General features: G+C 59.1%; 58 protein-coding genes and 1 tRNA gene (1 of these 59 only partly in view). 44 read left to right on the top strand and 15 right to left on the bottom strand.

Going from position 1 to position 56033, the window contains the following annotated elements; all coding sequences use genetic code 11:
- Positions 1 to 11 precede the first annotated feature (11 nt).
- Together DW821_RS07460 and DW821_RS07455 are read right to left on the bottom strand one after the other, a co-directional pair.
- Positions 12 to 944, bottom strand: coding sequence for a type I phosphomannose isomerase catalytic subunit (locus DW821_RS07460; RefSeq protein ID WP_370221229.1), 933 nt, complete (start codon positions 942 to 944; stop codon positions 12 to 14).
- Between the two features lie 72 nt (positions 945 to 1016).
- The gene (locus DW821_RS07455; protein WP_117637077.1) at positions 1017 to 1736 is read right to left on the bottom strand and encodes a GntR family transcriptional regulator; all 720 of its coding nucleotides are present in this window, start codon (positions 1734 to 1736) and stop codon (positions 1017 to 1019) included.
- 302 nt (positions 1737 to 2038) lie between these two features.
- On the opposite strand from DW821_RS07455, the gene DW821_RS07450 reads away from it, so the two are divergent.
- The 7 genes from DW821_RS07450 to nhaA all read left to right on the top strand — a co-directional run bounded on the left by DW821_RS07450 (position 2039) and on the right by nhaA (position 9620).
- The gene (locus DW821_RS07450) at positions 2039 to 3439 is read left to right on the top strand and encodes a glycoside hydrolase family 1 protein (RefSeq protein WP_118066286.1); all 1401 of its coding nucleotides are present in this window, start codon (positions 2039 to 2041) and stop codon (positions 3437 to 3439) included.
- A gap of 120 nt (positions 3440 to 3559) precedes the next feature.
- Positions 3560 to 4903 carry a PTS sugar transporter subunit IIC gene (locus tag DW821_RS07445; protein ID WP_117637075.1) on the top strand — a complete coding sequence of 448 codons (1344 nt, stop codon included), beginning with the start codon at positions 3560 to 3562 and terminating at the stop codon, positions 4901 to 4903.
- A gap of 160 nt (positions 4904 to 5063) precedes the next feature.
- On the top strand, positions 5064 to 5366 hold the full coding sequence (locus DW821_RS07440; protein ID WP_118066284.1) for a PTS sugar transporter subunit IIB: 303 nt from the start codon (positions 5064 to 5066) through the stop codon (positions 5364 to 5366).
- Between the two features lie 9 nt (positions 5367 to 5375).
- A complete protein-coding gene (locus DW821_RS07435) occupies positions 5376 to 5708 on the top strand; it encodes a PTS lactose/cellobiose transporter subunit IIA (RefSeq protein WP_199411192.1) in 333 nt (110 codons plus the stop codon).
- A 241-nt stretch (positions 5709 to 5949) separates the two neighbouring features.
- Positions 5950 to 6903: an ROK family protein gene (locus DW821_RS07430; protein WP_233508985.1), complete on the top strand. Its 954-nt coding sequence runs from the start codon at positions 5950 to 5952 to the stop codon at positions 6901 to 6903.
- Positions 6904 to 7070: 167 nt separating this feature from the next.
- Positions 7071 to 7994: a manganese-dependent inorganic pyrophosphatase gene (locus tag DW821_RS07425; RefSeq protein WP_118066282.1), complete on the top strand. Its 924-nt coding sequence runs from the start codon at positions 7071 to 7073 to the stop codon at positions 7992 to 7994.
- A gap of 267 nt (positions 7995 to 8261) precedes the next feature.
- Positions 8262 to 9620, top strand: coding sequence for a Na+/H+ antiporter NhaA (gene nhaA, locus DW821_RS07420; protein ID WP_118066280.1), 1359 nt, complete (start codon positions 8262 to 8264; stop codon positions 9618 to 9620).
- A 373-nt stretch (positions 9621 to 9993) separates the two neighbouring features.
- Here nhaA and DW821_RS07415 read toward each other — a convergent pair whose 3' ends face one another.
- Positions 9994 to 10248: a hypothetical protein gene (locus DW821_RS07415; RefSeq protein WP_022093864.1), complete on the bottom strand. Its 255-nt coding sequence runs from the start codon at positions 10246 to 10248 to the stop codon at positions 9994 to 9996.
- 149 nt (positions 10249 to 10397) lie between these two features.
- Between DW821_RS07415 and DW821_RS07410 the strand changes: the two genes are divergently transcribed.
- The 8 genes from DW821_RS07410 (at position 10398) to DW821_RS07375 (ending at position 18176) form a co-directional block, all read left to right on the top strand.
- Complete coding sequence (locus DW821_RS07410; protein WP_118066278.1) at positions 10398 to 11702, top strand: aminotransferase class I/II-fold pyridoxal phosphate-dependent enzyme; 1305 nt, start codon at positions 10398 to 10400, stop codon at positions 11700 to 11702.
- 66 nt (positions 11703 to 11768) lie between these two features.
- Positions 11769 to 12083: an STAS domain-containing protein gene (locus DW821_RS07405; RefSeq protein ID WP_089572422.1), complete on the top strand. Its 315-nt coding sequence runs from the start codon at positions 11769 to 11771 to the stop codon at positions 12081 to 12083.
- A 153-nt stretch (positions 12084 to 12236) separates the two neighbouring features.
- Entirely contained in the window at positions 12237 to 12809 is a 573-nt protein-coding gene (locus DW821_RS07400) for a twin-arginine translocase TatA/TatE family subunit (protein WP_158555265.1), read from the top strand.
- A complete protein-coding gene (gene tatC / locus DW821_RS07395; RefSeq protein ID WP_199574631.1) occupies positions 12809 to 13591 on the top strand; it encodes a twin-arginine translocase subunit TatC in 783 nt (260 codons plus the stop codon). The genes DW821_RS07400 and tatC overlap by 1 nt, the downstream gene beginning before the upstream one ends.
- A 6-nt stretch (positions 13592 to 13597) precedes the next feature.
- Complete coding sequence (hypA, locus tag DW821_RS07390; protein WP_118066276.1) at positions 13598 to 13954, top strand: hydrogenase maturation nickel metallochaperone HypA; 357 nt, start codon at positions 13598 to 13600, stop codon at positions 13952 to 13954.
- Between the two features lie 55 nt (positions 13955 to 14009).
- Complete coding sequence (gene hypB / locus DW821_RS07385; RefSeq protein WP_118066274.1) at positions 14010 to 14693, top strand: hydrogenase nickel incorporation protein HypB; 684 nt, start codon at positions 14010 to 14012, stop codon at positions 14691 to 14693.
- A gap of 54 nt (positions 14694 to 14747) precedes the next feature.
- Complete coding sequence (locus DW821_RS07380; protein WP_118066272.1) at positions 14748 to 17357, top strand: DNA topoisomerase I; 2610 nt, start codon at positions 14748 to 14750, stop codon at positions 17355 to 17357.
- Between the two features lie 315 nt (positions 17358 to 17672).
- Positions 17673 to 18176, top strand: coding sequence for a DUF5626 family protein (locus DW821_RS07375; RefSeq protein ID WP_117654912.1), 504 nt, complete (start codon positions 17673 to 17675; stop codon positions 18174 to 18176).
- Between the two features lie 529 nt (positions 18177 to 18705).
- On the opposite strand, the gene DW821_RS07370 is transcribed toward DW821_RS07375, so the two are convergent.
- A complete protein-coding gene (locus DW821_RS07370) occupies positions 18706 to 19689 on the bottom strand; it encodes a zinc-ribbon domain-containing protein (protein ID WP_118066270.1) in 984 nt (327 codons plus the stop codon).
- 206 nt (positions 19690 to 19895) lie between these two features.
- On the opposite strand from DW821_RS07370, the gene tmk reads away from it, so the two are divergent.
- The 14 genes from tmk to DW821_RS07300 all read left to right on the top strand — a co-directional run bounded on the left by tmk (position 19896) and on the right by DW821_RS07300 (position 33746).
- Positions 19896 to 20579 carry a dTMP kinase gene (gene tmk, locus DW821_RS07365; RefSeq protein ID WP_117629904.1) on the top strand — a complete coding sequence of 228 codons (684 nt, stop codon included), beginning with the start codon at positions 19896 to 19898 and terminating at the stop codon, positions 20577 to 20579.
- A gap of 1 nt (position 20580) precedes the next feature.
- Positions 20581 to 21708 (top strand): ATP-binding protein, encoded by a 1128-nt coding sequence (locus DW821_RS07360; protein WP_117629903.1) that lies wholly within the window; start codon positions 20581 to 20583, stop codon positions 21706 to 21708.
- On the top strand, positions 21699 to 23399 hold the full coding sequence (locus DW821_RS07355) for a regulatory iron-sulfur-containing complex subunit RicT (protein WP_117629902.1): 1701 nt from the start codon (positions 21699 to 21701) through the stop codon (positions 23397 to 23399). Before DW821_RS07360 ends, DW821_RS07355 begins: the two co-directional genes overlap by 10 nt.
- Before the next feature lie 102 nt (positions 23400 to 23501).
- Positions 23502 to 24308, top strand: a complete 807-nt coding sequence (locus DW821_RS07350) for a ComF family protein (protein WP_233503119.1) — start codon at positions 23502 to 23504, stop codon at positions 24306 to 24308.
- Between the two features lie 10 nt (positions 24309 to 24318).
- A complete protein-coding gene (locus DW821_RS07345) occupies positions 24319 to 24738 on the top strand; it encodes a hypothetical protein (RefSeq protein WP_118066269.1) in 420 nt (139 codons plus the stop codon).
- 123 nt (positions 24739 to 24861) lie between these two features.
- Positions 24862 to 25428 carry a hypothetical protein gene (locus tag DW821_RS07340; RefSeq protein ID WP_118066267.1) on the top strand — a complete coding sequence of 189 codons (567 nt, stop codon included), beginning with the start codon at positions 24862 to 24864 and terminating at the stop codon, positions 25426 to 25428.
- 749 nt (positions 25429 to 26177) lie between these two features.
- Entirely contained in the window at positions 26178 to 27185 is a 1008-nt protein-coding gene (locus tag DW821_RS07335) for an ABC transporter substrate-binding protein (RefSeq protein WP_158551262.1), read from the top strand.
- Positions 27186 to 27502: 317 nt separating this feature from the next.
- Entirely contained in the window at positions 27503 to 28087 is a 585-nt protein-coding gene (gene hpf / locus DW821_RS07330; RefSeq protein WP_035137685.1) for a ribosome hibernation-promoting factor, HPF/YfiA family, read from the top strand.
- A gap of 79 nt (positions 28088 to 28166) precedes the next feature.
- Positions 28167 to 29120: a DegV family protein gene (locus tag DW821_RS07325; RefSeq protein ID WP_089572413.1), complete on the top strand. Its 954-nt coding sequence runs from the start codon at positions 28167 to 28169 to the stop codon at positions 29118 to 29120.
- A gap of 97 nt (positions 29121 to 29217) precedes the next feature.
- Positions 29218 to 30297, top strand: coding sequence for an NAD(P)-dependent oxidoreductase (locus DW821_RS07320; RefSeq protein ID WP_117629897.1), 1080 nt, complete (start codon positions 29218 to 29220; stop codon positions 30295 to 30297).
- 5 nt (positions 30298 to 30302) lie between these two features.
- Positions 30303 to 30731: a hypothetical protein gene (locus DW821_RS07315; RefSeq protein ID WP_117640374.1), complete on the top strand. Its 429-nt coding sequence runs from the start codon at positions 30303 to 30305 to the stop codon at positions 30729 to 30731.
- Positions 30732 to 30746: 15 nt separating this feature from the next.
- Positions 30747 to 31445 (top strand): hypothetical protein, encoded by a 699-nt coding sequence (locus DW821_RS07310; RefSeq protein WP_118066265.1) that lies wholly within the window; start codon positions 30747 to 30749, stop codon positions 31443 to 31445.
- 6 nt (positions 31446 to 31451) lie between these two features.
- Entirely contained in the window at positions 31452 to 32537 is a 1086-nt protein-coding gene (locus DW821_RS07305; protein WP_022094615.1) for an isocitrate/isopropylmalate dehydrogenase family protein, read from the top strand.
- Positions 32538 to 32663: 126 nt separating this feature from the next.
- Positions 32664 to 33746, top strand: coding sequence for a hypothetical protein (locus DW821_RS07300; RefSeq protein WP_117637058.1), 1083 nt, complete (start codon positions 32664 to 32666; stop codon positions 33744 to 33746).
- 109 nt (positions 33747 to 33855) lie between these two features.
- Here the strand turns inward: DW821_RS07300 and DW821_RS07295 are convergent, their stop codons facing one another.
- Both DW821_RS07295 and DW821_RS07290 read right to left on the bottom strand, forming a co-directional pair.
- Complete coding sequence (locus DW821_RS07295; RefSeq protein ID WP_117637057.1) at positions 33856 to 34095, bottom strand: helix-turn-helix transcriptional regulator; 240 nt, start codon at positions 34093 to 34095, stop codon at positions 33856 to 33858.
- A 9-nt stretch (positions 34096 to 34104) separates the two neighbouring features.
- Positions 34105 to 34743: a DUF2975 domain-containing protein gene (locus DW821_RS07290; protein ID WP_118066263.1), complete on the bottom strand. Its 639-nt coding sequence runs from the start codon at positions 34741 to 34743 to the stop codon at positions 34105 to 34107.
- A gap of 708 nt (positions 34744 to 35451) precedes the next feature.
- On the opposite strand from DW821_RS07290, the gene DW821_RS07285 reads away from it, so the two are divergent.
- The 8 genes from DW821_RS07285 to nagA all read left to right on the top strand — a co-directional run bounded on the left by DW821_RS07285 (position 35452) and on the right by nagA (position 42143).
- On the top strand, positions 35452 to 35895 hold the full coding sequence (locus tag DW821_RS07285) for a PTS fructose transporter subunit IIA (RefSeq protein ID WP_117564748.1): 444 nt from the start codon (positions 35452 to 35454) through the stop codon (positions 35893 to 35895).
- Positions 35895 to 36176 carry a preprotein translocase subunit YajC gene (gene yajC / locus DW821_RS07280; RefSeq protein ID WP_117583566.1) on the top strand — a complete coding sequence of 94 codons (282 nt, stop codon included), beginning with the start codon at positions 35895 to 35897 and terminating at the stop codon, positions 36174 to 36176. Before DW821_RS07285 ends, yajC begins: the two co-directional genes overlap by 1 nt.
- 36 nt (positions 36177 to 36212) lie before the next feature.
- Positions 36213 to 36695: a PTS N-acetylgalactosamine transporter subunit IIB gene (agaV, locus tag DW821_RS07275; protein ID WP_089572404.1), complete on the top strand. Its 483-nt coding sequence runs from the start codon at positions 36213 to 36215 to the stop codon at positions 36693 to 36695.
- Between the two features lie 90 nt (positions 36696 to 36785).
- Positions 36786 to 37586, top strand: a complete 801-nt coding sequence (locus tag DW821_RS07270) for a PTS sugar transporter subunit IIC (RefSeq protein WP_089572403.1) — start codon at positions 36786 to 36788, stop codon at positions 37584 to 37586.
- A complete protein-coding gene (locus DW821_RS07265) occupies positions 37576 to 38658 on the top strand; it encodes a PTS system mannose/fructose/sorbose family transporter subunit IID (RefSeq protein WP_055251210.1) in 1083 nt (360 codons plus the stop codon). The genes DW821_RS07270 and DW821_RS07265 overlap by 11 nt, the downstream gene beginning before the upstream one ends.
- A 185-nt stretch (positions 38659 to 38843) precedes the next feature.
- The gene (locus DW821_RS07260) at positions 38844 to 39575 is read left to right on the top strand and encodes a GntR family transcriptional regulator (RefSeq protein WP_118066261.1); all 732 of its coding nucleotides are present in this window, start codon (positions 38844 to 38846) and stop codon (positions 39573 to 39575) included.
- Positions 39576 to 39689: 114 nt separating this feature from the next.
- Entirely contained in the window at positions 39690 to 40856 is a 1167-nt protein-coding gene (locus DW821_RS07255; protein ID WP_118066259.1) for an SIS domain-containing protein, read from the top strand.
- Positions 40857 to 40973: 117 nt separating this feature from the next.
- Positions 40974 to 42143 (top strand): N-acetylglucosamine-6-phosphate deacetylase, encoded by a 1170-nt coding sequence (gene nagA / locus DW821_RS07250; protein WP_022094606.1) that lies wholly within the window; start codon positions 40974 to 40976, stop codon positions 42141 to 42143.
- Positions 42144 to 42218: 75 nt separating this feature from the next.
- On the opposite strand, the gene DW821_RS07245 is transcribed toward nagA, so the two are convergent.
- Positions 42219 to 42803, bottom strand: a complete 585-nt coding sequence (locus DW821_RS07245; protein ID WP_233524935.1) for a flavodoxin domain-containing protein — start codon at positions 42801 to 42803, stop codon at positions 42219 to 42221.
- Between the two features lie 156 nt (positions 42804 to 42959).
- Here DW821_RS07245 and DW821_RS07240 point away from each other — a divergent pair, with 156 nt between their 5' ends.
- The 3 genes from DW821_RS07240 to DW821_RS07225 all read left to right on the top strand — a co-directional run bounded on the left by DW821_RS07240 (position 42960) and on the right by DW821_RS07225 (position 45507).
- A complete protein-coding gene (locus DW821_RS07240; RefSeq protein WP_117640366.1) occupies positions 42960 to 43841 on the top strand; it encodes an aldose 1-epimerase family protein in 882 nt (293 codons plus the stop codon).
- A gap of 59 nt (positions 43842 to 43900) precedes the next feature.
- On the top strand, positions 43901 to 44836 hold the full coding sequence (locus DW821_RS07235) for a hexose kinase (RefSeq protein WP_117640365.1): 936 nt from the start codon (positions 43901 to 43903) through the stop codon (positions 44834 to 44836).
- Positions 44837 to 45033: 197 nt separating this feature from the next.
- The gene (locus DW821_RS07225; RefSeq protein WP_117637052.1) at positions 45034 to 45507 is read left to right on the top strand and encodes a YhcH/YjgK/YiaL family protein; all 474 of its coding nucleotides are present in this window, start codon (positions 45034 to 45036) and stop codon (positions 45505 to 45507) included.
- 135 nt (positions 45508 to 45642) lie between these two features.
- Here the strand turns inward: DW821_RS07225 and DW821_RS07220 are convergent, their stop codons facing one another.
- From DW821_RS07220 to DW821_RS07210, 3 genes are all read right to left on the bottom strand, one after another.
- Positions 45643 to 46008 (bottom strand): hypothetical protein, encoded by a 366-nt coding sequence (locus DW821_RS07220; protein ID WP_117564756.1) that lies wholly within the window; start codon positions 46006 to 46008, stop codon positions 45643 to 45645.
- 14 nt (positions 46009 to 46022) lie between these two features.
- Complete coding sequence (locus DW821_RS07215; RefSeq protein ID WP_117640364.1) at positions 46023 to 46532, bottom strand: hypothetical protein; 510 nt, start codon at positions 46530 to 46532, stop codon at positions 46023 to 46025.
- A gap of 257 nt (positions 46533 to 46789) precedes the next feature.
- Positions 46790 to 46865 (bottom strand) — tRNA-Thr (locus DW821_RS07210).
- 216 nt (positions 46866 to 47081) lie between these two features.
- Here DW821_RS07210 and DW821_RS07205 point away from each other — a divergent pair.
- Complete coding sequence (locus DW821_RS07205) at positions 47082 to 47564, top strand: PTS sugar transporter subunit IIB (protein WP_117637050.1); 483 nt, start codon at positions 47082 to 47084, stop codon at positions 47562 to 47564.
- Between the two features lie 326 nt (positions 47565 to 47890).
- Here DW821_RS07205 and DW821_RS07200 read toward each other — a convergent pair whose 3' ends face one another.
- Positions 47891 to 48943, bottom strand: coding sequence for an aldose epimerase family protein (locus DW821_RS07200; RefSeq protein WP_117637049.1), 1053 nt, complete (start codon positions 48941 to 48943; stop codon positions 47891 to 47893).
- A gap of 206 nt (positions 48944 to 49149) precedes the next feature.
- Between DW821_RS07200 and DW821_RS07195 the strand changes: the two genes are divergently transcribed.
- Entirely contained in the window at positions 49150 to 49914 is a 765-nt protein-coding gene (locus tag DW821_RS07195; RefSeq protein WP_233503117.1) for a DeoR/GlpR family DNA-binding transcription regulator, read from the top strand.
- Between the two features lie 14 nt (positions 49915 to 49928).
- On the opposite strand, the gene DW821_RS07190 is transcribed toward DW821_RS07195, so the two are convergent.
- Positions 49929 to 50234 (bottom strand): type II toxin-antitoxin system RelE/ParE family toxin, encoded by a 306-nt coding sequence (locus DW821_RS07190; RefSeq protein WP_158549313.1) that lies wholly within the window; start codon positions 50232 to 50234, stop codon positions 49929 to 49931.
- On the bottom strand, positions 50224 to 50490 hold the full coding sequence (locus DW821_RS07185; protein WP_117640149.1) for a type II toxin-antitoxin system Phd/YefM family antitoxin: 267 nt from the start codon (positions 50488 to 50490) through the stop codon (positions 50224 to 50226). The genes DW821_RS07190 and DW821_RS07185 overlap by 11 nt, the downstream gene beginning before the upstream one ends.
- A gap of 302 nt (positions 50491 to 50792) precedes the next feature.
- On the opposite strand from DW821_RS07185, the gene DW821_RS07180 reads away from it, so the two are divergent.
- The gene (locus DW821_RS07180; protein ID WP_117797502.1) at positions 50793 to 52163 is read left to right on the top strand and encodes an ATP-binding protein; all 1371 of its coding nucleotides are present in this window, start codon (positions 50793 to 50795) and stop codon (positions 52161 to 52163) included.
- A 112-nt stretch (positions 52164 to 52275) separates the two neighbouring features.
- Complete coding sequence (locus tag DW821_RS10195) at positions 52276 to 52416, top strand: hypothetical protein (RefSeq protein WP_158551494.1); 141 nt, start codon at positions 52276 to 52278, stop codon at positions 52414 to 52416.
- Between the two features lie 435 nt (positions 52417 to 52851).
- On the opposite strand, the gene lacG is transcribed toward DW821_RS10195, so the two are convergent.
- Together lacG and DW821_RS07170 are read right to left on the bottom strand one after the other, a co-directional pair.
- Entirely contained in the window at positions 52852 to 54291 is a 1440-nt protein-coding gene (gene lacG, locus DW821_RS07175) for a 6-phospho-beta-galactosidase (RefSeq protein WP_117797501.1), read from the bottom strand.
- Between the two features lie 66 nt (positions 54292 to 54357).
- On the bottom strand, positions 54358 to 56033 hold the 3' portion of the coding sequence (locus tag DW821_RS07170; protein WP_118066257.1) for a PTS transporter subunit EIIC. The gene runs 94 nt beyond the window's last position; only the last 1676 of its 1770 coding nucleotides appear in the window; its start codon lies off the right edge, out of view; it ends in the stop codon at positions 54358 to 54360.

The raw sequence follows: 56033 nt of genomic DNA, 5'->3' as shown, positions 1-56033 counted from the left end.
GTTGTGGTGGCTTACAGGTGCGAGATGATCAGTTCCATTTTGCCTTCGAGGTAGATGGAGGTGACGGTGCTGGGGGCCAGCAGGTGGCTTCCCTTGTGGACTGCCTCGCCGCAGACGGTGCCTTCGCCGTCGATGACCGACAGACACATGAAGGGCCAGTGCTGGTCGAGGGTCTTGCTGCCGTTGACGCGCACGCGATCGACGGTGTAGCAGGGGTTGGACTCGAGCTCGGTCACGCCGTCGACCTCGGGCGCGGTCACGGTGCCGTCGGTCGGAGCCTGGACATTAAAATCGATGCAGTCGAGGCTCTGCTCAATGTGCAGCGGGCGCAGCTTGCCGTCGGTGCCGGGGCGGTCGTAGTCGTACAGGCGATAGGTCACATCGCTCGACTGCTGCGTCTCCAAAATGAGCGTGCCGGTCTTGATGGCGTGCACAGTACCGGAGTCAATCTGGAAAAAGTCGCCCTTGTGGATTGGCAGCACGTTGAGCATGTCATCCCAGCGGCCTTCCTCGATCATCTGTGCGGCCTCGGCGCGGTCCTTGGCACGCTGGCCGACGATGATCGTGGAGCCGGGCTCGCAGTCCAGCACATACCAGCACTCGGTTTTGCCCAAGCTACCGTTCTCGTGCTCGGCGGCGTACTCGTCGTTGGGATGGATTTGGATCGAAAGGTCGTCCTTGGCGTCCAGAATCTTAATGAGCAGCGGGAACTCCTTGCCCTCGCAGTTGCCAAAGAGCTCGCGGTGCTCGGCCCACAGCCATGACAGCGTGTGACCGGCGTACGGGCCCTCAGCGATCTGGCAGTCGCCGTTGGGGTGTGCCGAGATGGCCCAGCACTCACCGATGGGGCCCTCGGGAATGTCGTAACCAAATACGGTTTCGAGCTGGCGGCCGCCCCAGATCTTCTCGTGGAAGATCGGCGTCAGTTTAATCAAGTCGGACATGTGCATACTCCCATAAGGTTGTGCGGGTGCCGCGTAAGACAGCTCAAAACGAGCACCCACCGGATTACAAAACTAGGCCAGCGTTACGTTGTGCAGCTCAAAGCGGTCGCCTACGTTGTGCGAGATAGAATATTCAAACGCGGTGCCGCTATCCAAGAAGCCAATCTGGTTGAGTTCGAGCAGGGGAGAGCCGGGTTTGGTATCCAGGCGCTCAGCCTCTTCCTCAGTTGCCGCGACAGCGCGAATGGTGCGATGGAAGCTCGAAATCTTCAGCCCGCATTGCTCGCGGATAAAGCCGTAGACCGATCCGTACAGGTCCTTCTTTTTAAGGCCCGGGATCAGTTCGAGCGGCATATAGGTGTACTCGATGACGATGGGCTTCTCGTCGACCTGGCGCACGCGCACGATGTGATAGGCGAAGTCATCCTCGGCCATTCCCAGCTGGGTCGCAACCTCTGCCGGCGGATTGACGATCGAGAAATCGTAGACCACCGAGGTCACCTTTTCCCCGCGGTGCTCATACGAAAAGCCCTGGGCACGGTCGTTCTTGCCTTGAAAAAACACCTGGCCGGGAAGTCCCGCCGTGTCCTTGACGTAGGTGCCCGATCCGCGCCGGCTGGTAATAAGGCCTTCCTCGGTGATCTGCTCAATCGCTCGTTTGACGGTGATTTTGGAAACGCCATAGAGCTCACAGAACTCAACGACGGTGGGCAACTTATCGCCCGGTTTAAGTGCGCCGTCCTCGATGCTTCGACGGATATCTGCAGCTATCGCCTCGTATTTGGGAATCATGCAATCCTCCCTTCATATTTGCGTCGATATTTAGAAAGTATACCTACTTAGAAAGCATCCATATGGCTTTCATGAAAGAAGTTCGATAAAGAAAAATGAAAAAGACGCTTTACATAGAAAATTAGAGCGCTATAGTTACAGACAACAAGCGAGATGCATTGGCGTTTCCTTGTACTGTTTGGGGACGGCTTTGTTTTGGCGGGTTGGATATCGGTATGACCGGTGCGCGCCCGCGCCGGATAACCTGCCAAAGCAAACCCGTCTCCAACCGGAAGCTCTAGAACACGAAAGCGAGGACTTTGATGGCACAGTATCAGCTGCCCCGTGACTTCTTTTTTGGCGCTGCTATGTCCGGCCCGCAGACTGAGGGTCAGTGGAACCAGGGCGGCAAGCTCGAGAACCTGTGGGACACCTGGTCCATCCAGGATCTGGGTTCGTTCTACAACTGCGTTGGCTCTTATGCCGGCAATGACTTTATGGCCAAGTACCAGGAAGACTTTCGCATTTTGAAGGACTTGGGCCTGAATACCTATCGCACTTCCATCCAGTGGAGTCGTCTGCTCGATGCCGACGGCAACCTTAATGGGGAGGGCGCTGCATGGTATCACGAGCTGTTCCGCGCCTCTCGCGAGGCCGGCCTGGAGCCGTTTGTCAACTTGTACCACTTTGACATGCCCACCTACCTCTTTAACCGCGGCGGCTGGGAGAGCCGTGAGGTCGTCGAGGCTTACGCGCATTATGCCGACGTCGCCTTCCACGAGTTTGGCCAGGAGATTAAGTACTGGTTCACCTTTAACGAGCCCATCGTCGAGCCCGAGCAGCGCTATCAGGAGGGCGTGTGGTTCCCGCAACTCCACGACTTCAACCGTGCCCGCACCGTGCAGTATCACATCTCGCTGGCACATGCGCTGGCCGTGGTCAACTATCGTCGCGCCTATGACGAGGGTGCTATTCGCGCCGATGCCAAGATCGGCATGATCAACTGCTTTACCCCGGTCTACACCAAAGAGAACCCCAGCGAGGCAGACCTCGAGGCCGTGCGCATGACCAGCGGTATCAGCAACCGCTGGTGGCTCGACCTTATTACCAAGGGCGAGCTTCCCACCGACGTGCTCGAAAGCCTGGCCGAGGGCGGCGTTAAGCTCCCGTTCCGTGCCGGCGACCAAGAGATTCTTAAGCAGGGTGTTGTCGACTGGCTCGGTTGCAACTACTACCACCCCACGCGCGTTCAGGCTCCGGCGAGCAAGATCGACCAGTACGGTCTGCCGCACTTTGCCGACGAGTACGTGTGGCCCGACGCCGTTATGAACGAGAGCCGCGGCTGGGAGATCTACCCGCAGGGCCTCTACGACTTTGGCATGGACTGCGCCAAGAACTACCCCGATCTTGAGTGGTTCGTTTCCGAGAACGGCATCGGCATCATGGACGAATACAAGAACCGTGACGCCGAAGGAACCATCCAGGACGACTACCGCGTCGACTTTGTACGCCAGCACCTGGAGTGGGTGGCCAAGGCCATCGACGAGGGCGCCAAGTGCCGCGGATACCATTATTGGGCTGTCATCGATAACTGGTCTTGGGCCAATGCCTTTAAGAACCGTTACGGTTTTGTCGAGGTTGATCTGATGGACGGCTACAAGCGCCGTCTTAAGAAGTCGGCGGCCTGGCTCAAACAGGTCGCCACGACCCATGTGGTTGATTAGCGACCGGGCGAACGCCCAGACCACGCGCCGCCGCGCGCAACACATGGCACATCTGGTGGCAGAGGGCGACAGACCACCGTGCGCATAGGAAAAGGCCGGATTTGATAGTTAGGAGCAATCATGGCCAGTGACAACGGAAAGAGCTTCCTCGACAAGTTTGCCGAGGTCTCTGCGAAGGTGGGAAACCAGGTTCACCTGCGTTCCCTGCGCGACGCCTTCGCGACCATCACGCCGCTCTATATCCTTGCGGGTATCGCGGTTCTTATCAACAACGTCGTGTTCCCCCTGTTCCCGCTCGATGCGGCGGGCCTTGCCAACCTTCAGACGTGGGGTTCGGCAATTACGCTGGGCACCCTCAACGTCTCTGCCATTATCTTGGCCGGATTGATTGGCTACAGCCTCGCTAAGAACAAGCGTTTCGATAACCCGCTCGCTTGCGTGGTCGTCGCTATCTCTGCTTTCGTCATCATGATGCCGCAGCAGATCACCGCCACGCTTGCCGCCACGAGCCCGCTGCTCACCGACAAGATCACCTCCGCCGAGGTCACGGGCGCCCTTTCGACTGCCAACACCGGCACTAACGGTCTGTTCTCGGCTATTATCATCGCCCTGCTTTCCGTCTCGCTCTTCATCAAGATTTCTGGCGTCGAGAAGCTCAAGGTTAAGCTGGGCGAGGGCGTGCCTCCCGCGGTCTCCAACTCCTTCAACGTCATGATCCCGATGCTGCTCAACCTCGCGATCTTCGCTCTTGCCGCAGCCCTGCTCGCCGTGTGCGCCGGCACCGATCTGTGCACCATCATCTCCACGTGCATCTCCAACCCGCTCAAGAACATCATGAACGCCGGTCCGTGGGCTGTTATCCTCATCTACACCCTTGCTAACCTGCTGTTCTGCGTCGGTATTCACCAGTCCACCATCTCTGGCGCTACCGTCGAGCCGATCCTGACCATGCTCATCGTCGACAACATGGCTACCTTTGCCGCCGGTGGCACCATCCAGCCCGATCACTACATGAACATGCAGATCGTTAACAGTTTCGCCCTCATCGGCGGCTCGGGCTGCACCCTCATGCTTCTGCTCGACACGCTCCTGTTCTCCAAGAACAAGGCTTCCGAGACCGTTTCCAAGATGGCTATCCTGCCTGGTCTGTTCAACATCAACGAGCCGGTTATCTACGGTTACCCCATCGTGTACAACCTGCCGCTCATGATTCCGTTTGTCCTTCTTCCCGATCTGTTCATCGGCATCACCTATGGCCTTACCTGCGCAGGCATCATCAGCCCCTGCATCGCCCAGGTGCCTTGGACCATGCCTCCCGTCATCAATGCCCTGCTCGCTACGGGCTTTGACTGGCGCGCCGGCGTGTGGCAGGCTCTCGAGATTGTCATTGGCATGGCCGTCTACCTGCCCTTTATGAAGATTTCCGAGAAGGCAATCGCCAAGCAGGAGGCTCTCGCCGAGTAGAACGCCTAACGTTCGTCCCTTTCACCTTTGCGGGCGCCGGTACGCGGTGCCGGTGCCCGCGGCTCTCTCCCTTGTGTAAAGATGCAGGGGGTGGGAACAATAGCTGCAAAGAATGAAACCAGTCGTCGTCTGCGCGCCGCGCAGTTATAAGGAGGAAACCATGAAGAAGATCATGCTCTGCTGCAATGCCGGTATGTCCACGAGCCTGCTGGTCCAGAAGATGCAGGCCGAGGTCGCGAACCGTGGCCTGGAAATTGAGGTCGAGGCTCGCCCCATGAACGAGGCCCACGATCACCTGGACGAGTGCGACATGTTGCTGCTTGGCCCGCAGATCGGCTACACCAAGGGCGATTTTGAGAAGGAGGCCGCTGGCCGCTTCCCGGTCGAGGTCATCAACATGGTCGACTACGGCCGCATGAACGCTGCCGGCATCATCGACCACTGCGTCAGCGTGATGGGCTAGGTGCTCCGCATGGAGGATATGAACGAACTGCAGATGACCTGCTTCGAGATCATCAGCTACGTCGGTACCGCCAAGAGCATGTACATCAATGCCGTGCAAAAGGCCAAGGAGGGCGATTTTGACGCTGCCGAGGAGCTTATCAAGCAGGGCGACGAGGCCTATAACGGTGGCCACGATGTCCATATGGGGCTTCTGAAGAAAGAGGCCAACGGCGAGCGTAATGGCGAGGCCCCGTTGATTCTGCTGCATGCCGAGGACCAGATGGCCGGCACCGAGACCATGCGCGTCATGGCGACGGAGCTCATCGAAATCCACAAGCAGCTGCAGGCACTTAAGGCCTAGTCGGCGTTATCGCCGCGAAGGACCGTGCGGTCCGACAGACAACATAGCCCCTTTGACGGGCGCCGGGAGTCTCCGCCTCCCGGCGCCTTTATTTTTGGGGATGGTCTTGCGCGGCCTGTTGAGCGGCCATTTGCGTTTCCCCAGATAAAACCTGCCAAAACAAACCTGTCCCTTTTTGGTAGGTTTTTGCCTTGGGAGCGGTACCATACTGGCAATGTTTAAACGAGAAAGGCGGGCTCCCATGGAACCTAAGCAGTATTACATCGGCATCGACGTCGGCGGTACCTCGGTCAAGGAGGGTCTGTTCGATGAGGACGGCAACCTGCTGGCCAAGGCCAGCGTGCCTACGCCTCCTATCGTTGACGCCGCTGGCTTTGCCGCGGTGACCGAGGCTATCGACCAGGTGGTCGCCAAGGCTCAGATTCCGCGTGCCTTTGTGGCGGGCATTGGTCTGGCCGTTCCGTGCCCCATCCCGGCATCGGGCGATGCCAAGGTCAAGGCCAACATTGCCATTAACCTGCCCGAGCTGAGAGTCGCCATTCAGGAGCACTGCCCCGACGCGGTCGTTAAGTACGAGAACGACGCCAACGCTGCTGCTATGGGCGAGGCCTGGCTCGGCTCTGCCAAGGGCGTACAGAACGTGGTGATGGTCACCATTGGTACCGGCGTGGGCGGCGGCGTTATCGTTAACGGCGACGTGGTATCGGGTGTTGTGGGCGCCGGCGGCGAGATTGGCCACATGTGCCTGAACCCGGCCGAGGAGCGCACCTGTGGCTGTGGCGGCCATGGCCATCTGGAGCAGTATTCCAGCGCCACCGGCGTGGTGAGCAACTACCTTGCCGAGTGCAAGAAGGCGGGCGTCGAGCCCATCGAGCTGACCGGCCCCTCCGATTCCAAGGACGTGTTCCAGGCTTGTCGCGAGGGCGACAAGCTCGCGCTGGCCGCGGCCGATACCATGGCCGACTATCTCGGCCGCGCACTGGCGCTTATTGCCAACGTGGTTGATCCCGAGATGTTCCTCATCGGCGGCGGCGCCTCCGCCTCGGCCGATGTCTACCTCGACAAGGTTCGCGAGCACTTTAAGCAGTACGCGCTTTCCGCCTCGCGCGAGACACCCATCAATGTCGCTTCGCTCGGAAACGACGCCGGCATCATCGGTGCCGCCTACGTAGCCCTGCGCGCTGCCGGTAAATAGCTGGTGCAAGGGGGACAGGTTACTTTGCACCAACATGGTGCAAAAGGGACGGCCTTGGCCCCGTGCCTGCGCCCCAAAATATGCCGTGGCCCTTCCGTCTGCGAAGGCTCGGCATCGGCGTGCTACCATAGCTACGTCCAAGTACACATATCAAGTGGAGGATATCCATGGCAAACGTTCTTGTCTTTGGTCACCAGAACCCCGATAACGACGCCATCATGAGCGCCGTCGTCCTGTCCCAGCTGCTCAACCAGGTTGAGTATGCCGGCAACACCTACGAGGCCTGCGCCCTTGGTCAGCTTCCGGCAGAGTCCGCCAAGCTGCTCGCCGACGCCGGCATTGCCGAGCCCCGCGTGATTGAGTCCGTCGAGGCCGGTCAGCTTGTCGTCCTCACCGACCACAACGAGTCCGCCCAGTCCGTCGCGGGCCTTAAGGACGCCACGGTCTTTGGCGTCGTCGACCATCACCGCATCGGCGACTTCGAGACCGCCGGCCCGCTGCATTACATCTGCCTGCCCTGGGGCTCCAGCTGCACCATCGTCACCAAGCTCGCCGGCGTGCTCGGCGTTGAGCTTTCCGACGTACAGGCCAAGCTGCTGCTCTCGGCCATGATGACCGACACGCTCATGCTCAAGAGCCCCACCACCACCGATGTCGACCGCGCCGTCGCCGCCAAGCTCGGCGAGCAGGTGGGCGTCGACCCGGTCAAGTTTGGCATGGAGGTCTTCCTCACCCGTCCGTCCGGCTCCTTCACTGCAGCCGAGATGGTCGGCAACGACATCAAGATGTTCGAGCCCGCTGGCAAGAAGCTGCTCATTGGCCAGTACGAGACCGTCGACAAGAGCCGCGCACTCGGCATGATCGACGAGATCCGCGAGGCCATGCGCGCCTACGCCGCCGAGAAGGGCGCCGACGGCATTGTCCTGTGCATCACCGACATCATGGAGGAGGGCTCGCAGGTCCTGCTCGAGGGCGAGACCGAGGCTGCTCAGAAGGGCCTGGGCATTGCCGATGAGTACGACGGCGTCTGGATGCCGGGCGTCCTCTCCCGTAAGAAGCAGGTCGCTGCCCCCATCATGGCCGCCTGCTAGGTTTAGTTGACCGAACGCCACGACCGGATCGCGGACGCCCCGCGCTCCGGTCGTTTTTTGTGCACGGCGCCGCGTCGTCTCCCGGACAGGCGTGCCCGTGCCGTTGAGCAAATAATGTTCAACCTGTGGTTCCGCTTTTCGGCCACGCCTGCGTGCTTGTCGTGCAGGGTAGGCTAGATGCAAGCGTAATACGTTAGAGCGCGGCGCCGCCACTTGGGCGGGCCGTGCTTTTTTAAGACGGGAGCTTTCCCGTGAAAGGAGCCGCCCATGGCAGCACCCGAGCAGCTGTTCAACGTTCGTGAACGCAAGCGCTTTGAACGTCACGACATCTGGGAGCGCATCGCCGAGAACGGCACGATTTCCGCCGCGGTTATGGTCATCGCCGCCATCGCCGCCGTCATTTGCGCCAATACCGATGCCTACGAGGCCATCCATCACTTTTTGGAGACCCCGCTGTATGTGGGTCTGGGGCATTTGACGGCTGGCCTCACCGTTGAGCTTTTCGTCAACGACTTCCTCATGGCGATTTTCTTTTTGTTGGTGGGCATTGAGCTTAAGTACGAAATGACGGTCGGCGAGCTCAAGAATCCGCGTCAGGCCATGCTTCCCATGCTGGCGGCCGTGGGCGGCGTCGTCGTTCCCGCCTGCATCTACCTGATCTTTAACCATGCCGGCGCCCGCAACGGTTGGGCCATCCCCATGGCAACCGATATTGCCTTCGCGCTGGGCGTGCTGTCGCTTTTGGGCAATCGCGTGCCCAACGGCGTGCGCGTGTTCTTCTCGACGCTCGCCATCGCCGACGACCTCATCTCCATCGCCGCCATCGCCATCTTCTACGGTCAGAGCCCCAATCCGTTTTGGTTGGGCGCCGCCGCGCTTGTGACCTGCGCGCTCGTGTGGCTCAACAAGACGCAGCATTACCGCCTTGCCCCGTATTCGGTACTGGGGCTGCTGCTGTGGTTCTGCATGTTCAAGAGCGGCGTACATGCCACGCTTGCTGGCGTCATCTTGGCCTTTACCATCCCGGCCAAGTGTGGCGTCAAGCTCGATAGCCTCACCGATTGGCTGGGCGAGTGCCTGCCGCTGCTCGATGACCGCTACGATGATGAGGCACACATCCTGGGCCAGCATGACTTTACCGTCTCGACAACCAAGGTCGAGCGCGTCATGCACCGCGTGACCCCGCCGCTTATCCGCATGGAGCGTCTGATCTCCACGCCGGTCAACTTTGTGATCCTGCCGATCTTTGCGTTCGTAAACGCTCAGGTTCGCTTAGTGGGCGTGGACATGAGCACGCTGCTCACCGACCCGGTGACGCTCGGCGTGTACTTTGGCATGCTGCTGGGCAAGCCGATCGGCATCTTTGGTATGACGTTTGCCCTGGTTAAGCTTAAGGCCTGCGAGCTGCCGCACAATGTCAACTGGCACATGATTGCCGGCGTGGGCATTCTGGGCGGTATCGGCTTTACCATGTCGATTCTCATCAGCGGCCTTGCCTTCCCGACGGCCCAGTTTGAGGTTCTTGCAGCCAAGGCCGCTATTCTCGCCGGTTCGGTCACCGCAGCCGTGCTCGGCATGATCTACATGAGCGTGGTCTGCAAGCATCTCTCGCCCAAAGACGAGTAAGAGCGCGAAAACCGGCTCCAGAACCGATTCGGGCGCGTTCAAAATGCGGATTCGGGCGGTGCTTGCCGCCTGCCAGACACGCCAGTGGTCAAAAAACGCCGTTTGTGAGTACTGTCACAAACGGCGTATCATTTTAGGTGCGGAAAATAATGAACAAAGTTATAAGAACTGTACGTTAATGAGTGACCATCGAATTCCAATTTGGCGCTAGCTGACGGTGATTAGGAAGTTTCAAGTCGAGTTTTGCCGATTTCGACCAAGAATCGCTGCTACTAAAAAGGTAACAGTACTCATATTTGCCCTTTTTTGGCCACAAGCCCTAAAACAAGCCTCGCCAAGGTCGGGAAGCGGGCCAAATCGCCGGCCTCGAGGCTTATTCCACCGTTCCGTAGACGGCGCCCCAGCCGTGGGCGGCCAAGGCGGAGTTGAGCTGGTCGCAAAGTGACTGGCGGTCGTAGTAGCCGGGCGGCAAAAGGTTCACGATCTCCATGAGGTCGGGCGCCAGGTCCAAGATTTCGGCCTGTACGATCAGATCCAGGCGGTCGATGGCGTGGCGGTCGTAAAACAGTCCGTCGACCAGGCGCTGCAAGTCGCCGAATTCCTCGGCCTGAAACGATCCGTACTCCATAGTGCCTCCTTGGGCGCCCCACGCCGGCATGCGCGGCGATTCGTAATTCATTGCGATGAACTTAATCTATCACGGCTTCATACCGTTGCGGCGGTGGCGGTCTATACTTAGACGAACTGCAACGTACCGCTTCGCGAAAGGTCGCACCCATGCAGACGATCTACCAGAAGATGGAAACCACCGAACTCGATGCCGCCATCGAGGCGCTTAAAGCCGAGGTTGCCGAGGTCAAGGCCAAGGGCCTGGCGCTCGACATGGCGCGCGGCAAGCCGTCGCCCTCCCAGGTGAACATTTCTCGCCCCATGCTCGATATCCTCAATGCCGATGCCGATCTGCACGACGGCAATGTCGACTGCTCCAACTACGGTTGCTTCGAGGGCATTCCCTCGGCACGCAAGCTGGCGGGGGAGTTCCTGGGTTGTCCTGCCGAGCAGACGCTCGTACTGGGCTCATCGAGCCTGCTGATCGAGCACGATATCGCCGGTATGTTCTGGCGTTGCGGCTCGTGCGGCAGCGACCCTTGGGAGGCTTACGAGGCAGCGCACGACGGCAAGAAGGTCAAGTTCCTGTGCCCCGTTCCTGGCTACGATCGCCACTTTGGCATCACCGCCGACTTGGGCATCGAGAACGTCCCCGTCGCGATGACCGACAACGGCCCCGACATGGACGAGGTTGAGCGCCTGGTTGCCACCGACGACTCCATCAAGGGCATCTGGTGCGTGCCCAAGTATTCCAACCCCACGGGCATCACCTTTAGCGAGGACACTGTGCGTCGCCTGGTCGAGATGCCCACGGCCGCGCCCGATTTCCGCATCTTCTGGGACAACGCCTACTGCGTGCACGACCTGTACGACGAGACCGACGAGCTCGCCAACATCTTCGATCTTGCCCGCGCGGCGGGCACCGAGGACCGCGTGGTGGCCTTTGCCTCGACGTCCAAGATCACCTTCCCGGGTGCCGGCATCGGCTTTATCGGTGCGAGCCCCGCGGTCATCGCCGAGTTCTCCAAGCGCCTGAAGGCCGGTCTTATTAGCGCCGACAAGCTCAACCAGCTGCGTCACGTGCGTTTCCTTCCCACCATCGAGGCGGTCAAGGAGCACATGAAAAAGCATGCCGAGTTCCTGCGCCCGCGCTTTGAGGCCGTTGAGCGTAAACTCACCGAGGGCTTGGGCAACACGGGTTGCGCCACTTGGACTCATCCCCATGGCGGCTACTTTGTGAGTTTCGATGGCCCCGAGGGCTCGGCCCAGAAGGTCGCCGCGCTTTGTGCCGACCTGGGCGTCAAGCTCACGCCGGCTGGTGCCACCTGGCCTTATGGCAAGGATCCGCGCGACACCAACATCCGCATCGCGCCGAGCTATCCCACGGTCGAGGACCTGGAGGCTGCGCTCGATGTGCTGGTGCTGGCTGTCAAGCTCGTCGCTGCCGAGCTTGCGCGTACCGAGCGCGCCTAACGCGTAGGGCCCCGCAAGTCCGCGCCTAGTACTATCCGCACTTTCGATACGTAAAGGAGCGTATACATGGATTTGGGTATTTCCACCAACCCCACGCCAGAGCTCTACACCATTAAGGTGACCGGTGAGATCGATATCTCTAACGCCGATAGCCTGCGCAATGCCATCGACCTGGCGCTCGAGCAGCCCACTGAGGCCGTTGAGCTCGATTTTGCCCAGGTGAGCTACATCGATTCGACAGGCATTGGCGTGCTTGTGGGCGCCGCACACCACGCAGCTGATCATGGTAAGCGTTTTAGCTGCGTCAACGTGCAGCCCCCGGTGATGCGCGTGGTTCAGCTGTTGGGTGTCGACCAGGAGATTTCGATCACCGCTGCATAATCTTTGCCCCCAAAAGGGCGTGCCGTTTGGCATATGTTTGTGATGCGCTCGGACGTTTTGGCGTCCGGGCGCTATACTTGACCGAATGAATAGACGAGTTCCGGCCGAATGGCGCGGTGCGGGCTCGACTCACATCGAGCCTTGGAGGTATGTGTGTTTGGTATTGGAGAGGGTGAGCTCGCGATCATCGTGGTCTTCGGCTTTTTGCTGTTTGGCCCGGATAAGCTCCCGCAGATGGGCCGCACGATCGGCCGTGCCATCCGTCAGTTCCGCGAGACGCAGGAAAAGATGACGGCCGTTGTTCAGTCCGAGATTATCGATCCGGTGAGCGAGGCCGCGTCGGCCCCGGTCAAGCCCAAGAAGACTGCTGCGACCGACGACGATTCCGATGCGGACGAGGATGCCGCCGAGACGGCAGCGCCCGCCAAGAAGGAGACCTTTGCCGAGCGTCGCGCCCGTCTTGCTGCCGAGAAGGCCGCAAGCGAGGGTGCTGCTGAGGGCGAAGGCGCTGTTGATGAGGCCGAGGGTACAGAGCCTGCTACTGCCGTCGAGCCCGAGCCTGCTGCAGAGCCCGAGCCCGAGCCGGCAGAGCCCACGACGGCTGACCTCTACGCCCGCCGTCCCCGCAAGCGCAAGGCTGTCGTCGACCAGCTCGCTCGCGAGCTCGAGGCCGAGGACGCTGCCGAGACTGCTGCCGCCGATGCCCCGAAGGGAGGCGATGAGTAATGCCTATCGGACCTGCGCGTATGCCGCTCTTCGATCACCTGGGAGAGCTCCGTCGCCGCCTGACCATCGTGGTCGTGTCGGTGTTTGCCGCCGCCATCGTGCTGTACTTTGCCACGCCCGTGGTGCTCGATATCCTCGAGGATCCCATCCGCTCGTTTGTGCCGGACGGTAAGTTCTACATCACCACCACGCTCGGCGGCTTTGGACTGCGCTTCTCGCTGGCCATCAAGATGGCCGTGGTCATGTGCACGCCCATGATCATCTGGCAGATCCTGGCATTTTTCCTGCCGGCACTGCGCCCCAACGAGCGCAAATGGGTCGTACCCACGGTGCTCGCCTCGACGGTGCTGTTCTTCCTGGGCGCCATCTTCTGCTACTTCGTCATTATTCCGGCGGGCTTTGAGTGGCTCATCGGCGAGACCTCGGCCGTCGCAACCGCGCTGCCCGACCTGGAGAACTACGTCAACATGGAGCTGCTCTTTATGATCGGCTTTGGTGTGGCGTTTGAGCTGCCGCTCATCATCTTCTACCTGTCCGTCTTCCATATTGTGTCCTATGCGGCCTTCCGCAGCGCCTGGCGTTACGTATACGTTGGCCTGCTCGTGGGCTCGGCTGTGATTACGCCCGACGGCTCGCCCGTTACGCTGGGTCTCATGTATGGCGCCCTGCTCTCGCTCTACGAGATTTCGCTTGCCATCGCTCGCGTGGTCATTACCGCGCGCGAGGGCAAGGAGGGCCTGTTCGTGAGCCGTCTGGACCTGTTCTCGGACGACGAGGAGTAAATCGGTATGCACGAGGTTGGCATTGTCAACGGCATGCTCGATACAGTGATTCGCGCGGCGCGTGGGGCGGGGGCCTCGCGCGCCGTTTTGGTAACGCTTCGTATCGGGGATATGACCGAGGTCGTGCGCGAGGCGCTCGACTTTGCGTGGGAGACGTTTCGCGACGAGGACCCGCTCACGCGCGGCTGCGAGCTTGCCGTGGAGGAGGTCCATCCACAAAGCGAGTGCCTGGACTGCGGCGAGGTCTTTGAGCACGACCGTTTCCATTGTCGCTGCCCCCAGTGTGGCGGCGCCAACGTGCGCCTGCTGCACGGCCGCGAGCTCGATATCGCAAGTATCGAAATCGAAACCCCCGACGATTAGCCCGCTAGCCATCTAGCGATGGGGTATAAAGGGGCCAAAGTAAGGAGCGCTAAGTATGGCCGAGAAAACGATTGATATTGCTTCGCCGATTCTGTCGCGCAACGAGCGCCTGGCAGATCAGCTGCGTCATCGATTTGAGCAGACGAACACCTACGTGATCAATGTGCTGTCGAGCCCCGGCTCGGGTAAGACCACCACGATTCTGGGCACCAACGAGCGCCTGCGTGACAAAGCCGGCCTGCGCTGTGCCGTCATCGAGGGCGATATCGCTTCGGATGTCGACGCCATTACCATGAAGGAAGCCGGCATGCCCGCCATCCAGATTAACACGGGCGGTCTGTGCCACCTCGAGGGCAACATGATCATGGAGGCTGTCGATGCCTTCGACCAGGCTGTGGGTCTGGAGAACATCGACGTCATCTTTATCGAAAACGTGGGTAACCTGGTCTGCCCGGTCGACTTTGACCTGGGCGAGAACCTGTCCATCATGATTCTCTCGGTGCCCGAGGGCGACGACAAGCCCATCAAGTATCCGGGCATCTTCCAGCACGCCGGCGCGCAGCTGCTCAACAAGGTCGACGTGGCCCCGGCTTTCGATTTTGACATGGATAGGTATACTAAGACACTCGATGACCTCAATCCGCAGGCGCCGCGGTTTGCCGTGAGCGCGCGCAAGGGCGAGGGCATGGATGCCTGGTGCGATTGGCTCATCGGGCAGATTGAGCAAGCAAGGGCGTAAGTCGGCCGCCATACGGGCGGGCGTAGCCGCAGAGATACGAGATAGGAGCCTCTTTTGAAGCTCATCATCGCCGAGAAAAACGACGCCGCGCGTCAGATTGCCGAGCGTCTGTCCACGGGCAAGCCCAAAAAGGACAAGGTGTACAACACCGCCATCTACCGTTTTGAGTGGAAGGGCGAGGAGTGCGTGACGATCGGCCTTGCCGGTCACATCCTTGCGCCCGATTTTTGCGACAGCGTGCTGTTCGATAAAAAGCTGGGCTGGTATTCGGTCACCGAGGACGGCGAGATGCTGCCGGCCGATATGCCCGATGGCCTGGCACGTCCGCCCTACGACACCAAGCGCAAGCCGTTTCTTGCTGATGGTATCTCCATCAAGGGCTGGAAGCTCGAGAGCCTGCCTTACCTCACCTGGGCGCCCGTCATTAAGCTGCCGGCCGAGAAGGAGCTCATCCGCTCGCTCAAGAACCTTGCCAAGAAGTCCGACAGCGTCATTATCGCCACGGACTTCGACCGCGAGGGCGAACTGATCGGTTCGGACGCCCTCAACAAGGTGCGCGAGGTTGCGCCCGACTTGCCGGTCGCCCGCGCCCAGTATTCTTCGTTTACCAAGGCCGAGATTACGCAGGCCTTCGATAATCTTGTCTCGCTCGACCAGAATCTGGCCGACGCCGGCGAGAGCCGCCAGCACATCGACCTCATTTGGGGTGCGGTGCTCACGCGCTACCTGACGCTCGCCAAGTTTGGCGGCTTTGGCAACGTGCGCTCCGCCGGCCGCGTGCAGACGCCGACGCTCGCTCTGGTGGTCGAGCGCGAACGCGAACGCATGGCGTTTGTGCCCGAGGACTATTGGCAGATTCGCGGCATGGGTGCCGCTCAGGGTGCTGCCGAGGATGACCGCTTTAAGATTGCGCACAAGACGACACGTTTTACCGACAAAGATGCTGCCGAGACGGCGTACGGCCACGTCGACGGCGCTACGACGGCAACCGTCGCCGCGGTGACCAAGCGCTCCCGCAAGCAGCAGCCGCCCACGCCGTTTGCGACGACCTCGCTGCAGGCTGCCGCCGCGGCCGAGGGCATCTCACCTGCACGTACCATGCGCATCGCCGAGTCCCTCTACATGGCGGGCCTCATCAGCTATCCGCGTGTCGACAACACCGTGTACCCTGCGACGCTCGATCTGGGCGCCGTGGTGAGCGACCTGGCAAAGATCAACCCGGCGCTGGCGCCCGTGTGCAAAAAGGTACTCGCCGGCCCCATGAAGCCCACGCGCGGCAAAGTCGAGACCACCGACCACCCGCCCATCTACCCCACGGGCGAAGGCGATCCGTCCACGCTCGATGGCGGCCAGCGCAAGCTCTACGACCTCATCGCCCGCCGCTTCCTGGCAACGCTCATGGGGCCCGCGACCATCGAGAACACCAAGCTCGAGCTCGACGTCAACGGCGAGCCGTTCGTGGCTTCGGGCGACGTGCTCGTGACCCCGGGCTTCCGCGAGGCGTATCCGTATGGACTTAAGCGCGACGAGCAGATGCCGCCGCTGGAGCAGGGCGATACGGTCGACGTTTTCGACATTAAACTCGAGGCCAAGCAGACCGAGCCGCCCGCGCGCTACAGCCAGGGCAAGCTCGTGCAGGAGATGGAAAAGCGCGGCCTGGGCACCAAGTCCACGCGCGCGAGCATCATCGAGCGCCTGTATGCCGTGCGCTATCTCAAAAATGATCCCGTGGAGCCGAGCCAGCTGGGCATCGCCATTATCGATGCACTGTCGCAGTTTGCCCCGCGCATCACGAGCCCCGATATGACCAGCGAGCTCGACGGCGACATGACCCGCGTGGAGCGCGGCGAGGACACCGAAGAACATGTCGTGACGCACTCGCGCGCGCTGCTGGCCGGCGTGCTCGACGAGCTGCTCAAACATACGCAGGAACTGGGCGACGCCATCAGCGACGCCGTCACGGCCGATGCGCGCGTGGGCGCTTGTCCCAAGTGCGGCAAGGACCTGGTTATGAAGACGAGCGCCAAGACCCGCGGCAGCTTTATCGGCTGCATGGGCTGGCCCGACTGCGATGTGACCTATCCGGTGCCGAGCGGCGTCAAGGTGAGGCCGCTCGAGGGCGAGGCGGCCGTGTGCCCCGAGTGCGGCGCGCCGCGCATTAAGTGCCAGCCGTTCCGCCAGAAGGCCTTCGAGATTTGCGTGAACCCCACGTGCCCCACCAACTACGAGCCTGACCTTAAGGTGGGCGAGTGCAAGGTGTGCGCCGAGGCCGGACGCCATGGCGACCTGATCGCGCACAAGAGCGAGAAGAGCGGCAAGCGCTTTATCCGCTGCACCAACTACGATGACTGCGGCGTGAGCTATCCTCTGCCGGCGCGCGGTAAGCTCGAGGCGACGGGCGAGACCTGCCCCGAGTGCGGCGCCCCCATCGTGGTGGTCAACACGGCGCGCGGTCCGTGGCGCATCTGCGTGAACATGGACTGCCCGACCAAGGAGAAGAAGCCCGCCCGCGGCCGCAAGACCACAACCAAGGCGAGCACGGCGAAGAAGACAACGGCGGCCAAAAAGACGACGGCTAAGAAAGCCACTGCCGCCAAGAAGACGACCGCGAAGAAGTCAACTGCGAAGAAGTCGACTGCCAAAAAGACCGCTGCCGACAAGTAGCCGCACGGTCGAAACATCACCTAGAACAAAAACGAGCGAGGACCTCAAGATCCTCGCTCGTTTTTTATCCGGCAGTTAGGGACGTTCCTTTTCTGCCGGGCGGCGAAAGAGTGCGCCCAACGACCAGCCGTTTAAGAGCGCCCCCGATACATAGTTGTCGGAACCTGGTCGTCTGTTGATAAAAAAGAAACCGCTAACGGACAAAATGGCGCCTTTTGCGGATTAGTTGCTGTGCCGGAAAATAAATTGTCAGAACCAGGCGATAATTAAATTGCCGCGGCTGTCGTTACATATGACACGTGACAGGAGGACATGATGAAAAAAATGCCCAAGTTGTTGTTAGCAATGGTTGTCCTATTTTTCGCCACCGGATTTATTTTATTGCCCTCCGCAAATGCTTCTGAGTATTTGACGCCCGCCGACGCATGCTTCGATTTGAATGATGGGCCGAAACAAGAACGTACTATCGAGCTGTCAGATGGCTCTACAGGTGTTTTTGGGATAGAGAAAGAGCAAGCTGATGTTGCCCCGATTTGGGACGGCTACTACAACGCTACTGATGGGAATTGGAAGGTTTATTTCTATACTGGAGTGCTCGATGCTGAGTACTGGATATCAATCAAGAACTACAACATTACATCGTGGTGGGGCCATAAAGCATCTTCCGTTGGCGGTGCCTTATCGAATTTCAGTAAGAGTTTTTCTTCCAAACGAACAAAGTGGAGCTTTCTTTTTACCGGAGTAGGCGGTATGGCGTCTGCGACTTATACTCTTGGAGCTGAAATAAATGGCTCTCGGCTGCATACATATCTAGCGTGATTCAATATGGGCGTGTTGGGCAAGATCAACATTGGCGGAGAGGTTTCCCTCCTGGCAATAGTTCTGGTTGAGATCGGGATCGTCGCTGCGGTGATCTATCTCGTTTGCAAGTTGATAAAGGCTCTCAAAAAGGTTATTGAACGAACCAAACAAGAGTAGGCGGTCAGTCCGCTCGATTTCGAATCCATTTCAGCGGGTGCCATCCTCTCTGTCTGCTTATCTGTGGGCGGAGAGGATTTTTCTATGACTGAGACCGCATCAGCGCCAAATCCACGCCTATCCACGACCCGTCACCTGGGGACGTTCCTTTCCAGCCGGTGCTTGGGGAGACTCCTTGCCACCCGGTCGTCGTGGATGTTCTTAAACGACTAGCGATCGGGGACAGCCCTTGCCGATTGGCCGGTTTGCCGTCCGGGTTGGCAAGGACTGTCCTTTTCTGCCGGCAGTTTAGGAACGTCCCCAACTGCCGCCTCAGGTAGTCATTGGGGACGTTCTTTAATGACTAGTCGTTTAAGAACGTCGCATGCGACTAGTTCACCTCGACAGGCTTAGCGCCGGGATAGCGCTCCTCAAAGTCTAGGCGGTACTTATTGTCATTGGTGCCCGCCACGTTGTCGCGCGCCAGCGGCGCCACGATCTCATTCTTGTGGTCCGCAGGCTTGGCGTATTTCAGGCTGATCTCCCAGGCATCACAGATTGCGTCAATGCGGTGATCCAGGTCGTCGTACAGGGCGATGATATCCTTCCAGGAGCTGTAGTTCTTGGAGCTCGTCGGGACGTCCAGGTCCTCGACGATGTCGTAATACTGCTCGATGGTGTCCTCCGTGCGCTCGGCGACGTCGGCGAGATTTTGACGGGTGGTTCGATCCTCTTCCAGATAGTTGCCGTTGAAGTTCTGCGCGCAGCCACGGACCTGGCTGTCGAGATCTTCGAGCAGGTCGTAGTATTCGCTCAGGCGACGGTAGAGGTTCTGCTCGGAGAGCGTTGCTTCGCCGCCATCCTCGTCGTCATCGTCATCATCGTCGTACAGGCTGTTGGGATTGCCGAGAGGCTTTAGGTCATCGTCGTCGACGTCATGGTGCAGCTTAGCTACCTCGGCAGTCGTCTGCGTGGCGGCGTTGTCGAACGGTCTGATCGCAAAGAAGATGACCAGGGCGATGATGATCGCCACCAGCACAACGATAACGGCGATAAGCGGCCCGGTGCCGCTCTTTTTGGGAGCGGGGGTCTGTGGCGAAGCGGGCGCGTATGCGGGAGCCGGCTGCTGTTGGGGCGAGCCGCTCGCGACGGGTATGCGCTGCGTGGTCTCGACGGCCTCGGTCCTTGCGGCGGGGTCGGGGCTATAGGCGAGGGGGTCGTCCGCCTTGGCTTGCGGCGTATCAAGGGAGCCGGTCTGCTCAAAAGCGGGCTGGCTATCGCTCGCGGCTGTTTGCTCAACGGGTGCACCGCACGAGGTGCAGAACTTGGCATTATCTTCAAGAAGCTTGCCGCACGAGGCGCAATACCGAGACATTGCCACTCCTTTCGCCACATTTCAATGCAATACGACGATTATACCCACTGCCCCAAGAAGCCGGCAGTTAGGGACGTTCCTTATCTGCCGGCAGTTTAGGAACGTCCCTAACTGTCGGCTAATCGTTGGGGCGCGCCTGTCCCTGGGGTATCATGGCTTGGTTGATATATCCGCATTTACGCGCCTTGTAGGAAGGGGCTGCGTCCATGGCTTTTGAGCCCGCTCAACATAGCTTTATCACGCTCGAGGGCGTCGACGGTGCCGGCAAGTCCACGCAGGCGCGCCTGCTTGCTCGCGCGCTCGAGCTCGCTGGCCACCAGGTTGTGAGCCTGCGCGAACCGGGCGGCACCGCCATCAGCGAAAAGATCCGCGCCCTGCTGCTCGACCCCGCCAATATGGCGATGGGCGATACCTGCGAGCTGTTGCTCTACGAGGCCGCGCGTGCCCAGCTGGTGCACGAGGTCATCGCGCCCGCCCTCGCTGCCGGCAAGGTGGTCCTGTGCGATCGCTTCTACGATTCCACGACCTGCTACCAGGCGTTTGCCGACGGCCTCGATCGCCAGATGGTGCGCGACGCCAACAACCTGGCCGTCGCGGGAACGCACCCGGCGCTCACACTCGTCTACCACATCACGCCCGAGCAGGCGGCGCTACGCATGGCAGCCCGTGGCGCGGCAGATCGCATGGAGGCTAAGGGCATGGCATTCCAGGAGCGTGTCTACGAGGGGTTTTGCGCCATTGCTGCCGAGGAGCCAAACCGCGTAAAGCTCATCGACGCCACTACGACCGTCGAGGTAGTTTTCGAGAAGACGGTCGAGCAGGTTCGCGCGTACGGTCTCGATATCCCCCAGGATGCTGTCGCCGCCGCGCTTGCCAAGGAGGCCGAGTAACATGGCCCCCGCTCAGGCAAGCCTGCTGGCCAAGCTCGACACCCAAGAGCGCGTGCGCGACTTTTTGACCAATGCCGTCGCCAGCGGCCGTGCATCGCACGCCTACCTGTTTTTGGGCGCGCCCGGCGCGGGCAAGCTCGATGCCGCGTGGGCGCTCGCCCAAGCCTTCCTGTGCGAGCAGGACGGCTGCGGCGCATGCGACAGTTGCGTGCGCGTCTCTCGGCATACGCATCCCGACGTGCACTATTACACGCCCGAGAGCGCCACGGGCTATCTTATTGCCCAGACCCGCGAGCTGCTCGATGACGTGCCGCTGGCACCCATTCGCGCCAAGGCCAAGGTCTACATCATCGACCGTGCCGAGCAACTGCGCGCCAACACCGCCAACGCACTGCTCAAGACACTCGAGGAGCCGCCCGAGGGCGTTATGTTCATCTTGCTGGGCACCTCGGCAGACGTGATGCTGCCCACCATCGTGAGCCGCTGCCAGTGCGTGCCGTTTCGGCTGGTGTCGCCCGCCGTCGCCGCGCAGGCCGTGAGCCGCGCCACCGGCCAGGACCCCGCGCGTTGCCGCATGGCGGTCGCCGTGGCGGGAAGCCCCACACGCGGCATCGAGTTTCTTAAGAGCGCCGAGCGCCAGGACGCCCGCCGTCAGATGGTCCGTGCCATCGACTCACTCATTGCCGCCGACGAGGCCGACGTGCTCAGTCGCGCCAAGTCGCTCATCGTCGCCGTCAAGGCGCCGCTCGCCGAGGTCAAGTCCACGCAGGAAAAGGTACTCGAGCAAAATGCCGACTACCTGTCGCGTGGAGCATTGAAGCAGCTTGAGGACCGCAACAAGCGCGAACTCAATGCGCGCGAGCGTTCGGGTATCATGGAAGCGCTGGCGAGCGCGCGGACGCTCATGCGCGACGTGCTGCTGACACTTCAGGACGAGGCGGCCGACGTGGTGAACGAAGACGTGCGTGACACGATCGGTCGGCTTGCCGCTGCGACGAATGTTGCGGGTGCCACCCAGGCGCTCGAGGCGGTCGCAACCGCCGAGCACAACATCGCCAGAAACGTTACTCCCCAGCTGGCCATCGAGGTCATGCTGTTCGATATCAGGAAGGCACTGAAATGCCGTTAGTCGTACCCGTTAAGTTTACCTACGCCTCGCGCGACCTGTGGTTTGACCCGCAGGACCTGGATATCCTCGAGGCCGATTATGCCATTTGCTCCACCGAGCGCGGAACCGAGATCGGCTTGGTTACGGCCGATCCCTTCGAGGTGCCGCAAGACGAGATCGGTCAGCCGCTCAAGCCCGTGCTGCGCGTGGCGAGCGACATCGACCTGCAGCTTGCCGACGATCTTGCCATCCAGGGCGACGAGGCCATGGTCGATTTCCGCCGTCTGGTCAAAGAACTCGACCTCGAGATGAAGCCGGTGGGCGTCGAGTACCTGTTTGGCGGCGAGAAGGCCGTGTTCTACTTTGCGGCCGAGGAGCGCGTCGATTTTCGCCAGCTCGTCAAGGATCTGTCCTCGACGCTGCACATTCGCGTCGACATGCGCCAGATCGGCGTGCGCGACGAGACTCGCCTGGTGGGCGGCTATGCCCAGTGCGGCCAGGAGCTCTGTTGCACGCGCTTTGGCGGACAGTTTGAGCCCGTCTCGATCCGCATGGCAAAAGAGCAGGACCTGCCGCTCAATTCCTCCAAGATCAGCGGCGTTTGCGGCCGCCTGATGTGCTGCCTGCGCTATGAGTTCGAAGCGTACAAGGACTTTAAGAGCCGTGCGCCCAAAAAGAAGACGCTCATCGATACGCCGCTCGGCAAGGCGCGTATTCAGGAATATGACACGCCGCGTGAGCAGCTGGTGCTGCGCCTGGAGAACGGCAAGGTCTTTAAGGTCAACCTGGCCGATATGACCTGCTCGGAGGGCTGCAAAAAGAAGGCCGCCGAGCAGGGCTGCAACTGCCGCCCCGACTGCGTGACGCGCGACGTGCTCGAGCGCATCGAGTCGCCCGAGATGCGTCTGGCGCTTATGGAGCTCGACCGCGAGAACGGCGTCGACGTGGGCGATGGCCTGTCGAGCGCCGACCGTCTGGCCGGTACGTCGATGCCCAAGCGCCGTCGTCGCGATGCTGAATCCGATGCTCGCGCCGGTCAGGGGCAGGGCGAGGGCCGTGGCCGCGGAAAGGGCCGCAGCAAGGCCGAGGCGCCTGAGGTCGAGGATACCGCCGGTGGCCGTCGCCGCCGCAAGCGTGCGGGCTCTGCCGATGCCGGCGAGGCCGCAGCCGCCGGCAAGAACGGAGCTCGCGAGCGCGAGGTTCAACAGCCCCAGCAGCAAAACCGCGGCGGTGGCATGAACCCCACGCGCCGTCGTCGCCGTCATCTGTCGAGCGAGGAGCGCGAGGACGCCTTCCGCGCCGCAGCTGCTCGCGAGGCTGGTGCCGCTTCCAAGGGCGCCTCGGCCTCCGACGCGCCTGCCGACAAGGGCGGCAAGTCACGTGGCGAGGAGGAGCGCGCGCCGCGTTCGCGCCGTCGCCATTCCTCGGGCGCGCAGCAGAAGCCCTCAGTGCCCTCCGTTGCCGATCAGGTCTCGGATGGCGAGGTCAAGGTCACGCGCCGTCGTCCCGGAGATGGCGGGGGAGCGGCTGCCAAGGCTTCGCGTGGCGCCGCTCGCGACGAGCGCGAGCCGCGCGAGGATCGCGGTGGCGAGGGCTCGGCCGACCAGGGTCAAAAGCGCCGTCGCCGTCGCCGTTCCCGCAAGCCGCGCCAGGATGGTGGCGAGGGCTCGGCCCCGTCTTCGTCTGCACCACAACCGCCTGCCGGCGAATAACGCCCGCGAGCGGATTTAACCAGCCTTGCCCCAATCGCGTCGGGGTACCATAGCGCTGAATCAACAACCCTCCCTGCGATCGAACGTAGGGAGGGTTGTGTCGTGAAGAGACATTTGAATGTGTTGGGATGCCTGCAAGGTGCCGGCGCCCTACCGTTTGCGGACGGATTGCTACCGTTTGCCGAGCGGGCGGCACGCGAGGCGCTCGAGGCATTGTCGCCAACACGATGTGCCGGCTGCGAGCGCGCCGGTGCGCTTATTTGCCAAGACTGCCTGGCTGCGCTCACGCTCATCGACCCACGGCATAGCTGCACCCGATGTGGCGCCCCGTTTGGGGATTTGCTGTGCACTGAGTGTTCGGTCGAGGGCACGTCCTCGGCAATGGCGGAGGCACTCGACCGGTGCCTGGCGTGCTCCGTCTATGCGCATCCGCTGCCGCGCATCATTAAAGCGTACAAGGACGCGGGCGAGCGACGCCTGGCGCCGTATCTGGCGGAGCTGCTCTACGACACCGCCCTGCATGCCCAGGTCGTAGCGCCCGAACGCTTGGGAGGTGTGCTGTCCGGTGCGGATGCGGTGGTGTTTGTGCCTGCGACGGCGGCAGCGTTTCGGCGGCGTGGCTTTGATCATATGGAGGCCATTGCGCGCCCATTTTGCGAGCTGTCGGGTGTTCCCCTGCTCGATGCCCTCGTCAAGTACGGGCATGGCGACCAGCGCGAACTCGGTCGTGAGGAGCGTCGCGAGCGTGCCCAAGGCATGTACGAGACGGTTGAGGACGTGCACGGCCGCCGCTTACTGCTTATCGATGACGTTATCACCACGGGCGCGACCATGGCAGCAGCCTCGGCGGAGCTCAAGCGTGCCGGCGCTGCGGCAGTCGATGGCCTTGCTATCGCACGTGTTTGGTAGGGGTGGTTTTGTGGCAGTGAAGATTGAGCGGCGCAACGAGCCGACAGGCGAACAGCTAGCGGCTTCCGTAATCCTAACAGGCGCTTCAGCGCTGCGCATGATGCGCGCCGAGCGCCGGCAGATGGGCTATATCAGCTGGAAGGACCTTAATCTCGATGAAGAGCGCCGTGTGCTGCGCACGTCGTCGCCCTCGACCGAGGATATCTATCTTCCTGACTTGGTGCGAATTGGAGCCAAAAGTGGCGAGGTGCAAGAAGATCTGTGCTTGCTGGTGGGATCTGCGGCGCAGCGCCGCCGCATGCCTGGCGTAGGCTGGTCCGTGTGTTCCAGGTTGCCCGCAGGCTCGATTCTAGAGGTGGAACCGGGGGTGTACAGCCTATCTCCCGAGGCCCTTTGTGTTGCCGTTGCGCGCGAGGTCGGCTGCATCTAGGCGTTTGCCCTGGCCCAGGAGCTGTGCTCCAAGATTTCACTGAGCGATCGCGGGAAGTATCTGCCTCCCTACACCTCGCCTGTTACGAATAAACTTGCAAAGGACAAGGACCAGCCAGCAGACGTGGGCTACTTTGAAGTCGAGCCGGTGCTGATGCCCGATCGTCTGGCAGATTATCTCGCGGTATACAAGGGGAACACGGCCAAACAACTGCAGCGTCTGTGTCCCTATCTTTCGGAAAACCTGCGCTCACCCATGGAGTGCATCATGCTCGCTTTGTTTTCGCTTCCGTTTTCCTATGGCGGTTTTGCCTGCGGTCCCTTTAAGACCGACTACAAGATCGAGTTCGATGACCGCGCGCAGGCAATCTCGGGGATGCCTCATGCAGTTTGCGATGCGTATCAAGAGGCAGCCCGGTTTGACCTGGAATACAACGGTGAGCTGGGCCATTCGTCTCGCGGTGGGCGCATTCACGACGAAAAGCGTAATACGGGCTTTATAGCTATGGGGATCGAGGTCGCAACGGTCAATAACGAGATGCTCTGCGACATGGAGGCGATGGAGGCACTCGCATGGCGCATATACCAACGCATGGGCAAGCGGTACCAAAACCGCGTGGAGGCTCGTCGGAAGAAGCAAGACGCGCTGCTGAATACGCTCCGAGCATGTTTTGGGCTTAAGCCAGCATAGATGTTGGTTTTGAGAGGGGGTCTGTTTATAGGTGCTGTGCAAAAAGTGGCAAAAATGAGTACTGATACAAAATTAGTAACAGCAAAATCTGATATTTGCGGATCGAGAAACGGTAAAAATCGCGAAGATAATAAACAAATGTGGGAAATCAAGGCGCTAAGCAGGGCTAAATGAGCTCGAAACCGGCTCACGAGGTGGAAAATCGCTGCTACTAAATTGGTAACAGTACTCATATTTGCCGTTTTTTGCACACGGCCCCTAAAACGGGCGTCTCGAGGCTCCCCATAGGGGGCGACGAGCTCAATCTGGCCACGTGCAGCCCGTCCTGACCTGCGAAATCTGTACTCGCGATGCGAATGACGCCCCTAACCTTAAACTTTAGCTTGAACTTAGCTATAATGCGCTACGTTCCTACCAGGCTGTGGTTGCGGACGGACGAAATGCCCGTCCTAGTCCAAGACAGACGCGGTCAAAGGGATCCACGTAAGCGACCGCGTGCGCGCGGCGCGATCATGGCGCGTCCTAGATGTAAGCCGCACCGTCCGTTCTACTTTCTTTGGGGCAATACCGCCTCGCGGGCGAGCGGGCCAGTCGTGAGGGTGGCTGCGGCCTCCCGAGCAAACACCCCGGTGCGCAAGTGTGGGGTCAAATACCAGGTCAGCTGGTGGGAACAACCCGATATTCCGCGCAACGCACGGATCGTATACGACACAGAAGGCAGGGTAGTGGACATGGTGAGGGGCAGCTTGATGCACGCGGCTCGGTTAGGTGCTGGGACCGCAGCGGTCATTGCCGTTTTGGGCCTGAGCGGATGCGCGTTCAACCCGCTGTCTACGTTCACGACTCCCACGATCGACCAGATCGAGTACGAGACCGTCACGCCGGCGGTGTCGGACGATGCCCTGGTCACTCCCGGAACCCTGACGGTCGCCCTCGATACTTCCGATGCGCCGCAGGCAATGCAGGGCGCCGACGGCGAGCTTACGGGGTATGCAGTCGATGCTGCCCGCGCCCTCGCAAGCCGCATGGGCCTTAAGGTCGCCTTTGTCGATGCGTCCTCGGCAGGTTCCGCGCTCGGCGACAAAAAGGCTGATATCTTTATCGGCGAGATCAACTCCACGGACGGGGACGTTAGCTCGCTCGGCACCTGCCTGTACGATGCCGCTTCCGTGTTCGGTAAAACCAGCGATGGTGGGTCGCTAAGCGTTTCCACCGATACCCTTAACACGTCTACTCTGGGTGTCCAGATGTCCTCGGCCTCGCAGGAGGCGCTTGCTAAGCAGAGCATCACCGCCAACCAAAAGACCTACTCCAACATCAACGAGTGCTTTGAGGCGCTCGAGTCTGGCGAGGTCGACTATGTGATCTGCGACTCCACAGCCGGCGGCTATCTTGCACGCCTGATGAGCGAGGTCTCCTATGTCGGTGCGCTCGAGGCGCCCTCGACGCTTGGTGTTGCGGGCCTCTCGTCCAATGACGAACTGTGCCGTGCCGTGAGTGATGCCCTCGACGACATCACGGTCGACGGCACGCTCGAGGCGGTTCACTGCGTCTGGTACGGCCAGATTCCCTACGACCTCACCACTAAGACGGTTTCGGGCGCTAACGTGCAGCCGGGCGACTCTGAGTCCAGTGAGACCACGTCCTCCGGCAGCGAGTCCTCCGATTCCAACAATGAGACCGCATCCTCCGAGGACAAGTCGTCCAGCCAGGAAGGCACCATCACTGACGACGACATTAACAAACTTAATAGCTAGTTATTGCTAGGGGTGGTGTCTCCTATACGTTGGAAAGGACACCTCTTCACGGTTTCAACACGCACTGCCGGGTTTCCCCAATAGGGGAGCCCGGCTTTTTTATCCCTATAAAACCAGCAGGTCAAAGCCAATTTTCGGGACCAAATAAAAAGTCGCCGACGCCCTCCCATAGCGCACTTTGCCACAGAAAAGTGCGAGACTTCGGTATGCGGTATTAAGCAATCGTTATTCGGGTCTTTAGGAATCCGCGTGATTAAATGCACGGCAATGGGTACATAGCCAGTACAGTAAGTCCCCGAGGCAGATTGGAGCCACGTATGGATATCAAGGTTTCTGGACGCAAGACGACGGTAACCGATGCTCTGCGTGCGCATGTGGATGAGAAGATCGGCGAGGCGCTCAAGGTTTTCGATATCGAGCCCATGACAGTCGACGTCGTGCTTCGTTATGAGAAGAACCCCTCGAACCCCAACCCGGCAATCGTCGAGGTCACGGTTCGTGCCCGCGGCTCTGTGATTCGCGTTGCCGAGCACGGCGCAGATATGTATGCCGCCATCGACCTCTCCGCCGATAAGGTTACCCGCCAGCTGCGCAAGTTCAAGACTAAGGTCGTGGACAACCGCCAGGGTGGTGCCAGCGCCGCGGATGTCGCACCGGTCGAGCGCGTCGAGGATCTGGCCGACCTGCTGCTGCCCGAGGAGGAAGACGACCTGCTCGTCCGCGAGAAGGTTATCGACGTCACTCCGATGACTGAGGAGCAGGCGCTGGTGCAGACCGATCTGCTCGGTCACGACTTCTACGTGTTCGAGAACGCGACGACCGGCCTTATCAATGTGGTGTATCACCGTAAGAATGGTGGATATGGCATCATCAAGCCCCGCATCGAAACACTTGACGAGTAAAATACGTTAACTTGCATGAGTTAACGGCTGGCGGCCATCCCATGCGGGTGGCCGCCTTTTTACGTAAGGAGTCGCTTTGATGGACAAGGCCGCATCCGCCGGTCATTCGGACCGTTGCCGCATCGTCGTCGATACCTGCTGCGACTTTAGCCCCGAGGTCGCCGCGAACCTCGATGTCGATATCCTGGGTTTCCCCTTCATTATCGATGGCGAAGAGCGCACGGACGACATCTGGTCGAGCATCACACCCAAGGAGTTCTACGACCGTATGCGCGCCGGTGCCCGCGTGTCCACCTCGGCTGTGTCGCTCGGTCGCTATATCGAGTTCTTTACCGAGTGCGCCAAAGAGGGTACGCCTACGGTCTACCTGTGCTTTACCTCGGCGCTGTCGTCGAGCTACAACTCCGCGTGCCAGGCGGCGGACGCCGTGCGCGCCGAGTATCCCAACTTTGAGCTGTACGTGGTCGACAACGCTCTGCCCTGTGCGACCGGCGAGCTCTTGGCGCTTGAGGCCGTGCGCCAGCGTTCGGCGGGACTGACCGCCAAGCAGCTGGTCGACTGGGCAAACGAGGCCAAGACCTATGTCCACGGTTACTTTACGCTCGAGAGCTTTGACGCGCTGGCTGCCGGCGGCCGCATTCCGCCCGCGGCGGCACAGCTCACGGCAAAGCTCGACGTCAAACCCGAGCTGTCCTACGACCTGGCCGGCTCGCTGTCGCTGATCGGCGTCAACCGCGGTCGCAAGAAGGCGCTCAAGTCCATCCTCAAGTCGTTCCGCGAGAACTATGTGCCCGATCGCACCATGCCCATCGCCATTATGACGGCCGATGCCGAGAAGGACGGCGACTGGCTCGAAGCCGCCATCCGCAAGGAGGAGGGTTGCGCCGACGTCACGATCATTCGCAGCTCCGTCGGTCCTACCATCGGCTCGCACGTGGGCCCCGGCATGGTGGCCTGCGCGTTTTGGGGTAAGAACCGCGCCGACAAGGCGTCGCTTTCCGACCGCATCGCCCGCCGCGTGCGCGGCCAGTAGGCAAGCGCTGCGTCCGTAATCGCCCTCGACTCACAGCCCAACGCTGGCACCGAGTATTCAACCTGGTAATAACACCCAACCCAAAAGGAAAGGTTTCATGGCAAACAAGCTCTCCGTCGCATTCATCGGCACCGGAATCATGGGTGCCCCCATTGCCGGCCACATCCTGGATGCCGGCTATCCCGTCACGGTCAACAACCGCACTAAGTCCAAGGCCGCCGCGCTTATCGAGCGCGGTGCCGTTTGGGCCGATACGCCGGCAGATGCCGTGGCGAACGCCGACGTCGTCTTTACCATGGTGGGTTATCCCTCCGAGGTCGAGGAGCTCTACCTGGCGGGCGACGGCCTGCTCGCGTGCACTAAGCCCGGCGCGGTCCTGATCGACCTCACCACAAGCTCGCCCGAGCTGGCGCGCGACATTGCCGAGGCCGCCCAGGTTTCCGGCCGCATGGCGTTTGACTGCCCCGTCACCGGCGGCGAGTCTGGTGCTATCGCCGGCACGCTCACGGCTATCGTGGGCGCCACCGAGAACGATATCGCCCCAGTCCGCGACATCCTTGCCACCTTTGCGGCCAACATCTGCTGCTTCGACGGCGCTGGCAAGGGCCAGGCTGCCAAGCTCGCCAACCAGGTGTCGCTGGGCGCCTGCATGGTCGGCATGGCAGACGCCATGGCATTTGCCGAGCTGAGCGGCCTTGACCTGGAGAAGACCCGCCAGATGATCTTGGGCGGTACCGGCAAGTCCGGCGCCATGGAGAGCCTGGCTCCCAAGGCGCTCGACGGCGACTACAAGCCCGGTTTTATGGTCGAGCACTTCATTAAGGACCTGCGCCTGGCCCTTGCTTACGCCGACGACCGCGAGCTCGCGCTGCCCGGCGCCGACGTGGCCTTTACGCTCTACGACATGCTCGACGCTATCGGTGGCGCCAAGCTGGGCACCCAGGCCATCACGGTCCTCTACAAGGAGGAGGCCGACGCCATCGCCGCCGGTCTGGACTGGTCGCAGTATCGCCCCGAGGAGCACGGTGCCCACGAGGACGGCTGCGGTTGCGGCGAGCACGGCGACGAGCATGAGTGCGGTTGCGGCCACCATCACGGCGAGGACCACGAGTGCTGCGGCGGCCACGGTCATGACGACGGCCACGAGTGCTGCTGTGGCCACCATCACGGGGAGTAGCGCCCATGAGCTGGACGTTCGTGGTGCTTGCGCTGGCGCTCTTTCTCTTTGCGATCTACATCGGCTTTCTGTGCGGCCAGTGGGCGTGCGAAAAGCGCGTCATCACCAAGCGCGACTACTGGATTGCCAACTTTGCGGGAGCGGCGGCAGTCGTCCTGCTGACCTGGGTGTTCTCGCTGTTCCCGCTGGTGCAGTTTGCGCCGATCGGCTGGCTCGGCGGCTTTATCGCCGGTCTTAAGATGAGCTTTGGCGAGTCCGTTGGCCCGTGGCGCAAGCACGACGAGGTCTTTAATGTCAACAAGGCCCATCGCGCCGCCGCCGATGCGGGCGACGCCGAGGAGCGCCGCCGCGCGCGTCACAATGGTGCGGCAGACCGACAGCTCATCTCGGTCACCGATGACAGCAAGGGTGTTGGCAAGCACGCTAAGAAATAGTAAGAAGAGGTAACTATGGCAGAAAACAAAGACGAACAGCTCACCGACGAGGAGCTGGCACAGCTTCAGCTGGCAGAGGAGAACGAGAACGCCGTCGACCGCCTGGTCCAGGAGCTCGGCTGCCCCACACGCCGCATCCGCCAGTTTGCCGCCCGCGTGCTGCATCTGCTGGCCGAGCGCGACCCGCAACGCGTCGTGCCCTGCGTGCCCGCGCTGATCGAGGCACTCGACCGCCCCGAGGCTCAGACCCGCTGGGAGGCTCTCGATGCCCTGGCGGCGCTCGCCACCACCTGCCCCGAGCAGATGGGCGATGCCTTTGAGGGCGCCGAGACCGCGCTGTTCGACGAGATTTCCTCCACGCTGCGCTATGCCGCCTTCCGCCTGCTGTGCGTGTGGGGCGCCACGAGCGTTGAGCGTTCGCGCGAGGCTTGGCCCATCCTGGACGAGGCCATTCAGTGCTACCACGGCGACCTTGAGTATCGCGACATGCTCGGTTGCCTGTACGAGTTTGGCCAGGGCGAGATCGACGCCGAGGTCGCAGAGAAGCTTGCGCTGCGTCTTAAGTTCGATGCCGAGAACGGCAAGGGCAGCTATCTCAAGGCTCGCTCGAGCGAGATTTGCGAAATGCTTGTTAAACGTTTTGGCCTGGATCTCTCCAAAAAGAAGAAGCGTGCTAGCGTTAAAAAATCTGACGACGCCGAAGACGAGGAGTAACAGATTATGGCGCACGATGTAGTCCTGATTCCCGGTGACGGTATCGGTCCCGAGATTACGCAGGCCATGCGCCGCGTGGTCGAGGCCACCGGTGTCCAGATCAACTGGAACGTCCAGGAGGCCGGCGCCGGCGTCATGGACGAGTTTGGCACGCCGCTGCCCCAGCACGTGCTCGATGCGGTTGCCGAGACTAAGGTTGCCATCAAGGGCCCCATCACCACACCGGTCGGTACGGGCTTCCGCAGCGTCAACGTGGCCCTGCGCAAGCACTTCGACCTGTACGCTTGCGTGCGCCCTTGCCTGTCGCAGCCGGGCGACGGCTCGCGCTTCCGTGACGTCGATCTGGTCATCGTGCGCGAGAACACCGAGGACCTCTACGCCGGTATCGAGTTCGATGAGGGCGCTGCCGAGGTCGAGGAACTCTCGCAGCTCGTCGAGCGCTCGGGCCAAAAGACCTTCGCCGCTGATTCCGCCATCTCGATCAAGCCCATCTCCATCGCCAAGAGCCGCCGCATTGTGGAGTACGCCTTTGAGTACGCCCGCCGCTGCGGCCGCAAAAAGGTGACGGCTGTGCACAAGGCCAACATCATGAAGGCGACCGACGGCCTGTTCCTGCGCGTTGCGCGCGAGGTGGCCGCCAACTATCCCGATATCGAGTTCAACGACAAGATTGTCGACGCCACCTGCATGGGCCTGGTCCAGAACCCCAACGACTTCGATGTCCTGGTGCTACCCAACCTGTACGGCGACATTGTGAGCGACCTGTGCGCCGGCCTGGTGGGCGGCTTAGGGATGGCCCCCGGCTCCAACATCGGTGCCGACTGCGCCATCTTCGAGGCGACGCACGGCTCCGCGCCCGATATCGCTGGCCAGGATATCGCTAACCCCACGGCCGAGATTCTGTCTGCGGCTATGATGCTCGATCACCTGGGCGAGAACGACGCGGCCAATCGTATTCGCGCCGCCGTTTCTGCCACGCTCGACGAGGGTGAGCAGGTCACCGGCGACGTTCGTCGTGCCCAGACCGGCTCCGTTGAGGGCGCTGTGGGCACGCAGGCCTTTGCCGATGCCGTTATCGCGCACCTGGCCTAAGGCATGCAGACTGCAAACGCCTAAATAGTACTTAAGTGTTTGCGTATAACCTGAGAATCAATACGCCCGGCGCTCTGTCGGGCGTATTCTATTGCGGACTATGTTTCCTAACAAGGAGTAACTGATATGGGTCTGATTCAAAAGAAGGACGAGAAGGACGAGATCGACGGCATCCAGATCATCGAGCGCGGCGAAGGCCCCGATGGTGACGAGGACGAGAAGATCGACCTGGTTGCCGGTACGTCTGCCGAGCACATTGCTGCTGGCACGACGGCCGAGGAAGAGGACGCCCGTCTGGAGGCTCAGATCGCCGCAGATGCCGCTGACGAGAACCTCATGCCCGAGGAGCAAGACGAGGACGACTCCGACGCGGACGACCATGCATCCAAGCACAAGAAGACGATGATTGCCGCCTTTGTGGTTGCAGTCGTGATCGCTGCGGTGGTCGGCTTCTTTATGGGCAATGGCGGCTTTGGCGGCAAGGGCGTCGGTTCGTCGACCCTGACCGAGGACCAGCTCGATTCGACCGTGGCAAGCTATAGTTATAGCGGCAAGAAGAGCGACATCACCGCGCGCGAGGCCATCGAGAGCCAGTACAGCCTCGATACCGTCAAGGATAGTAACGGCAACTACACCGCCCCCTCTGCCGACGTCATCCTGTCTTACGTGCGCAACAAGATTCTGCTCGATGCTGCCGAGGACGAGGGCATTACCGTCTCCTCTAAGGAGATGAAGAAGTACGCCGAGGATTCTATCGGCACCTCGGACTACGACACCATGGCCAAGCAGTATGGCGTGTCCAAGGACCAGGCCAAGCAGATCGTCCGCCAGTCCGCGACGCTGCAGAAGCTCTACAAGAAGAAGGTGGGCGATGCTTCCGCGAGCATGCCGACCGCTCCGACCGAGCCTTCTGACGGCAACGAGGACACCGCGAGCAAGGATTACGCCGATTACATCATCAACCTTGCCGGTGACGAGTGGGATAGCTCGAAGGGCACCTGGAAGGACGAGAACAGCACCTACGCTAAGGCCTTCGCTAACGATGCCTTTACCGCCGATAGTGCCACCTATAAGCAGGCCATGACCGCCTATTACACCGCCTATCAGCAGTACTCCTCGCAGGCCTCGAGCGCCAGCTCCAAGTGGACCGAGTATGCCAACGGCCTGTACGCCAAGGCCAACATCAGCATCTACGGCCTGTTTGCTTAAAGGTTGCCCGAGCTTTCGAGCACGAAGTCGAAATATCTGATTGAGCCCGCTAGAACGTCGTTCTGGCGGGCTTTTTGCGTTGAGGGCGTGATTGGCGGCTTAATTATGGCTATTCATCTTTAAGTCCAAAGAGGTTATCGGCTTCATCGTCAGGCATATATTCCAGCACATCGCCCGGTTGGCAGTCGAGAGCCCGGCATATCGCGTCAAGAGTTGAAAAGCGCACGGCAGAAACCTTGCCCGTCTTGATACGCGACATATTGACCTGGGAGATACCCACGCGTTCCGCAAGCTCTTTGGATGAAATCTTGCGTTCGGCAAGCATGCGGTCGAGCCGCAGAATAATCATGGATTCCCCCTAGAGCAACTCGTCATCTTGTTTTTGCAGGATACACCCGTACTGGAAGACGCTGGCAATCAGGCTAATAATCAGGCCTGCAAAGACCATAGAGAGGTCGAGGTGCTGGCCACCAAGCGCATCCGTAAAGTTGCCGCCAAATCCTGAGAGTATCAGCCCCGTGACTATGGCACCAAGAAGCTTCACAGCAACGCCGCCAATAAGGAACAAATGTCCTACTTGACGTAGTATGCGGATGCATTCGAGGTCAAAGGGCCTGCCCGCCTTTTCAATGGCGGAGAAAAACCTGTATGCGCTTAGCGCGATGGCAAGCGCGAGGCATGCCATCATGCCGCTCCCTATGGCAGTATGACCGTCGTGCGCGACAAGCATAAGAGGAGTCTGTTCATTGGTGCCGACGAGAGCGAGAATTGGCCCTTCGCTAGCCTCAAGCTCTACGGATTGGAGACAGAACCCTTGGGAGAGGCTAGGCAATATGAGTAGATCGTAGATTGCAATGACTGCGAGGAGTCCCAGAGCGAGCGCCACGATGGTGCAGATTGTGCCCCATTTGCAGTAGCGAGTGAGCTTCCTCAGTTTGGCTATTGCCTGTTCACGGTCGATGGCTTCATTCGATTTGGATACGTTCCAGCGGATCATAGCTCCTCCAACCAATGTCTTGGATGATACTTGTATCTTATATCATACTTAATGATAAACGATAAACAATTACAGATTAGAGTAAGAGTAAGTAATGTTTGTGAGACGAATAGCGAGAGCTTGTGGCATATTTAGGGAGTGAGAGTTTGGCACGTGGGGGATGGACGAGTATCTAAATATCCTGCAACCGCGCAAGTGCTTCATCGGGTCTCCCTAATTCATATGGGAAAACGGCTGCAAACGATTGCAAATAACCGGTGAACGGTCGAAAACTACCGTTCACCGATAATATCGAAACTGGTTCTAACTGGTATTAAGTCAAAAAGACCAATTCACAAATCTTCACAATGACCTGCATTTTTTCTACACGCCATTTTTAGCCACCCTGCGTTGTTTAGACACGAAAAAAGTTCCGATCTTTCGTCAAAGTATTTCGATACGGTTTCAAAACCGCAGGTAGAAGTGTTAACGAGCGGTAAACGGTCGATTTTTTACCGTGAACGGTGCAAAAACGTTTTACTGTATGAATCAACGAAAGCAACCTCTTCTGTGGTGATATAGTGACAACAACACGTCACGTGGTTACTACCAGTTGAGAGACCACTGGTTCTCAAAGAACGCTTTCCAAGAAGCTTTAAGGGCGATTGCCCGTTGGCTTCCGAACATCATCGGACTCAGATCGTACACACCTTCGGAAGGGAAATTTGAATGGTTGGCTTTATTCTTACCGGTCATGGACAGTTCGCACCCGGCCTCGCAAGCGCTATCGCTATGGTCGCTGGCGACCAGCCCGCTTTTACCGTCGTTCCTTTTGAGGGCGACCAGGCTGCTTCCTACGGTGAGGATCTCCGCGCCGCTATTACCGCCATGCGCGAGGAGTGCGATGGCGTGCTCGTCTTTACCGACCTGCTTGGTGGTACCCCGTTCAACCAGGCAATGATGATTGCCCAGGATGTCGACAACGTCGAGATTCTGACTGGAACTAACCTTCCCATGGTTATTGAGCTTCTGTTCCTCCGCGGCAACGCCACGCTCGCCGAGCTTGGCGAGCAGGCCGTGACCGTTGGCCAGACGGGCATCACCGCCCAGACGGTCGCTTCCGTCGCTGGTGCCGAGGAAGAGGATATCTTCGGCGACGAGGACGGCATCTAATGGCCGATTTCGGAGCCAGTGTTCTGAGTTCCTCGGTCGCTCTTTTGGGCCTGCTTGTCATCATGGGCTTGATTTACACCATCTGGTCGCAAATCAACATGAAGAAGAAGCAGAAGTACTTCAAGGAGCTGCACACGGAGCTCAAGCCGGGTCAGGAGGTTCTTTTCGCCGGCGGTATCTACGGAACCGTCAAAGGCATCGAAGGCGAAAAGGTCCAGATCAAAGTCCGATCCGGTGCCGTCGTAGATGTTTCGCGTTACGCGATTCAGGAGATTAAGTAACTGTCGTCAGCAATCAACGAAAGGAAGCTGATCAACATGGCAGAACCCAACATTCTTCTTACCCGCATCGATAACCGACTGGTTCATGGTCAGGTCGCGACCCAGTGGAACTCCACCCTGGGCTCCAACCTCATCCTCGTCGCCAACGACGATGTGTCGACCAACACCATGCGTCAGAACCTCATGAAGATGGCCGCTCCCGCCGGCGTCGCTACGCGTTTTTTCTCCCTGCAGAAGACCATCGACGTCATTGGCAAGGCGAGCCCGCGCCAGAAGATCTTCATCGTGGCCGAAACACCGGAAGACGTGCTTACGCTCGTCAAGGGCGGTGTGCCTATAAAGAAGGTAAACATCGGCAACATGCACATGTCGGAAGGAAAGCGCCAAGTCGCCACCTCCGTCGCAGTTAACGACGAGGATGTCGCTGCGTTTAAAGAGCTGCAGGAATTGGGGGTGGAGTTGGAGATCAGGCGCGTTCCGAGCACGCCTGTTGAGGACACGAGCAAGCTCTTCTCGTAATCCTCATGATCCACGTTGTCAGGAATGAAACCCTGACATTCTGTACGTGAAATCCAAAGTGCGTACATACATTTTGAAAGGAGGAGCAAGATGGAATACTCGATCATCCAGGTCGCTCTGGTCTTCATCGTCACGTTCGTCGCGGCAATCGACCAGTTCAACTTCCTCGAGTCTCTCTATCAGCCCATCGTCACCGGCGCCGTCATCGGTCTTATCCTTGGCGACCTCAACACCGGTCTTCTCGTGGGTGGTACTTATCAGCTCATGACGATCGGCAACATGCCGATCGGAGGCGCTCAGCCGCCTAACGCCGTCATCGGCGGCATCATGGCAGCCATTCTCGCTATCGCTACGGGCCTCGAGCCCAACGCGGCAGTCGGCCTTGCCATTCCGTTCGCTCTGCTTGGTCAGCTCGGCGTTACCCTGGTCTTCACGCTTATGTCGCCGCTCATGTCCTCTGCGGACAACATGGCTCACAACGCTGACACCAAGGGTATCGAGCGTCTGAACTATTTCGCCATGGCTCTGCTCGGCCTGATCTTCGCCGTCGTCGTCACCCTGTTCTTCATCGCTGGCGCCACCATCGGTCAGACCATCGCTTCCGCCATCCCGACTTGGCTGCAGACCGGTCTCTCCGCTGCAGGCGGCATGATGCGCTTCGTCGGCTTCGCCGTCCTGCTCAAGGTTATGATGAACCGCGATATGTGGGGCTTCTTCCTCATGGGCTTTGGCCTCGCGCTCATCACCGTTGCCAACGATTCTCTGGCAACCCCTGCTCTGCTCATCCTCGCTCTCATCGGCTTCGGCATCGCTTTCTGGGACTTCCAGCAGCAGACCGAGCTGAAGGGTGCAGCTGTTTCTGACGGAGGTGACTTCGAAGATGGCATCTAATGAGTATGTGATCCCGGAGCACTACGAGGATCTCACTCCTGCTCCGCAGCTCGACCAGAAGACCCTCAACAAGATGGCCTGGCGCTCCTGCTTCCTGCAGGCCTCGTTCAACTACGAGCGTATGCAGGCCGCCGGTTGGCTCTACTCCATCATCCCCGGTCTGGAGAAGATCCACACCAACAAGAACGACCTCGCGGCTTCCATGAGCCACAACCTGGAGTTCTTCAACACTCACCCGTTCCTTGTCACCTTTGTTATGGGCATCGTGCTTTCGCTCGAGCAGAACAAGGTTGACATCCCCACGATCCGCGCCGTCCGCGTCGCCGCAATGGGCCCGCTCGGTGGTATCGGTGACGCCCTGTTCTGGCTGACGCTCGTGCCTATCACGGCCGGCATCACCTCCAACATGGCCATCAACGGCAACGCCGCTGCGCCGATCATCTTCCTGGTGATCTTCAACGTCGTCCAGTTCGCTCTGCGCTTCTGGCTCATGAACTGGTCCTACAAGCTTGGCACCAGCGCTATTGACGCTCTGACCGCCAACATGCAGGCCTTCACGCGTGCCGCTTCCATCATGGGCGTCTTCGTCGTCGGTTGCCTGGTCGTCACCATGGGTGGCACCCAGATCAACCTCCAGATCCCCAATGGCACCACCCGTGGCCTCTCCGCTACTACCGTGATCGTCTCCGAGAAGGAGGCCGAGAACTTCACCGGTATGGAGGGCATCGATACCGAGACCGCTGAGGCCGGTACCATCGCCATGACCGATAAGGACGGCAACGCCCTCACCGCTTCCGATGCCGACGGCAACGCTGTCGAGTGCGGCGTCACCGATCTGGGCAACGGCATGGAGTCCGTTACCTACGGTACCGTCACCGAGGATCCGGTCAACTTCTCTGTTGCCGACACCCTCAACACCATCGTCCCCAAGCTCGTCCCGCTTATGCTTACGCTGCTGCTTTACTACATGTTCGCTAAGCACAGCTGGACCCCGACCAAGGGCATTCTCCTGCTCTTCGTCCTTGGCATCCTGGGCGCTGGCCCGCTTGGTCTCTGGCCGAGCATCTGGTAAGGCTCTAGCTTGAGGGGTGTGTCCCTACGCGGCTCACACCCCGACCCCTTAAGCCATGTGTATGTTAAAAGCCGCGTGCTCGAAAGAGCGCGCGGCTTTTGTTTTCTTGATGATTCGGGTGTGGCAGACAGATAATGCTTAACACCCTAGGTAGTTAGCCGAATTCGAGCAAAAGGGAGGATAGGATGGCGATCGGAGCGCGTAAGCAACCGCTGTACGATCAGCTGGTCGATATTCTGACCGAAAAGATTGACCATGAATATCGCGCCGGTGACATGATTCCTTCCGAGCGCGAACTTTCGGAGCGCTATGGTCTCTCGCGCACTACGGTACGCCTGGCTCTGCAGGAACTGGAGCGTTTAGGACTGGTGGTTCGGCAGCACGGTCGCGGTACCTTTGTGACCGACCGTTCGGCAAAGGCAGCCAATCTTATGCAGTCCTACAGCTTTACCGAGCAGATGCGCGCGATGGGTCGTGACCCCGAGACCACGATTCTCGGGTTTTGCGAGATGGAGGCCGATAAGAATCTGGCCGAGCATATGGGATTGCGTATCGGTGATCGCATTTTTAAGCTCAAGCGCCTTCGTTCTGCCGACAACATGCCCATGATGGTCGAACGCAGCTATCTACCGGTTCGTCAATTTCTGTCCCTAAAGCGACCGCTGCTGGAGCGTAAGCCGCTTTACGATGTGATTGAGCAAGACTTTCAGCAAAAAATACGTGTGGCCGAAGAGGAGTTCTATGCGAGCATAGCCCGTCCCACCGATGCCCACCTTTTGGAAATTGTCGAGGGCTCGCCTGTGCTCGATTTGGTTAGGACTACGTATAACGAGTCAAACGAGGTTGTGGAGTATACGCTCTCGGTTGCTCGTGCCGATCAGTTTAAATACAAGGTTTACCACCAGCGTAGCGACTAGTGTTGGCATCGTTTCCATATGATGATTCTTTGTATTTAACTGGTTACTACCAGATAACCAACCGAAGTGTATAATTGCACGTCAGAGGATTACTTCTAGAGAGAGGTATTAGAAATGTTCGAGAAGAGTGTCGAGGAGCTCACCGAGCTCGGCGCCCAGATCACCACGGCTGAGATTGCTCAGCAGCCCGAGCTTTGGCGTGATACGCTCAACATCTATCGCGAGAACAAGGAGGCCATCGAGGCCTTTCTGGCCGAGGCTCGCGCTATGGGCGAGGGCCGTCTGTCCGTTGTCTTCACCGGTGCCGGTACGTCCGACTACGTTGGCGATACCTGCGCCCCGTACCTGCGTCGCGCTGGCAACACTGATCTCTACGACTTTAAGCCCATCGCCACGACCGACATCGTGAGCGCCCCGCGCGACTTCCTGCGCGCCGAGGATCCCACGCTCGTGGTTTCCTTTGCCCGCTCCGGCAACAGCCCCGAGAGCCTTGCCGCCGTCGCCGTTGCCAAGGAGCTCGTCCACAACGTCAAGTTCCTCAACATCACCTGCGCGCCCGAGGGCAAGCTCGCCGTCGAGTCCGCCGATGATCCCAATGCGCTGACGCTGCTCATCCCGCGCGCCAACGACAAGGGCTTCGCCATGACCGGCTCCTACACCTGCATGACCCTGCTCTCTACCCTCATCTTTGACGAGGCTTCCGACGAGCAGAAGGCCGAGTGGGTCGAGACCATCGCCAAGATGGGCGAGGAGGTCATCGCTCGCGAGTCTGAGGTTGCCGACTACCTCGCTGGCGACTTCAACCGCGTGACCTACCTTGGCTCCGGCTCCTTCGGTGGCCTTGCCCAGGAGAGCCAGCTTAAGATCCTCGAGCTTGCTCACGGTCTGGTCGCTACTTCCTATGACACCTCTATGGGTTATCGTCACGGACCCAAGTCCTTCGTCGACGACAAGACGCTCGTCTTCGTATTCGTCAACAACGACGCCTACACCCGTCAGTACGACATCGACATCCTCAACGAGATCGGTGGCGACGAGATCGCTCAGCACACCGTTGCCGTTCAGCAGGATGGCGCTACTGTCTACGAGGGTGAGTCCTTCACCTTTAAGGGCTATGAGGCACTCCCCGAGGGTTACCTTGCTCTGCCGTTCGTGATGTTTGCCCAGGCAATCAGCCTGCTCAACTCCGTGCGCGTGGGCAACACGCCCGATACGCCGAGCCCCACCGGCACGGTCAACCGCGTGGTCAAGGGCGTGACGATTCACCCCTTCACCGCTTAATCGCGTCCCCCTGTAAGGGCGCCCGTCCGCTCATAACGGCGGGCGGGCGCTTTTTGTTTTACGTGAGCTGGGTATAAGCATCACCACAGTCAACTGCTTTAGAAGCAAGGAGTGCATATGAGCACGTACGCAATTAAGGCTGACAAGTTCTTCTTGCCGGCAGGCCCGCAACTGGGCGGCTATCTTATGGTCGAGGATGGCGTCTTTGGCGCCTGGCAGGCCGACGAGCCCTCTTGCGAGATTAAGGATTACACGGGATCGTGGATCGCACCGGGTATGGTCGACACCCACATCCATGGCTTCTATAACCACTCGACTACCGATAACGATCCCGAGGGCATCGATATCAGCTCGACCGAGCTCGCCCGTCGCGGCACCACCAGCTGGCTGCCCACGACGTTCACCGATGGCGTCGAGCAGATTAAGGACGCCTGCGCCGCCATCGCCCAGGCGGACGAGGGTCGCGGCCCCGACTTCTGCGGTGCCCGTATCCAGGGCATCTACCTGGAGGGCCCTTTCTTTACCATGAAGCACGTGGGCGCGCAGAACCCCGCTTATCTGATCGACCCCTCCGAGGAGGTCTTCGATCAGTGGCAGGAGGCTGCGGGCGGTCGCATCGTTAAGAGCGCCATGGCGGCCGAGCGCGACGGTGCCGCTGCTTATGCGGCTGCTCTGAACGCCAAGGGTGTGGTGACCAGCATCGGTCACTCCGACGCCACCTACGATGAGTGCATCGCCGCCATCAACGCCGGTGCCAGCTGCTTTACGCATACCTATAACGGCCAGCGCGGGCTGCATCACCGCGAGCCCGGTGTCGTGGGTGCAGCCATGTCCACGCCCGAGACCTACGCCGAGATCATCTGTGACGGCAAGCACGTAAACCCTGCCGCCATCAAGGCACTGCTGCAGGCAAAGGGCTGGCAGCACACGGTGCTCATCACCGACTGCCTGGGTTGCGGCGGCATGCCCGAGGGCAGCTACACCAGTGGTGGCATGGACGTCATCATGAAGGACAACCTGTGCTGGCTCGCTGACGGCAAGAGCATTGCCGGCTCGGTGCTCACGCTTGCCCAGGGCGTCAAGAACATCGTCGACTGGGGCATCGCCAGCGCCGATATCGCCATTCGCATGGCAACCGAGGTGCCGGCTCGCTCTGCACACATCGAGGATAAGTGCGGCAGCATCATGCCGGGTCGCGACGCCGACTTTGTCGTGTTCGACCATGAGCTCACCCTCGTCGAGACGTATGTCGGCGGCCAGAGCGTCGGCAACGCCTTTACCGAGTAACGATAGAAAAAGACGGCGGGCCCGAATCTGCTCGGACCCGCCGTATGGGTTAAACGCTCAAAAGCACCTTCACAGTTACAGCTTGTTAGCAATCTTCTTTGCCGTGCGCTTAACGCCGGCCACAAGACCTCCCGCAGGATGCTCCTTCTCGTAGGCTAGGCGCTTCTCGCGCTTGGCGTACTCCTCGACGATGATGTCGCCATACTCGTCTTCGATCTTGTCGAAGAAGTCGACGGCGCCCTTAATTTCCTCAGCGGTCGGGTGTCCCTTTTGGACACCGCCGGCGAGCTTGAACGGTCCCCACGTATCAAAGCCGGGGCAGCCGTAGACACCCATAAAGATGGCCTGCCTCATGCGGCAGATGCCATCGATATCCTTGCCGTACCACTTGTTTTTGCCACCGTAGGTCATAAGGCCAAACACCTTGTCCTGCGGCTGCAGCACGTTTGTGAGCACGCGTGCCATGTCCTTGTCGATCTCGGAGTAATAGATGCCCGTGGCGACACCGATCAGATGATATTCGTGCAGGTTGGGATACTCGTTTTTGCCGAGCGCCTCGACGTCGAGGGTATCGATCTCGGGGTGTGCCTCGACGATGGCGTCCACGAGCTTTTTCGTATTGCCGTGATGGCGCGAGGCGTAGAGGATGATGGTTCGCATAAGAAGGCCTTTCAGCTGTAATTGCATCAATGTCTGTATGGTACCCCGTTGCATGGCTGGGATACCGGACGCATCGATGAACGTGCGGGTTTGTCCTTTGGTCAGGGCCGAGACGGGTTATTGCGAGCAAAATGCAGTTGTCCGAAAGGATGGGTAATGGAATACGCTCTTTCCAACGATTCGATTTCTATTAAGGTTTCCACGGCTGGCGGCTCGTTTACCTCGATTGAGGCCGGAGGTCGAGAGTACTTGTGGCAGGGTGATCCTGCAGTGTGGTCCGGCCAGGCGCCGGTCTGCTTTCCGATTTGCGGAGGCCTGCGCGATGGTAGCGCCATGACGTTTGCCGGGCATCATGTAAAGCTCGCTCGCCACGGGTTTGCGCGCAAACAGGAGTGGAAGCTGCTGAGCCAGAGCGAGAACGAGCTGGCGATGTGCCTGGCTTCGGAGGATAACGCCGCGCTGCTGAGCGATTATCCCTACCCGTTTAAGCTCGTCGCCCGCTATACGCTCGAGCGCGCTGCCGTGCGCGTTTCCTATGAGGTGACCAACGAGGGCACCGAGGACATGCCGTTCTTTATCGGTGGACACCCCGGCTTTAGGTGCCCGCTCGACGACGGCGAGGCCTATACGGACTACGAGCTGCGCTTTGAGAAAGATGAGGCTGCGGAGCTTTGCACCGCCGTACCCTCGACCGGATTGATTGATGTAGCTAACCGTTCAAAGAACCCCATGGTGGGAAAGACGCTGCCCCTATCGCACGAGCTCTTCGATTTTGCGGAGACCATCTTTGACGTGCTCGAGAGCCGTCAGGTCACGCTTTCCAAAAAGGGCGAGGACAAGGGCGTCCGCCTGAGCTTTGAGGGTTTCCCGTATCTCATTGTGTGGAGTAAGCCCGAGGGCGATTTTGTGGCAGTTGAGCCCTGGGGTGGCCTCTCGACCTGTTCCGATGAGGATGACGTGCTTGAGCACAAGCGCGGCTGCCTTATCGCCAAGCCTAAGGAGACCGTCGTTCGCTCGTTCACGATTGAAATTCTGTAATTCCGTTTTGTCGACTCGTATCGCGAGGCACTAGGAGCCTGCGAGATAAGGAGCTAAAAATGATCCTCACCGTTACGATGAACCCGTCTGTCGATACGCGCTATCAGCTCGATGAGCTCGTTATCGACGACGTCAACCGTGTGACGCCCGAAAAGACCGCCGGCGGCAAGGGCCTCAACGTGGCCCGTGTGCTGGGTCAGCTGGGCGACGACGTCGTGGCAACCGGTCTGCTCGGCGGCCACATGGGCGCTTACATGGCTGAGCTCATGGACGCCAACGGTATTAACAACGACTTTGTGCCCATCAAGGGCGAGACCCGCATCTGCCTCAATATCCTTCATGCCGGCAACCAGACCGAGCTGCTCGAGAGCGGCCCGACAATTGCCCCCGAGGAGCTCGATGCCTTTACCGCCAAGTTTACCGAGCTTGCGAGCAAGGCCGACGTCGTCACCATCTCGGGTTCGCTGCCCCGCGGTGTCGAGGCAGACTACTATGCCAAGATCACGGGCATTGCCGAGAACGCCGGTGCCAAGGCGTTGCTCGATACCTCGGGCGCTTCGCTCGAGGCCGCCCTTAAGTCCGAAATTAAGCCCGAGCTGGTCAAGCCTAACCTGACCGAGATCAACGGCCTTTTGGGTACGAGCTTTACCACCGACGATGTGGACGAGCTCCGCGCCGCGCTCGCCTCTGATGCCCGCTTCTCCGATATCCCCTGGGTCGTCGTGTCCATGGGCGCTGCCGGCTCCGTTGGCTTCCACAATGGCCGTGCGTTCCGCGCAAAGACGCCCGATATCCCTGCCGTTAACGCTACGGGCTCTGGTGACTCCACTATCGCTGGCTTCGCGCATGCCATTGCTGCTGGCGCGGACGACGAGACGGTGCTGCGTACCGCCAACACCTGCGGCAAGCTCAATGCCATGGATCCCATGACCGGCCATCTGGTCATGGACCGTTGGGACGAGGTCTACAACGGCGTTGTCGTGACCGAGCTGTAAAAGCCTGGGCGTCGGCCCCGGCATTGCTTGCTAGCTCATGCCGACGACAAGTGCGGTAGCATTATGCTGGGGCGCGACGCCGAGTTTGTCGTGTTCAATCCCGACCTTACCCTGGTCGAGGCGTATGTGGGTGGCAACAGCGTCGGTAACGCGTTTGCCGAGTAGCCGCCAAAGAAGCGATCCGAGAGGGGATTTAGATGATTTACGGTGCATTGGGCGATATCGAGGAGTACCGCGGAATTCTCAAGGGCCTCGACGTGCTGATCGACTGGCTCGAGGAGAACGACCCGGCAGAGCTCGAGGTCGGCAGCCATCCGATTCTGGGCGACAAGGTCTATGCGAACGTCATGGCTCCCACGACGCGTCCCGAGGCCGAGGCTCACTATGAGACGCATCAGCGCTATCACGACCTGCAGATCGACGTCGAGGGTCGCGAGGCCTTTAAGGTCGCCACGGGCAGCCTGACGCTGGTTCAGGAGTTTGACGAGAAGGACGACTACGATCTGGTCGATTCCGACGCTTCGATCGCCGGCGATCTTGCCGACGACAAGTTTGCGCTGTTCGTTGCCGGCGAGCCTCACATGCCCACGCTCGAGTTCCCGGGCGATGGCGCACAACCGATCAAGAAGATCTGCTTTAAGCTGCTTGCCGACGCCTACTGGGAGGAGTAGCGAGCTGCTCGGCTGAGTTGTTCGTCTGATGGCGTGATTCCCCTAGGGAAATCACGCTAGGACCCCGCCAAACGGGTTTTCCCTAGGGAAATCACGTTTGGCGGGGTTTTCTGTTTTTGAATAGGGAAGCCTCATTTATTTGCGAAGAACATCGGCTAGCCGCAGGATTGAAATCATCGACCGATAAGTGAGTTCCACTTTTTCGCCCGCAAGCAGTCGTTTCGAGCCAATCTCATCTAGCCCCACAAGCCGAGAAAACAGCGGGCCGCTCATCGTGCCATCGTCAATTGATTCCCTTATGGTCTTCAAAACGTCCGTATCATGAAGCGATGCCGAGCTGTAGGGGGCAACACGAGCGGAACTCTCAATTAACGACGAGACAAAAGGATGGAGATGCTTTGGACATAGTCCATCAAACACCACATCCCCATTGTCGTTCGAGCCGACCAGGCGCCAAGTATAATGATCGACCCAGTCATCCCCGTCATATATGGCGTCCATGAGCAACTTCCCGTCTAGAGAGAGAAACCTATTTGGACATCGGGGCGCAAGACCGCAATCCATATCGGACCTGCAGCAGCTCCAACCCAACGCACCACATAGGTTCCCTTTCGTACATGTGTATCAATCTGCTCTGAAATGCCGGTGAATGCAATTCCAGACCCGTTTGTCGGATAGCAATCGACGTATTTTTGTTTTCCGCTCACAACCTTGTATAGATATATCGTTCCAGCAAAAGAGAAGGGATCGTTCGCAATTTTGTCCGGAAGAACTTGCCACCTCAAAATCCCGCTACCAATATGGTCAAGCTTGACCGTTCCGCCGTCCCCCTCAAAAGTGGCAAGGGGATTTACCCCAGACTGGGAGTCGGCATCGCCCTCCTTAGCAGTTATCAGCAGGTTGCCCGTATAAGACTGCTGAGGCTCACCTTCAGGACAGGCAGCCTTGGCCCAAGAAGGGCCACTCAGGCAGAACAGTCCGAGCAGCATCAATACCAACAAAAGAAAACCCTTAGTTCTTTTCATCTATATCCCCAATGTCTCTCGACATTTGTATATTGTGACCATTTTAGATCTATATGGCCAATTCGAGCCCTCATCATGGCAATTGTTGCAGCTGGGTTTCTTTTCATTAAGATTTCACTTTGGTAAATCCCCGCCCCTAAGCATTAAACCCGAAGTCCACCGAGTGGGCCGCTGTTGACGTGGCGATGCTTGGATTGGCACACACGCACTCAAAATCGAAAACAAAAAAGCCGCCCGAAGGCGGCTATCTTGTGCAATGGAGCCAGCGACCGGGCTCGAACCGGTGACCCCCGCTTTACGAGAGCGGTGCTCTACCAACTGAGCTACGCTGGCGGCCATGTGGTGACGCAACTGAGGCGTCAACGGCTGTCTATGATACGGGACATCGCTCATCCGCGCAAGTGTTCTGACGGCTTTTCTCACTTTAAATGCACTAAATGCACTAATATTAGAGGCGTGATGTCTGCAGTGCCCATTTGTTACTTGACCTGCTGTTGAGTTGGTGGTCGACGTCCCGCTCGTATGGGTCTCAAACAGAATGGGGCAGCCATGGCTCAACCCAAGATTCTTCTTACGCGTATCGATGACCGTTTCATTTACGGGCAAGACGTTGAGCTGTGGAACGAAGCCGTGGGTTCCAACCTTGTCCTAATCGTCAACGATGAGATCGCGGCGGATTCGCGCCAATGGGCACCAATGAGGGTGGCGGTGCCAGAAGGCGTTTGGACGCGGTTTTTCTCGGTGCAAAGGACTATCGACATCATTCATACCGCAACGCCGCGTCAATGGATCTTGATCATAGTGGCCTCACCCGCCGATGCGCTCGCGCTGGTTAAGGGTGGTGTGCCAATAACCAAGATCAGCATTGGCCATATGCAGGCAGGGGAGGGCAAGCGCTCTGCAACGCCTACCATTGCCGTAGACGATACGGACATCGCCGCCTTCAAAGAGTTGCAAAAGCTCGGCATAGAGCTAGAAATCCGCTATCTCCCCAGTTCCGCCCCCGACCCCATTGGCAATCTGTTCAACTGATCCCTTGGGGACGGAGGAAAACGGATCATTTTGCCCTTGCGAGGGACGCGCGCGATGCCGCCTGTCAAAAACTATGCCCATTTACTACGTTTGATTGGCTATCGTCGAGCATGTCGAATTTGAGATAAACAAAACCGCAGGTATACTGCTCACAAATGTAACAAAAACCGGTGCATGGTCGAGCATCCCGGGCTAAACGTAGTAAATGGGCATAGTTTTGATATGTCACTCATACAGTCACAGAAAAAACGAGCCTAAAAGATGAAAAAGCGCCCGCTGGCGGTGGTGCCGGCGGGCGCTGCTGTGCGATATGTCGCGTTGCGGGCTTAGTGCCTCATAAAGTGGTATTCGATCACATTGCTGTAGGGATGGCCCGGGCCCACAATGCCCTGCGGGAACAGAGGCTGGTGCGGCGTGTCGGGGTACATCTCGGCCTCGAGGGCAAAGCCGGCGCCCCAGCCATAGTTGGCATCGTCCTTGGCGTGCTCGTCGCCCAGCCAGTTGCCGGTGTAGAGCTGCACGCCCGGGGCAGTGGTGTAGTAGTCCATCTCACGACCGGTCCACATCTCCTCGACGTGCATCGCGCGGCGCAGGTTGCGGCCGTACTGATAGCCATCGATGCACAGGCAGTGATCGTAGCCACGGGCCTGCTTGATCTGCGGGTCGTCGGCCTCCATGCCGGGTGCGACGGGGCGAAGCTCGCGAAAGTCAAACGGTGTTCCCTCGACCGGAGCAATCTCGCCGGTGGGGATGTTCTGCTCGTTAATGGGCAGGTAGTGGGCGGCGTTGGCGACAAAGAAATGTTCGCAGTCCATGCCGGCGTTATGGCCTGCAAGGTTAAAGTACGTGTGGTTGGTCATGGACACGTAGGTGGCGCGGTCGCTCTCGCAGCCATAATCGATGCGGAAGACGCCGGTGCGCGTAACGGTAAACACGGCCGTAAAGGTTCGGTTGCCGGGCAGGCCCAGCTCGCCATCCTTAAGCGAGGTGGTCATGCGCACGGCGTTATGGACCTCGTCGAGCTCAACATCCCACACACGTTTGTGCAGGCCGTGCTCAAGGTCGCTGTGCAGGTTGTTGGCGCCCTCGTTGGCGGGCATATGCCAGTCCGTGCCGTCGATGGCGATCGTGGCGCCAGCGGTGCGGTTTGCCACAGGGCCGATGGTCGCGCCAAAGCAGGCGGGGTTGTCAAAGTAATCCTCGAGCTTATCGAAGCCCAGCACCACATCGCGCACGTTGCCGGGAATGTCGGGCACATCGATACCAAGCACCGTGGCGCCATAGTCCATAATGCGAACGCAGATCTCGGGCCCGTCGAGGGTGTAACGATGAACGGGGGTACCGCACGGCGCGGTGCCGAAAAGCTCGGAAGTGATCATTTGGTTCCTAACATCGAGGTATTTCCGACAAACTGTAGCGCGAACAGGCGAGATTATCACTACACCCCACTAAAGCTGGGGGTAATTTTCTCAAAAAAGTGATGATTGGAGCTGTGCGGGCGTTCATTTTTGACGCGTACGAGTCTGATACAATTTGTTCGTTACTGTTTGAATGATATGCGCGCAAAGAACGGCGAGGATTCATCGTGATTAAGGCAGAGCGACAGGATAAGGTTCGTCAGCTGCTCGAGGAGCAGGGCACGGTCTCGGTCAAAGAGATTTCGGATGCGTTGGGCGTTTCGGACATGACGATTCGCCGCGACCTCGAAGAACTTGCGAGCCTAGGCGAGATTGAGCGCGTGCACGGCGGAGCCCGCAGTGCACAGGGCCGTCCGCACGCTATGTTGCGCCATGAGTATTCGCACAGCGAAAAGCGCACTAAGCATGCCGAGGAAAAGCTGCAGATTGCGCGCCGTGCTGTGGAGCTTATCGAGGAGGGCTCGACCATCTTTTTGGGCACGGGCACCACGGTTGAGCAGATGGCCTCGATGCTGCCGACGTTTCGCCTGCGCATTGTGACCAATTCGCTTTCGGTGTTTAACCTGCTCGAGGCGCGCGAAGACTGCGAGCTGTGCCTCGTGGGCGGTATGTACCGTCGCCGCACCGCCGCTTTTGTGGGACCAACGGCCGAGGATACCCTGCGCGCGCTGGGCATCGATGCGGCGTTTATCGGCGCCAACGGCATCTTGGACGGTGACGTGTCTACGTCCAACATGGACGAGGGCCGTATCCAGCAGCTCGCCTTTAGCAAGGCCGACTCGCGCTACCTGATCGCCGACTCCAGCAAGATCGGCAAGCGCGACTTCTACACCTTCTGCCGCCTGGACAATTTGGACGCTGTGGTGTGTGAGCCGGGTATCGCCGCCGAGGACCGCACTGCCATCGAGGAGCACACGCAAGTCATTTGCTAGCGAGTGCCGCCGTGCTAGACCAGGCGGGCGTAGTCCTGTGACTGGTGAAAGACGTGGGCGATATAGATTGTTTCGCGCTCAAACTTGTAAAGACAGGTGTAGTTGTTGACGGGAAACGATCGGTAATTACGTGCCGCCAGCTCTTGCATGTGTGAGAGAGGTCGTAGGAGCGGCTGCTCGCGAAGCAAATCAAGTTGATATTCAAACTCAGTGACAAAATTGCCCGCTGCGCGCGGATTCTTGAGGATTTGGGCAAGGTATCCGACGATACTCTCGTACTCATATCGCGCGCTTTTGAGTATTACGACGTTATAGGCCATATTTGTCTCGTATCGAGGTCGCGAAGGTGTCATAGTCGCTATAGTCGCCTTGCGATATCTCGTTTTCTGCCAGCATTATACGAGACAGCAGCTTGGCTTTGGCGATTTCGTCTTGCATGAGGCGATATTGGTCGCTGCTGATGCAGTGCATGGCCTCGTAGCCGTTCTTGGTTACGGTGACGTCGTGCTCGGACTCAACAAGCGCGGTGAATGTGGCAGTGTCCTTCATGTCTCGGACGGGCACACAGATGGGCATAGGTATCTCCTTCGCATTGGGACATAATTGTACCACGCCGTATCGAATAGTCGGCATCGTTGAATTGTCTCAATCTGTAACAGGTAGACGTCCAAAACCGGGTTTAGTGTTACAGATCGAGACGGTGAGGCATAGCATCCGTTATGCGTAAAGCTCGGTATTACTGTATGTCTCAACCATTGCAATGGTCGGTATTTTTGTAGCTATAAGCTCATTTAAAGCTCGGTATTTTTGTATTATTAGATATATCTGAAGGTCGGTATTTTTGTAAACTAGCACGTAAATTATGCTGAGGTGAGATTATGTTTAAACGGAAGGCATATGATCGTCTGCAGGAGTGGAAAGAACGCTCGCAAGGGCGCACTGCGGTGCTTATTGAGGGTGCAAGACGCGTTGGCAAAACGACGCTCGTCAAGTGCTTCGCGCAAAATGAATACAAGGATTATCTGTACATTGACTTTTCGGCTGCTAGCAAAGCCACGCTCGATATATTTCTGAACCATCGTGAAGATGTCGATCTTTTTTTACGCATGCTTCAGCTGCAGTATGGTAAGGCCCTCGAACCGAGAGAGTCGCTGGTCATTTTTGATGAAGTGCAGCGGTTTCCCATCGCGCGCGAATACATAAAGCATCTTGTAGAAGACGGCAGATTTGATTACATCGAGACAGGCTCTCTTGTCTCCATCAAAAAGAATGTCGATAGCATTGTCATACCGTCAGAGGAAGAAAGGATCCCTCTCGAGCCCCTCGATTTTGAGGAGTATCTTTGGGCGACCGGAAAAGATCTTTATGCAGAAGAGATCCGTAAAGGGCGCGAATCTCGGACCGCGCTTCCGGACGGCGTTCATGCGACGTGCATGAGATTATTTGATGAGTATATGCTTGTCGGTGGTATGCCTCAGTCGGTCGACTCCTTTGTGGCAGAGAATGATTTTAGAGGATGCGACAGGGTTAAACGGCAGATTATCGCACTGTACAGGGAGGACATTGCCAAGTTTGGAGGTTCGGACGCTAGACGTGCGCGGGCGGTTTATGACGATATTCCGGGTCAATTATCTGCGGCAAATAAACGGTTCAAATTTGACAGCTTGGAGAAGGGGTCCCGTTTTGAGACATATGAGTCGGCGTTAATCTGGCTTGAGGATGCGCGACTGATTAACCGTTGCTATTTATGCAGTGATCCGAGCGTGGGTTACCGCCTGCACGAGGACGCGTCTTCGCTTAAATGCTATATGGCGGACACGGGATTGCTCGTGAGCTTGGCGTTTGATGATGGTCCGGACCTTATGGATGTTCATAGAGACATTCAATTTGGAAGAATTTCAATTAATAAAGGAATGCTAATCGAGAACATCGTGGCGCAGCAGCTTAAGAGTCTGGGGCATTCGCTTTTTTATTACAGCTGGCAGGAGCCTTCCAAAACAGAGGGGAGTCGGCCCAGAACGCGTGAAATTGATTTTCTTGTTTCGCGCGGCTTTGAAGACGCGGCTGGAAAACCGCGGGTCACTCCTGTTGAAGTTAAATCTTCCAAATCGTATTCAACAATCTCGCTTGACGATTTCGGCAGACGATTCGAACGACGAGTCGGAGAAGAGATAGTTCTTCACCCAAAACAGCTCAGGGCTGAAGGGCATAGGATATATCTACCTCTGTATATGACGATCTTTATCTGATCGACGGCATGCGGTCCTGTGGCTCATTGAACCGCAGGACCGTGTATCGTTGGGGGTTTATTGTGATAATGCGCGCAAGCTAAGCCGGGGATCGAGTTTTCGGGATATGTCGGTGAAGTTCCGTCACCGCGGACTGGGTGTCCGTGCGCCCGACGAGGTCGTTGCGTGCCTAGAAGCCCCGAGCTCCAGAAGCCGTACGCTTGTTTCGGGCGTGCTGGTCGAATGCTCCAGCGTGAAAGACCTACGGGTGTAGCTTGCTCGGCCTGTTTGTCTCGATCTGTAACAGTTAGGACTGAAAAACTCGGCTACGTGTTACAGGTTGAGATTTTTAGGCTAGGTCTAATCTATTCATCTCGATCCGTAACAGGTAGGGGAGAAATAACCCGCCAGATGTTACAGATTTAGATTGAGAGGGTTGGCTCGTGCGTTCATCTTGATCTGTAACAACTAGGACCCAAAAACTTAGCTAGATGTTACAGATTGAGACTGAGAGGATTGCCCTGTGTGTTCATCTCGATCTGTAACAGTTGGGGCCGAAACCGCGGGTCAGATGTTACAGATCGAGACAAACGGCTCCCGGTCCGCCCAAACACAAAGGCCGGGGGCGGCGCGCCGTGTGACGTGCCGCCCCCGGCTGAGAAATGGGGACAAGTTATGTGAGCAGGGCAATTACGCCAACTGCAAGCCACTAGTCCAGACGACGGGTCTGCGCCACGTGCTTGTACCAGTAGGCGCTTGCCTTGGGCGTGCGCTTCTGGGTTTCAAAGTCTACGTAGAAGAAGCCGTAGCGCTTGTTGTAGCCGTTGGTCCAGGAGAACTGGTCCTGCAGGCTCCACAGGAAGTAGCCGCCCACGTTGACGCCCACCTCCATGGCCTTAAGCAGCCAGCGCAGGTGCTGCTCGATGTAGTCGATGCGCGGCTGGTCGTCCACAAAGCCGTCCTTGTAGGGGTCCTTGTAGCCCATACCGTTTTCGGTAATGAAAATCTGCTTGTAGTTGGGGTAGCGCTGTTTAATGTAGACGAGCAGATCGAACAGACCCTCGGGATAGATGATCCAGTCCCAGTCGGTGGTGGGGATGCCGGGCTTGTTCACATGCTCGCCAATGCCCTTGACGCGCCAGCGGCCGGTACCCTTCTCGCCCGTGCCGTTGTGGTGCAGGTCGTTCTCGCCGTCGTAGGCCTTGAGGAAACGGCACTGGTAGTTGTTGACACCCAGGTAGTCGTTGTAGAGCGCGGCCTCGCGCATAATCTCGAGGTCCTTGTCCAGGATCTCGATGGTGCCGCCCGAGACGGCAGCCAGGCGGTTGGCGCACTCGAGGGTGTCGGGGGCATAGTCGCCGCGGAAGGTGGCGTCAAGCAGGAACTGGTTTTGCAGCACGTGCTCGTTGTTGGCGGCCTTGATGTCGGCGGGGTCGTTCTCGTTGAGCGGGTACTTGAACTCCAACGACTGAATGACGCCGATCTTGCCCTTAAAGCCGCCGTTGTGGAAGGCCAGCACAGCCTTGGCGTGGGCAAGCATCATGTTGTGCTCGCACTGGAAGGCCTCGGCCAGATGAGCTTTGACGCCGCCGGGGAAGGTGCCCTCGATGTAGGTGTTGGAGGCGTCAGCCCAGATCTCGTTAAAGGTGAACCAATAGGTCACCTGGTCAGCGTATTCCTTAAAGCAGAAGGTGGCAAAGTCCACAAAGGCGTCGATGGTCTCGCGATTGAGGAAGTCGCCCTTCTCAAAGAGGGGCAGCGGCGTGTCAAAGTGATGCAGCGTGACAAACGGCTCAACGTGGTGCTTGTGGCACTCGGCAAAGAGATCGTGGTAGAACTGCACGCCCTCGGGGTTTACCTTGCCAGTACCCTCGGGGAAGATACGGCTCCAGGCGATGGAGAGGCGGATGCCGTTGATGCCGAACTCCTCGCACAGCTCCAGATCGACGGGGTACTGGTTGTAGAAGTCGGAGGCGGGGTCGGGGGAGAAACGGCCCTGGGCCTCCAGGAAGTCGTCCCAGGCGACCTTGCCCTTTCCGTGGGTGCGGGTCTCGCCTTCTACCTGGTAGGCAGCGGTGGCGCCGCCAAAGACAAAGTCCTCGGGAAACTGCGCGGGCGGGTTGGTGACGCTGGCAGGGTTAACGGACATGATGATCCAATCGTTTAAATCGAAGGGCCAGCCGGTCTTGGATAGTCGGCTGGCCCTAAGCGTTACTTACTTCGACAGCTGCTCGCTCACAAAGGCGAGAGACTTGTCGCCGTTCTGGGAGAGCTCGATGTATTGCTTACCGCGGCAGGCGACGCACTTGTTGCCCACGCGCTCGCAGTCCTTCTGCAGGTCGGCCAGGTAGCTGGCGGCCTGCGGGGCCAGGACGACCAGGTCAAAGTCGGGAAGCATGTCCACGTGGTTGCCATAGGCATCGGCGGCGGTCTCAAGATCGATGCCGCGCTCCTTGGCGGCCTTGGCCAGTGCGTTGGCGAGCAGGCCCGAAGTGCCGCCGCCCTGGCAGAGCACGAGTACGCGCTTGCCGTTGAGGTCGCTGGCGGCCGTAGCTTCGGTGGCGGCAGCAGCGGGGGCAGCGTCGGTCTTTACGACCTCGGCAGCGGCGCCGGCGGCAACACTCTTGGCGTCGGCCTTACCCTGGAAGGCGTCGTTGAGCTTGGCGGCCTTCTCGGCGTTCTTGGCGGCGAGCTCCTCCTGGGAGATCTCGGCCTCCTCGGCGCACTTCTGGGCGTCATAGGCACGGAAGAACGGGTAGTACAGGGCAAAGTCGATGACTAGGATGATGGCGAGCATCACAAAGGCGAGCGGCTGGAAGCCCAGGCCCATGATGGTGCCGATGGGGCCGGGGACGGTCCAGGGCAGGGTGTACATAAAGCCGTTCATGCCCAAGAAGTCGATAAAGACCTTGAGGATCCAGATGTTGGCGATCGGGGCAAAGACAAACGGGACAAAGAAGACGGGGTTGAGCACGATAGGCGCGGCGAACAGCAGCGGCTCGTTGACGGCAAAGCACACGGGGACGATGGCTGCTTTGCCGACGGCGCGCATCTCCTGGGACTTGGCCAGGAAGCAGAACATAAAGACCAGGACGAGCGTGGCGCCGGTGCCGCCCATGCAGACGACGAAGTACTGGGCTCCCTGCGTCAGGACGGCGGTGGCGTGCTCGCCGGCCTGGAATGCAGCCAGGTTGTCGGTCATGTTGGCAACGAGAGCGGCGGCGATGGCGGGCTCGACGATCGAGGGGCCGTGGACGCCGACGAACCAGAAGAGGCTCATAGCGCCGTAGATCACAGCGAGGCCGATATAGCCGTCGGCGGCGGTGAACAGGGGCTGGAACACCTGGATGACGCCCTGGGCAAAGCAGAAGCCAAAGGCAGCGCGGAAGACGATGTCAAAGACCCAAAAGACGGTGATGCAGACGGAGAAGGGGATGATGTCCTTAAAGGTCTGCGAGATGTTGGGCGGAACCTGCTCGGGCATCTTGACGGTGATGTTGCGCTTAATGAAGAACTTGTAGATGATGCCGGTCACAAACGCAGCGATAAAGGCGGTCAACAGGCCTTTGGAACCAAGGTAGGTGGTGTTGAAGCCGCTGGCAGCATCCGTGGCGATCGTGTCGCTCGAAAGGAGCAAGAAGCCGATGATGGCTGCGCACATGCACGAGATGAAGTTGATCTGGTTGTTCTTGGGTAGATCGCGGTTCTGGGCGTCGGCGAAGTGCTTGGCCGTGGTGGCGGCGCAGGCGATGGCCAGAATGCCCATGGAGTAGTTGTAGCACTTCCACAGGGCGTTGTTGATGTCATCGGGCCAGTAGAAACCCCAGATGTTGGGGACCGAGGCTACCAGGCAGAAGATGGACGAGAAGATGATGATGGGGATGACGGAGA

It is taken from the genome of Collinsella sp. AM33-4BH (assembly GCF_003469205.1).
Taxonomy (GTDB): Bacteria; Actinomycetota; Coriobacteriia; order Coriobacteriales; family Coriobacteriaceae; genus Collinsella.
This window is presented reverse-complemented; position numbering and strand designations above follow the sequence as displayed.

Excerpts from the sequence above, each read along its gene's own strand:
- DW821_RS07460 (WP_370221229.1), bottom strand. The coding sequence starts at position 944 with ATGTCCGACTTGATTAAACTGACGCCGATCTTCCACGAGAAGATCTGG.
- DW821_RS07455 (WP_117637077.1), bottom strand. The coding sequence starts at position 1,736 with ATGATTCCCAAATACGAGGCGATAGCTGCAGATATCCGTCGAAGCATC.
- DW821_RS07450 (WP_118066286.1), top strand. The coding sequence starts at position 2,039 with ATGGCACAGTATCAGCTGCCCCGTGACTTCTTTTTTGGCGCTGCTATG.
- DW821_RS07445 (WP_117637075.1), top strand. The coding sequence starts at position 3,560 with ATGGCCAGTGACAACGGAAAGAGCTTCCTCGACAAGTTTGCCGAGGTC.
- DW821_RS07440 (WP_118066284.1), top strand. The coding sequence starts at position 5,064 with ATGAAGAAGATCATGCTCTGCTGCAATGCCGGTATGTCCACGAGCCTG.
- DW821_RS07435 (WP_199411192.1), top strand. The coding sequence starts at position 5,376 with ATGGAGGATATGAACGAACTGCAGATGACCTGCTTCGAGATCATCAGC.
- DW821_RS07430 (WP_233508985.1), top strand. The coding sequence starts at position 5,950 with ATGGAACCTAAGCAGTATTACATCGGCATCGACGTCGGCGGTACCTCG.
- DW821_RS07425 (WP_118066282.1), top strand. The coding sequence starts at position 7,071 with ATGGCAAACGTTCTTGTCTTTGGTCACCAGAACCCCGATAACGACGCC.
- nhaA (WP_118066280.1), top strand. The coding sequence starts at position 8,262 with ATGGCAGCACCCGAGCAGCTGTTCAACGTTCGTGAACGCAAGCGCTTT.
- DW821_RS07415 (WP_022093864.1), bottom strand. The coding sequence starts at position 10,248 with ATGGAGTACGGATCGTTTCAGGCCGAGGAATTCGGCGACTTGCAGCGC.
- DW821_RS07410 (WP_118066278.1), top strand. The coding sequence starts at position 10,398 with ATGCAGACGATCTACCAGAAGATGGAAACCACCGAACTCGATGCCGCC.
- DW821_RS07405 (WP_089572422.1), top strand. The coding sequence starts at position 11,769 with ATGGATTTGGGTATTTCCACCAACCCCACGCCAGAGCTCTACACCATT.
- tatC (WP_199574631.1), top strand. The coding sequence starts at position 12,809 with ATGCCTATCGGACCTGCGCGTATGCCGCTCTTCGATCACCTGGGAGAG.
- hypA (WP_118066276.1), top strand. The coding sequence starts at position 13,598 with ATGCACGAGGTTGGCATTGTCAACGGCATGCTCGATACAGTGATTCGC.
- hypB (WP_118066274.1), top strand. The coding sequence starts at position 14,010 with ATGGCCGAGAAAACGATTGATATTGCTTCGCCGATTCTGTCGCGCAAC.
- DW821_RS07375 (WP_117654912.1), top strand. The coding sequence starts at position 17,673 with ATGAAAAAAATGCCCAAGTTGTTGTTAGCAATGGTTGTCCTATTTTTC.
- DW821_RS07370 (WP_118066270.1), bottom strand. The coding sequence starts at position 19,689 with ATGTCTCGGTATTGCGCCTCGTGCGGCAAGCTTCTTGAAGATAATGCC.
- tmk (WP_117629904.1), top strand. The coding sequence starts at position 19,896 with ATGGCTTTTGAGCCCGCTCAACATAGCTTTATCACGCTCGAGGGCGTC.
- DW821_RS07360 (WP_117629903.1), top strand. The coding sequence starts at position 20,581 with ATGGCCCCCGCTCAGGCAAGCCTGCTGGCCAAGCTCGACACCCAAGAG.
- DW821_RS07355 (WP_117629902.1), top strand. The coding sequence starts at position 21,699 with ATGCCGTTAGTCGTACCCGTTAAGTTTACCTACGCCTCGCGCGACCTG.
- DW821_RS07335 (WP_158551262.1), top strand. The coding sequence starts at position 26,178 with ATGCACGCGGCTCGGTTAGGTGCTGGGACCGCAGCGGTCATTGCCGTT.
- hpf (WP_035137685.1), top strand. The coding sequence starts at position 27,503 with ATGGATATCAAGGTTTCTGGACGCAAGACGACGGTAACCGATGCTCTG.
- DW821_RS07325 (WP_089572413.1), top strand. The coding sequence starts at position 28,167 with ATGGACAAGGCCGCATCCGCCGGTCATTCGGACCGTTGCCGCATCGTC.
- DW821_RS07320 (WP_117629897.1), top strand. The coding sequence starts at position 29,218 with ATGGCAAACAAGCTCTCCGTCGCATTCATCGGCACCGGAATCATGGGT.
- DW821_RS07315 (WP_117640374.1), top strand. The coding sequence starts at position 30,303 with ATGAGCTGGACGTTCGTGGTGCTTGCGCTGGCGCTCTTTCTCTTTGCG.
- DW821_RS07310 (WP_118066265.1), top strand. The coding sequence starts at position 30,747 with ATGGCAGAAAACAAAGACGAACAGCTCACCGACGAGGAGCTGGCACAG.
- DW821_RS07305 (WP_022094615.1), top strand. The coding sequence starts at position 31,452 with ATGGCGCACGATGTAGTCCTGATTCCCGGTGACGGTATCGGTCCCGAG.
- DW821_RS07300 (WP_117637058.1), top strand. The coding sequence starts at position 32,664 with ATGGGTCTGATTCAAAAGAAGGACGAGAAGGACGAGATCGACGGCATC.
- DW821_RS07295 (WP_117637057.1), bottom strand. The coding sequence starts at position 34,095 with ATGATTATTCTGCGGCTCGACCGCATGCTTGCCGAACGCAAGATTTCA.
- DW821_RS07290 (WP_118066263.1), bottom strand. The coding sequence starts at position 34,743 with ATGATCCGCTGGAACGTATCCAAATCGAATGAAGCCATCGACCGTGAA.
- DW821_RS07285 (WP_117564748.1), top strand. The coding sequence starts at position 35,452 with ATGGTTGGCTTTATTCTTACCGGTCATGGACAGTTCGCACCCGGCCTC.
- yajC (WP_117583566.1), top strand. The coding sequence starts at position 35,895 with ATGGCCGATTTCGGAGCCAGTGTTCTGAGTTCCTCGGTCGCTCTTTTG.
- agaV (WP_089572404.1), top strand. The coding sequence starts at position 36,213 with ATGGCAGAACCCAACATTCTTCTTACCCGCATCGATAACCGACTGGTT.
- DW821_RS07270 (WP_089572403.1), top strand. The coding sequence starts at position 36,786 with ATGGAATACTCGATCATCCAGGTCGCTCTGGTCTTCATCGTCACGTTC.
- DW821_RS07265 (WP_055251210.1), top strand. The coding sequence starts at position 37,576 with ATGGCATCTAATGAGTATGTGATCCCGGAGCACTACGAGGATCTCACT.
- DW821_RS07260 (WP_118066261.1), top strand. The coding sequence starts at position 38,844 with ATGGCGATCGGAGCGCGTAAGCAACCGCTGTACGATCAGCTGGTCGAT.
- DW821_RS07255 (WP_118066259.1), top strand. The coding sequence starts at position 39,690 with ATGTTCGAGAAGAGTGTCGAGGAGCTCACCGAGCTCGGCGCCCAGATC.
- nagA (WP_022094606.1), top strand. The coding sequence starts at position 40,974 with ATGAGCACGTACGCAATTAAGGCTGACAAGTTCTTCTTGCCGGCAGGC.
- DW821_RS07245 (WP_233524935.1), bottom strand. The coding sequence starts at position 42,803 with ATGCGAACCATCATCCTCTACGCCTCGCGCCATCACGGCAATACGAAA.
- DW821_RS07240 (WP_117640366.1), top strand. The coding sequence starts at position 42,960 with ATGGAATACGCTCTTTCCAACGATTCGATTTCTATTAAGGTTTCCACG.
- DW821_RS07235 (WP_117640365.1), top strand. The coding sequence starts at position 43,901 with ATGATCCTCACCGTTACGATGAACCCGTCTGTCGATACGCGCTATCAG.
- DW821_RS07225 (WP_117637052.1), top strand. The coding sequence starts at position 45,034 with ATGATTTACGGTGCATTGGGCGATATCGAGGAGTACCGCGGAATTCTC.
- DW821_RS07220 (WP_117564756.1), bottom strand. The coding sequence starts at position 46,008 with ATGGACGCCATATATGACGGGGATGACTGGGTCGATCATTATACTTGG.
- DW821_RS07215 (WP_117640364.1), bottom strand. The coding sequence starts at position 46,532 with ATGAAAAGAACTAAGGGTTTTCTTTTGTTGGTATTGATGCTGCTCGGA.
- DW821_RS07205 (WP_117637050.1), top strand. The coding sequence starts at position 47,082 with ATGGCTCAACCCAAGATTCTTCTTACGCGTATCGATGACCGTTTCATT.
- DW821_RS07200 (WP_117637049.1), bottom strand. The coding sequence starts at position 48,943 with ATGATCACTTCCGAGCTTTTCGGCACCGCGCCGTGCGGTACCCCCGTT.
- DW821_RS07190 (WP_158549313.1), bottom strand. The coding sequence starts at position 50,234 with ATGGCCTATAACGTCGTAATACTCAAAAGCGCGCGATATGAGTACGAG.
- DW821_RS07185 (WP_117640149.1), bottom strand. The coding sequence starts at position 50,490 with ATGCCCATCTGTGTGCCCGTCCGAGACATGAAGGACACTGCCACATTC.
- DW821_RS07180 (WP_117797502.1), top strand. The coding sequence starts at position 50,793 with ATGTTTAAACGGAAGGCATATGATCGTCTGCAGGAGTGGAAAGAACGC.
- lacG (WP_117797501.1), bottom strand. The coding sequence starts at position 54,291 with ATGTCCGTTAACCCTGCCAGCGTCACCAACCCGCCCGCGCAGTTTCCC.